Here is a 49,656-nt window from a genome sequence, read left to right on the forward strand (position 1 = left end):
TAAAACTGCGGGAATTGATGGGTTTCGTGCTTTGACTGATAGGAAAAGAATAAAATTATTTTATGAGCTTAAATCTAGAAATATCAAGTCTCATAGGCCCAAACCTGCTTTTAGAAAATATATTGCAAAGAAAAACGGAAAATTGCGGCCGTTAAGTATTCCTATAATTATTGATAGGATTTATCAAGAGATTGTTCGTATGGCTCTTGAGCCCCAATGGGAATTTAGGTTTGAACCCATAAGTTATGGTTTTCGACCTAAAAGGAGTGTACACGATGCTGTGGCTAGAATTTTTAATAATATCAGTCGTGGTAAATGGTGTTGGGTATTTGAAGGCGATTTCAAATCGTGTTTCGATACTCTCAGTCATGAGTTTATCTTAGAACAATTAGAAGGCTTTCCGTTAATTAAACTTGTGAAAAGATTTTTAGAGGCTGGTTATGTCGATGATGGAGTTTTCCATATATCACAAAGAGGAACTCCTCAGGGAGGCATTCTATCTCCATTATTGGCTAATATTGCTCTTACTGGATTGGAGGAGTATTTGGGAATCTCATATTATTCCCATACACGAGAACACTATGGTGGGAAATACACTACATTTATTACCAAAGGTAATTATCGTGTAGTCCGATATGCCGATGATTTCGTGATATTTGCATCAAATAGGAGCGATATTGAGAGAGTTTATGATATTCTCGATCCTTATCTTGATGAGAGGGGTCTGACCCTCGCTGAGGACAAAACCCGCATTACACACATTTCCGACGGTTTTGACTTCCTTGGATTTAATTTCAGACAATATGATACACAGATGGGTAAGAAATGTTTTATTAAACCTTCAAAAGCAAGTATTAAAAGTTATAAATCCAAGGTTGATGATATTTTTAAACAGTATTACGGTCTTAGTGTGGATGATTTGATTTATAGGCTGAATCCTTTGATTAGGGGCACTGCAAACTATTGGTGTCATGTTGTTTCAAAGAAAGTGTTTAGCGATATGCATTATTATATGTGGGGAAAGGTATATAAGTTTTTAAGAAGAATGCATCCTAAGAAGAGTTGGAATTGGATTAAAAACAAGTATTTTCCTTATTATGATGATGGGGTTCATAAAGGCAATTGGATTTTGACTGGTCCTAAAGAGAAAAACCATTTGATTAGAATGGATTGGTTTAAAATCCGTCGCCATGCTATGATTAAACATAACTACAGTCCCTATGACAAGAGTAAGGAGAGTTACTTTGAGAACAGGCGATATAACAGGACATTCGGGTAAAGATTTGCTTGAGCCGTATGTGTTGAAAGGCACTCGTGCGGTTCTTAGGAGAGAATGGGGTGGCAACATCTCATTCTTATCCGAGAAATTAATTGCATAGTAATACTTTTTTCTTATTTATTATTTGATTTTTAATCAAAAGTATTACTAAATCCTTATTTTTTTTTCATCGCTTTATAAAGTAGTATTATTTTTTTAAATAATTTGATTTTAGAAAGATTTATATTAGTATTACTTTAAAGTAAAATTGTACTAATAAACTTAATATAAATATAATTTATTTTATTACATAAGGGACTTGGTACGCAAAACATGTTTTAAAAATGGGATTATTATGAAGAATAAAAAATTTTTGTTTATATCTATTTTTATTTTAATGATTGTCCTCTCAATTGGTGCAGTGTCTGCACAAGATGCAGATGATGCAATTGCATCCGGCGACGATGAAGCTGTTATAGGAGATTCAGAACCTACAGCTTCCGGATCAGTATCCGGGGGAGTGGATGTTGTAACTGAAAACCCGTGGGCAAAAAGTGGGGAATTAAGTTATACTATTCCGTCAGATGCAAAAACAATTAAGAGTGCGGATGTTTATGTGAATGTTTATGGTGTTAGAGCTGATGATTCAATGGGTGTAATTGCTAACACCACTATTGAAACAGGTAATAATCAAGTAACTTACAATGAATCTTTATGTTATAAGGCTACAGATAAAACTGTGGTTTATGATGTAACTGACCATGCAACAAAATCTAATCTTGATTATATGATACATTATGATATAACCAGTCAATTAGCAGGTTTAAATGGTACTGTTTTAAAGATTAAAGTTAATACTACCTCTATGCCTGGCAAGGAAACTGCTACTAATCTCGGTTATATTAAATTAATCGGATTGGTTTTAGCTTATGATGATGGAGACAGTGATGTAATTAATTATTGGATTAATGATAATCAAATCTGGACAAACTCTAATACAACATTAACTTATGATACAACTTCATTAACTAATGTATTGGAAATGTCCTTAACCAATGTTGCATTAGCCAGTTCAGATGCCACATATAAGATCAATGGTAAATTTTTAACAAATCCTGAACATAAATCAGGTAGTTATTATCAATATAATAAATGGGATGTGACTGATTACTTTAACAGTACTAGGAAAACAGAAATTCTTGCCATTGGTGCTGAAGGAGCTTATGGTGTTTCATATAAACAGGCTCTATCTGTTTTAACTGCTAAACAAGAGTTAATTTCAACCTCCCTTTCTTTAGTCACCGAACGTGATGGTAAAGTATATTCAGATGATAAAGTACCTATTGCATACCCTGGCATCAGCAATAAAATCACCATTACAGTAAATACTAATAAAAATGCTACTTATGTTGTTAAATTATTAGCAGATGGTGTGGAAATTGATTCTACTGAAGTATATTTAACTGCTGGAACTCAAAAAGTATCTTTAATTGATAATACAATTAGGCCTGTAACTCCTTCTACTACTTATACTGGAAGAACAGGAACTTATGACAAAGTTAATTACACTGCTCAATTATTATTAAAAGATGAAATTTTAAATAATAAATCTATTGATGCAGTTTTATTATATAATGGATACTTCAATAAAGCATTATATAATCAGACTAGTACAGAACCTTTCTTTAAAGGAACTATCACTGGAGATATCGTTATTGATGGTTCTAATTTTATAGGTGCTGATGGAAATGGTAAATATGCTTCTGGTACACAAAATAGGGTTGATAATTGGACTGTTAGTTTAAAAAGCGGTTCAGTAATTGTTAAAGCATTTATTTATGTTCCATACACTTCCATTTCTGGAGATAATGCTAACATGTTAGATGCTACCTTTAATAAAAAATCATTAACTCCTGTTGCATTTATTAGGGATCAACCTAATGCAGTAGGTAACGGTGGTTATGGTGTTTTAGTCTATGACGTAACTAATTGCATTATAAATGGAAATAATTCATTGGAATTAAATAGAAACCTTAGTGGTGGTATTTATCCTAGTACTTTAATCTATTTGTACAATTCTACTGAAAGTAAAGTTATCAAAGATGTTTATATTTCAAATTGTGCAGATTTATTAGGTGCTTATGGAAATGGTGATAGAAAACTTCAAATTGATTCCACTTTAGATATTTCATCTAAAGATGCAAATAATGTTACAGTTTATATTTTCGGTGCAGGTTCTGAACCTGGTAGGGCTAGCATTTCCATAAATGGAGTACTTGATGATAATGTGTGGAATATTACAAATAATGGTTCTGTAGTTAAAAATACAATTGGTGTTTATCAAAAAGATATTACTAGTACCGCAAAAGATAGTAATAATGTCTCAGTTATTCTTAACAAAGGAATGTTTTTAGCTTTACAACAAATTGTTGTTGTAACTAAAGTCAAAGAGGACCCAACACCTACTCCGGAACCTGTAGTAGTTAAGAAAGCTACCATAACTGCTAAAAAAGCAACCTTTAAAGCTAAGAAAAAAGTTAAAAAATACGCTATAGCCTTAAAATCTGGTAAAACTCCTATTAAAAGTGCAAAAGTAACACTCAAAATAGGTAAAAAAACTTTCAAAGCAACAACCAATGCTAAAGGTAAAGCTATCTTTAAAATCAAAAAATTAACCAAAAAAGGTAAATACAAAGCGGTTGTTAAATTTGCAGGTAACAATGCTTATAAAGCAGCAACCAAGAAAGTTAAAATTACACTTAAATAGAGATTAATTTCTCTATTTCCCTTTCTTTTTTTCTAAAATTATTTTAACCAATTTTAACAAAGTATTTCTATGAAAGTTTTTGGAATCTGCGCAAGTCCAAGAAATGATACCACATATTATGCTTTAAGCGAAGCTTTGAGTCATTTAGAAAATCATGATTTTGAAACTGAAATCTTCACATGCCGGGGAAAGGATTTAAAGCCATGCATGCACTGCGATTACTGTTTAGAAAACAAGAAATGCATAATCCAGGATGACATGGCTGAAGTCTATGAAAACCTCCTGAACTCAGACGGAATCATCCTTGCAACGCCTGTCCAGTCAGGATCCGTATCCGCAAACATGTCAATAATCATGGACCGCACAAGAGCCCTTGAAGCTGTTGACTACAACATCCTAAGGGGCAAAATCGGAATGAGCATTGCCGTTGGAGGCGACCGTACTGGAGGCCAGGACTTTGCACATCTCTCAAACATCACATATTTCATGATTCATGGAATAATCCCGGTCAGCGGAGGGCCTTTCGGTTCCAACCTTGGAGCTTCATTCTGGTCTAGAGACTCCCTGGATGAGATGAAAAGGGACACTTACGGAATGGAGTCACTGAAAAGGACTTTAAAGGAATTTGAAAATTTCCTGAATAAATATATTTAAATAGTATAATTTAGTTAAAATACATTAAAACACTTTTTATAGGTTATAATATGGCTAACAAGTTAGTAAGGGGTAGTTTGATAATTCTCATAGGTAACATAATTTTCCGTCTGGGAGGTTATATATACCGTTTCTTAATGGCAATACTTTTAGGTCCTACTGCCTATGGTATTTTAGGAATTACATTGCCGTTTCAGGGAATTTTTCAGACATTGTCAGCCGGTGGGCTTCCTCCTGCCATTGCAAAATACGTAGCGGAGTATGAAGCCGTCGGTGAGCATGACATGGCTCGCCAGACTATCTACACGGCCCTGAAGATAATGGTATTTCTGGGACTTCTGTTTGGAGTGCTGATGATATTTGTCGTTGCTCCATGGCTTGCCCATTCATATCTTCACAAGCCTCTGGCAATGGTTCCGCTTCAGATTGTTGGTCTCATCACTCCGTTCAGCGTCATTGTCGGTGCCTTCAGGGGAGCCTTTCAGGGCGTATATAAGATGGAGTATATCGTATACACCCGTGCTGTAGAGCAGTTGGGTATGATTCTTTTTGCTACAGCCTTCGTTTTAATCGGCCTTTCAACAGTCGGTGCATTGTGGGGTACTGTCCTTGGATATTCGCTTTCTGTAGTGGCTGCACTCTATATCTTCAAGGTCCACATGCCGAAGTATATTCCAAAGCCTAGCGATGATTTTGTATTTTCAAGAAAGGACAAGCTGAGCCTTGCGGGAACACTGGTAAAATTTTCCATACCGGTCATCATTACCGCAATTGCTGAAATGCTCATCTACAATATCTGCACAATCGTCATGGGCAGATTCCTGACCTTTGACGACATCGGGTTTTTCGCAGCTGCAGATCCGATTGCAAGACTTCCCCTAATCATTTCGGTTTCCATTGCAACAACAATTCTTCCGGCATCCTCTGAAGCCTTCAAGCTTAAGGATAACGAAACCCTCCAGAAATATGTTTCAGAGGCATACAAGTATTCGCTGCTGTTTGTTGTGCCTATGTGTGTCGGCCTTGCCATGTTTGCAAGCCCTACTTTGAGGATTTTATACTTTAAAAATCCGGCATATGTTGCAGGTGCATCAGCCCTTGCCATATTGTCAATCGGAATGACATTCTATTCAATATTTGCAATATCAACAAGCATAATTCAAGGAATAGGTAATCCTAGAATTCCAATGTATATTCTTGTCGGTGGAGCTATCGTTACCGGACTTTTGAACTGGCTGATGGTTCCGAGCATGGGAATTGCAGGCGGGGCATTGGCTACAAGCATCGCATGCTTCTTGATGATGGTGCCGTGCATCTATTTCGTATTCAGATTGACTAAGACCAGTGCCCCTACAAAATCGATAGTAAAGATTATTCTCGCATCCCTGATAATGGCAGTTTTCGCCATCGTTATACCTAAAGATGCATTTTGGCTATTCCCAGGCATTTTCATATGTGTCATAGTTTATTTCTTTGCCTTGATTTTGGTTAAATTCTTCCAGAAAGACGATATTGAAAGTTTAAGGCAGTTGTCTTCAAGATTTGGTCCGATAGCCAAGATTGTCAATAAAGTTTTGAATTTCATTGAAAGGATTGAATTCAGATAATCGAAAAGTTATTTATATATAAAAAATATATTTACAATTATTATATTTCGGGGGATTTATAAATGACTGATGTTAGAGCAGGTGTTGAATATAAAATCAATGTAGATGGCAACTCTTTTTTGCTTGACAGTAAAAAGTACAATTTGCTCGTGTCTATTTTAGAAACCGGTTCTTTGACTGCGGCAGCAAAGGAAATCAACGTTTCCTACAGGACTGCATTAAATTATATAGATAAAATCGAATCAACCTTAGATGTAAAGGTTGTAAGCACCACCAAAGGCGGAAAAGGTGGGGGTGGAGGAACCTCATTGACTGAGGAAGGCTACTCCATCCTAAAAGAATGCAAAAAGATCAATGCCATAATGGAATTGCACAAGGATGTCAATGAAATCGAGGCCGAAGTCATTGATATAAACGAAACCAAAGGCGTAATGACTATAAAGATGGATGAATTTGAAATCAACGCTCCACTGAACAGGAATTATGAAATTGGAGATGTGATATTGGCTTTGATCAGTTACGACAATATATTTTTAATGTTGGAGCCGCAGGCTTCAAGCATTCGTAATATACTGAAAGGACAAATTGTTGAAATGAAACTTGAAGGCGAAATCATTCGCGTCAAGGTCAATGTGGGCGGCATCACATTATGCAGCGACATTACAGTTTCTGCCGAAAAGGAACTGAACCTAAATATCGGCAAGGAAATCTATATAGGATTCAAGGCAATGTCAGTTGCAACCTTGAAGTTATAGCATTATTGGAGGCAGTTGGATGTTACGGATTTTGGTTGATGAAGACAAATGTATCGGATGTGGAAAGTGTGCAGAAATCTGTCCCAAATCAGCCAAAATTTGGAAGGTTGGTAGCGTTGCACGTATATTGGATTTGAGATATTGCCATGTCTGTACGCTATGTGCAATGGAATGTCCTACAGACTGCATTAAAATCATACGTCCGGGCGAAGAAGCCTAAATTATTGAAGCTAAAATTAATTATTTGATAGGTTAAATCATGACTAGAATTGCAAATCTTTCAAGAAAAACATCGGAGACCGATATCGAAATAAAAATGAATCTGGATGGAACAGGCAAATACAGCATTTCAACAGGTGTAAACTTCTTCAATCACATGCTGGAATCATTTTCAAAACATTCCATGATAGATTTGGATGTCAAGGCTGAAGGAGACCTTGAAATAGATGACCACCACACTATCGAGGATGTCGGAATTCTTTTAGGCGAAACATTCCTTGAGGCTATCGGCGATAAAAAAGGCATTAGAAGAATGGCTCATGCTATTGTACCGATGGATGAGTCAGTCTCAACTGTGGCAATTGATATAGGCGGACGCAGCTACTGCAACATGAATCTTGACTTCAAAAATGAAAAGATTGGTGACATGACCTCCGACATTGTCATTCACTTTTTCGAGTCATTCTCATCAAGCGCTAAAATAAACATCTATGGCACTGTTGAAGGTGAAAATGATCACCACAAGGCCGAAGCAGTTTTTAAGGCATTTGCAAAAGCTTTAAAAGATGCAATAAAAATAGAACATGATCAGATTCCTTCCACAAAAGGAACATTATAGCTAATTCTTAGCTATATTTTTTTCAAAGGTTATGTAAAAAATATATTACATAATCATCACAAAAAAAAGAAAATGAAAGTAGCAAATTTGCTACTTATTCTGGTTTTGAGATTAAATCTGTTTTGGAACCTGGGTTACCTTCTTTCATGTGAGGGGTTCTTAAAACAGTATCATTTGCTTTTTCGATTTCTCTAGCTTCTTGTGCTAATTTAGCAGCACATGCAGCGATTTCGTGAGCAGCAGCTACTAATGGGATGAAGTTTTCGAAACCTTTAGTCATGAAACAACCTTTCATGTCTAAGTTAGCAACGGATCCTGCCATTTCGTAAGCAGCGATAGCTTTTGCTTTTGCGTATGGGTTTGCAAATCCACCAGCTTCTGCAGCTTTTTCAGCAGTAACAATGAGTTTTGGTAATTCGATTGCACCAGCTTCTGCTTGTGCAATAACATCGTCAATGGTTTTTTGGACTAATCTTAAAGCACCGGTTTCAGCGAGAACTTTTAAGATGTCTGAGTTGAAGATAGCCATTTCAGTTGGGTCTAACCATTCTCTTTTTGCACCAATCATTGGGTCAGACATTACGATAATGTAACCGAGACCTTGTTCATCCATTTCATCTTTTTTACCTTTACCAGGTGCGTCACCGATGATAATAGCTGGGATGTCTTTTGCAGATAACATTTCTCTTGCTTTAGCTGGTCCAGGAGCTCCTGGGTTTGGGCTAATGAAGATTGCAAAATCAGGTTCGAAAGCGTCTATTTTAGGTACGACGTCTTCTACTTGTTCTGGGTTCATTTTTGCTCCAGATCCAAAGGTTCTTACATCGATATTTGGTCTGTCTGCTCTTTCGTCTAACAATAAGTCAATTACTGGTGAAGTACCAATATTACCACTTTTAATAATAGCAATTTTTACTACCATAATTTTATCTCCTTATTTGATAATTAAAAATTTAGTATAGAAAGTATTTAAATTTTATTATTTGAAATTTTAAGCCATTTTGTTGGTTTTTAAACAAACAAATTTACACTATCAAAAAGAGTTAATTTAACCTTAAATTGAGAAAAAACACTTTAAAGGAGATAAAATTTTTTAAAAATAGAATATGAGTGGTTCCGACGAGACTCGAACTCGTGATCCCCTCCTTGTAAGGGAGGTATCATACCACTAGACCACGGAACCAACAAACATTATTATGAATTTACTATTATATATAACTTTCTATTTTTCAAATTCTGCCTAAGAAAATTTTATTAGTCAATAAAAATATAATAGTAAATATAAAATTTATTTAATTGATGTGATAAAATGGCTTGGGATGACAAAGCAACAAAAGTATGGATAGATGGTGAATTCGTAGAATGGAAAGACGCAAACATATCAGTACTCTCACATGTAGTACACTATGGAACAAGCGTATTTGAAGGAATAAGAGCATACTCAAACGAAAAGGGTGTTGCCGTATACAGACTCGAAGAACATGTTCAGAGGCTGTTTGACTCAGCAAAAATCTATAAGATGGATATTCCATATACTCAGGATGAAATCGCTGAGGCAATAATCGAAACCGTCCGTGTAAACGAACTTGACGGATGCTACATACGCCCAATCGTATTTAGAGGTTATGGTGAACTTGGAGTAAATCCTTTAGGATGTCCTGTCAACGTTGCAATCGCAGCATGGGAATGGGGATCATATCTCGGTGAAGAAGGTATGGAAAACGGTGTTGACATCGGCGTTTCATCATGGAGAAAACCTGCACCGGACACTTTCCCGACACTTGCAAAATGCGGAGCAAACTACATGAACTCACAGCTTGCAAAGCTTGAAGCAATCGACAACGGATTTGATGAGGCAATCATGCTTGACTATGAAGGACATGTTTCTGAAGGCAGTGGAGAAAACATCTTTCTTGTAGAAGGGGACAAATTATACACTCCTACAATGGCGTCATCCAACCTCAGAGGAATCACAAGGGATTCAATCATGACAATCGCACGTGATTTAGGATATGAGGTCGTTGAAGAAACCATTTCAAGGGAAAGATTATACATTGCAGATGAAGTATTCTTCACAGGAACCGCAGCTGAAGTAACTCCAATCCGTTCAATCGATCACAGAACAATCGGAATCGGTAAAAGAGGCCCTGTTTCAGAAAAAATACAATCTGCATTCTTTGATATTGTCGAAGCCAAAGTGGAAGACAAATACAACTGGTTATCATACATCTAAGCGGTGTAGGCTATGGATATACTACAGGCAATAATAATCGGTATAGTTCAGGGACTGACTGAGTTTTTACCGGTTAGCAGTTCTGCACATTTGGTTTTTGTTCAAAACCTTTTGGGAGTTGAAAGCTCACTTGCTTTTGATACCTTCCTTCATCTGGGAACACTGATAGCGGTATTGTGGTTTTTCAGATATGACATTTATAAGATGATTAAATCCTGGCTTTCAAGTATCCAAGATATCCTGCAGGGAAGATTCAGGGAAGGTTTTTATTCAGATCCCTATAAAAGGCTTGCATGGTATGTGATTCTTGCAACAATTCCTGTCGGTATCGTTGGAGTATTGTTTGAGGATTCAGTTGATGCACTCTTTTCAGGTGCCCTCTATGTTCCTGCATTCTTTTTGTTTGTAACAGGAACAATACTATACCTCTCCCAAAGAATGACAAGCGGTGAGATTAACTACGATACTATCACAAAAAAAGAGGCGTTATTCATGGGATTGGGTCAGGCATGTGCAATCCTGCCGGGACTTTCAAGGTCAGGTACAACAATCGCAGCAGGTCTTACAATAGGCCTTGACAAGGAATTTGCAGCAAAATTCAGTTTCATATTGTCAATACCTGCCATTTTGGGTGCATTCATCCTGCAGGTTAAGGATATTGGCTCAGCAATGGATGCAAACTTCTTTCCTATACTTTTAGGTTTTCTCGCATCAATAATTGCAGGTTATCTTGCAATCAAATGGATGCTTGACCTGATACAGAACAGAAACTTGGATATATTTTCATATTATTGCTGGCTGATGGGTATAATAGTCTTTATGGGCTCAATCGCTCACATATTTTAGATATAATCTATTATATCTTTTCTTTTTTTAGATATTAGTAAATAAGGAAATGATGGCCTATAATAAAAATAAGGTTAGAGATTAAGTGAATCTCTATCTGCAAACTTTTTCTATTCTTTTTCTTAGTTTTTCAACGGAATTTCCAAGTACAAGTGCAGTAAACATTGCTCCTCCGGCTCCGGCACCTTCCTTTACAAATCCCTTAAGGTAATTCTTCAATCCTTCATGTTCGGATTCTTCAAATCTCGGGTCAACCACATTGACGGTAATGCCGTCATCAATCTGTTCCAGAATTCCGAAGAGATCTGCTGTTTCATCTGCGGCCACGAATACTGTAGTTGCCAGATTGATTCTTGAAAAGTCGAATGTTGGCTGAATGGATTTGATTACCGCACAGGTTGCTGCCATCTGTGTTCCACCTGCTAAAATAATAGGAATGTCTGAACCCAATACCAGTCCGGCAACTGCAGGAATTGTAGGGTCTCCTACCGCACCGATTGCCTGCATGGCATCCGCTTCACCGGGGGTGATTCCGGCATTTTCAAGCCCTTCATTGACGGTATCTGATTTCAGGTCATGAGGGTTGTGCGGCATGCTTCCGCTCACTTTCTCGTTTGCCTCATATCCCAGTGCTTTTAAAACTCCCAATGCGGTTGTGGTTCCGGCGGCTATGCTTTCACCAATTATGAGCATTTCATGCCTTTGTGAGAGTTCATTACCTAAATCCTTTGCGTTTTCGAATATTTCCAACGGATTTAAAACGCCTTTCCCGGTTCTTATGTCCCTTCCGTATTCGCTTCCCAAATTGACGTATTCGACATCCGGCTTGATTTTGGAACCTGCATCAACAATAACAAATGGGATATTTGAAACCTGAAGTGCCGCTTTTGTAAGTCTTGCAGGTGTTGGCGCCGCTGCATCTCCCACCACGGTTTCTGCCGGTGCTTCACAGCATCTGACTTCTCCCAAAACCATGAATTCGGCATCTCCTGCCGGTGTATATTCAGTCAAATCGGCTGATGGGCCCGCTCCTGAGATTCCTTCTATCAGGGAAGTTTCTGTTGTTCCTATTGTAAGTAAAAATACTGCTTCGTCTTCTGCTTCCTGCAGCCTTTCTATCAGTTCATATGAACCGTAAGTTGTAACGCCATCAATCATCCTTTTCACCTTGCCTTTTCAGTAAGTCTATAATAATCTTGTTCTGATTAATAATCTTCTTGTTTTGGAGCATGATCTTTTTCAGCATTTCATCCTGTGACAGTTCGCTGTCTGTCTTGAATGTCTGACCGTCTCTTGCTCTAGGTGGAATTTTAATCTGTTCTTTTGGAGGAAGCTTGTCATCTGCCTTAGGAGGAATGACTCCCTTGGAGGCGCTGTCTTCTCTTGAGACAAAATCAACGTATCTGTGTGTTACCTTGTTTTTTGACCTTTCATCCAAAAGTTCCATCAGTCTGTCGTCCACCGCATCGACACCATCCAGCTGTTCCAGCTCCACTTCATGTATCAATCGCTTTTGAATGTTGTATGCATTGTAAATCGGTATTCCACGTGTATTGCATTCGTTTTTAAACATGTCGTGGATGTTGATGTCTCCGGTTAATTGTTTTACTCTCTTTTGTTCTGGAGTATTAGCACTATAAAATCCCATATTTTCACTTATGTTTTTTGAAATTAAAAAATATTTTTATATTTTTAAATGTAATATACTAATTAATTAATTTTTCCGGTTGATTATTTTGATAAGTTTAGGCATTGAAGGAACAGCAGAAAAGACAGGTGTGGGAATAGTTGACAGTGACGGTAATATTCTGGCAATGGCCGGAAAGCAGCTATTTCCGGAAGAAGGCGGGATTCATCCTCGTTTGGCCGCTGAACACCATGCCGAATGGATTCCAAAGCTCATACCTCAGGCCATTGAGGAGTCAGGATTATCTTACACAGACATTGATTTGATTTCATTTTCACAGGGTCCGGGTCTTGGTCCGGCATTAAGGATAGTTGCAACTTCAGCAAGGTCACTAGCATTATCATTAAAAAAACCGATAATTGGAGTAAACCACTGTATAGGTCACGTTGAGGTCGGAAAGCTCGATACCGGAGCAGTCAATCCCGTGTCATTGTATGTCAGCGGAGGCAACAGCCAGGTCATTGCTTATGAAAGCGGAAGGTATAGGATTTTCGGTGAAACACTGGACATTGCAATCGGCAATTGCCTTGATCATTTCGGCCGTGAAACCGGTCTGGGCCATCCTGGAGGACCGGTCATTGAAAAACTGGCCAGGAAGGGAAATTATATAGATTTGCCATATATAGTCAAAGGGATGGACTTTTCGTTTTCAGGACTGCTTTCTGCGGCTTTAAGGGAAGCCGAAAAGGGAACCCCAATGGAGGACATCTGCTTTTCGCTTCAGGAAACCGCATTTTCAATGCTTGTTGAAGTCACTGAGCGTGCCCTTTCACACACACAAAAGGATGAGGTCATGCTGTGCGGCGGGGTTTCGGCCAATTCCCGTTTACGTGAAATGCTCAAGACAATGTCTGAGGAACACGGCGCAAGGTTCTACATGCCGGAAATGAAATTGTGCGGTGACAATGGGGTCATGATTGCATGGCTGGGTCTTTTGATGTGCAGACAATTCGGGCCTATGAGTTTAAGTGAAACGGGCATTATACAGAAGTTCAGAACAGATGAGGTTGACATTCCATGGATTGACAATACCAAGACCTATCTTAAGCTTTCAGATGACTTGATAGCGAAAGGCGCTGAGTCAAACATCGTCAAAAGCACTTATCTTGGTGAAAGAGCAGTCATTAAGGATCGCATTGTAAAGGGTTACAGAATTCCGGAAATTGATGACAAGATAAGGCGCGCAAGGACTAAAGAGGAGGCAAAGCTTTTAAGCGATGCAAAAAGGGCAGGGGTTAGAACTCCCGTTTTATATGATATTGATTTGAATGCTAAGGCAATTGTCATGGAGGAAATTGAAGGTGCAATGGTCAAAGATGTCATTGATGATGATTTGGCATTCAGGATGGGCCGCGAGATTTCAAAATTGCATTCGGCAGACATTATCCATGGGGATATCACAACATCCAATATCATGCTCAGCGGTGATGATTTGGTTTTCATCGACTTCGGGCTTGGAAGGTATTCACAGCTTAGGGAAGACAAGGCGGTTGACCTTCTTGTCTTGAAAAAATCCTTGCAGAGCATTGATTATAATCTTGCCCTGAAATATTTCGATTTGGTTTTGAAGGGATACGGTGACGGGTCAATACTTGATGTGATAGAAGATATCGAATCCCGTGGAAGGTACACTCACTAGGGTGGATGTTATTTGGATAGTGTTTTTTTAACGAAGTTTGTGTCGACTTTTGCAATTCTGGCGATTTCGTCTATTTTGAATCCTTCTTTTTCTAGACTGATTACAAATTCTTTTTTTGTTTCATCTACTTTTCTTTGTGCGTAGTCTTCTACTATTTTCATGTTTCCACCTGTGATATTTGATATTGTTGTGTTCAGCGATTCGTCTTCAACGAACTTGTCACACAACATCAATATTACTCCTTTTGCAAATTGTCCTAAATCCTCATCTAAATCATGTATATTTGTTATGGTAACTGCTGAGTTTAGGATATTAATTTCTATATTCTTATCGGAACTCATAAAGCAAAGTAAGCTTATCATGAGTAACTCCTTTGTTGTAAAGTTATCGTTACTTCCTATTTTAGAGTTCATCATATTTAAAAATTTGTCTCCATCAATGTATTTGAGTGAATGGATATATATTGGAAATATTGCGTCTTCACTTACCTTATACCATTTTGTCCGTTCTCTTTCGGCTGTACTCAAAACATGGACTTCTATGGGTTTTTTGGATTTGACTTTGACATGGTCGAACAATGCCGTATAGAATCTGAACCTTCTTTTGTCTCTGGTGTTGACCTTGTAGCTTTGAAATTCGAAAATTATTATTTTGTCCTCCAGTTCCATAATAAGGTCGGGCTTATACATTTTCGGATCGATGGTGCTCCACTCCGTTTGGTGGAGTTTGACTATCTTTCCTTCGATTTGAATGAGGTCTATCAGGTCCTGACCATAGATTTCTCCATGATTTTTGAAAATTACGTCTTCGTGGAACTTCACTTTTTTCACCTCGTTTATTTTTTAATTTGGATTTAAATGGATATAAATCTTTTGATATGAATTTGAAGCAATATTTAAGTGTAATTATTAAAAAATAAGTCCAAATAAATATTTACTTTTCTCAATAATTCTTTTAAATCATTTTCACTAAACCAACACCTATAATAAAAATCATGAATATAGTTAAAAATATGATAACATTTATAACTGGTAACGAACATAAAGTAAAAGAAGCAGAGAATATTTTCAAAGATTATGACATTACTCTGGAGCATATTGATTTGGGCTACGAAGAACCTCAGGGAACTCTCGAGGAAGTGGCTCTATCAGGCGCAAAATATGCCAGTCGTAAACTTGACAAACCTGTGATTGTAGAAGATGCTGGTTTATTCATTAAGGCTTTAAACGGATTTCCAGGAACCTATTCACATTATGTTCAGGATACCATTGGAAATCAGGGAATTTTAAAGTTATTGAAGGATACTCAAGACCGTTATGCCGAATTCAGGTCAGTTATTGGGTACTGTGCCCCCAATTCTGAGCCCAAGACTTTTTTAGGCAAGGTCGAAGGTGAAATCGCAGTTGACCAAAGAGGAGATTTAGGATTTGCATTTGATCCTTTATTTTACGTTCCAAGTCTGGATAAGACTTTCGGAGAACTTACAACTGATGAGAAAAACCAGTTTTCACATAGAAAAAATTCATTAATAAAATTTATTGAATGGTATTCCAGTCAAGAGTAACATTATTTTCTGTTTATTGGGCTTATTTAAGATTTAAAAAATTTAAAGAGGTTTATATTATGGCAAGACCAGAATGGGTAACTTATAGTGACGAAGAAATTGAAGAAATGATTTTAAAATTTAACAGAGAAGGTAAAAGTACCTCAGAAATCGGTATTATCCTAAGAGATCAATACGGTATTCCATCAGTAAAGGACGTTACCGGTGAAAGAATCACTCAAATCTTAAAAAGAAACGGTCAAGCTGGTGAATATCCTGAAGATTTATTAAACTTAATCAAAAGGGCAGTTAACATCAGAGACCACTTAGAAGAAAATCCTAAAGATTTACACTCTAAAAGAGGATTAACTATTATCGAAGCTAGAATCAGAAAATTAGCATCTTACTACGTAAGTGAAGGTGCATTGCCTGAAGGATGGAGATATAATCCAAAAGAAGCAGCACTCCTTGTTAAATAAGGCCAGTGAAGCAACTGATATGCTTAAGGAGCATATCGAAAAAGACAGCGTTATAAGAGTTATCTCTCATAACGATGCTGATGGTATATCAGCGGCAGCGGTTATAGCCAATGCTTTGGCCGAAGAGGATGTTCAGTTCCACACCACCATTGTCCCTCGTCTTAAGGAGGACATGGTAAATCAGCTTAGAAGCGAAAAGTATGATCTGTTCATCTTTTCCGACATGGGAAGTCCATTCATTAAGGAATTCAACACATATAAGCATGACGTTATAGTTGCTGACCACCACCAGGTGGATGATACTCCTTCCGAGAGCAACGTTATCCACATCAACCCTCATTTATTTGGAATTGACGGCAGCAGAGATTTATGCGGTGCAGGTTCGGCTTACCTTACAGTTCGTGAACTTGACAAGAAGCATCTTGCATACTTTGCACTCGTCGGTGCTTTCGGCGATATGCAGGGTCAGGAAGGATTTACCGGAATGAACAAGATGATTCTGGATGATGCCATTGAAAGCGGGGCTGTTGAAGTTCATGAAGGTTTAAAGATAGTTTCAAAGGCTTCAGAACCTATATTCAAATCTTTGGCATATACATTCTCACCTCCGTTGCCTACAATCAGCGGGGATCTGGATGGCGCCCGTGAATTCCTTGAAAAGATGAATCTGTCATATGGCATAAAATTCACAGACCTTGAGGATGAGGAAAAGGACCTTCTCAAGGATGCATTAATCAGCATCAATCCTGATATCTTTGGGGACTGCTACACACTTCCAAAGGAAATACCATTGCTTCAGGATTTGGAGGAGTATTCCTATATTCTTGATGCCTGCGGCAAAAACAAAAAGCAGGGTTTGGGATTGAGCATCGCACTTGGCGAGCGTGAAAAGGCTCTCGATGCGGCCTTGAGACTGCAGCGCCAGTACCGTGACCAGATTGTCAAGGGTCTTGAATGGATTAAAAAGAACGGTGCCGAACAGCTGAATACTATTCAATACTTATATTCAGAAGATAAGGTATTGAAATCAGTAATGGGAACCATTGCAAGCATAGGCTTGTCAGTTGAACTTTTGGATAATTCAAAACCGGTCATCGGAATGTCAAGGCTTCACAAGGACATTAAGATTTCCGGACGTACCACCCGTGACATGGTTGCACAGGGAGTCAATCTGGGCCAGGCCCTTAGAGATTCCTCAAACAACTTCACAGGAACCGGCGGAGGTCACGACATTGCAGCCGGAGCTATGATACCATATGAAGCAAAGGACAGCTTCCTTCATTTGGTGGATGAAATGGTTGAATATCAATTAAACGGTGATTAATATGTTTTTGACAAAAAAGGAACAGGAAATGTGTGATGGGGAGTATGGAGAAACCATCAGGAAAAGCATGGACATTCTCGTAGCGTTGGGAGATATTTACGGCGCTTCCAAATTGGTTGACATCACTTCTGCTCAGGTATCAGGTGTTTCCTACAAGACAATCGGGGATGCAGGTCTTGAATACCTGCAGGATTTGGCTAAGGACGGTTCAGCAAAAGCTACTATCAACGCTTCACTCAATCCGCCGGGAACCGATCTGGACAATTGGAAAAGTCTTGGATTTCCGGAATATTTTGCCGTCAAACAGAATGAAATCGTAGACGCCTATGCCGAGTTGGGAATCCTTAAGACATGTACCTGTACACCATATCTTGTCGGTAACGTTCCAAGGTTCAGGGATCATGTATCATGGTCAGAATCATCTGCGGTAGCTTACGTAAACTCAGTAATCGGAGCTAGGACAAACCGTGAAGGAGGGCCGGCAGCCCTTGCAGCGGCAATTGTCGGCAAGACTCCGCTTTACGGATTCCATCTTGAGCAAAACCGTAAGGCCAACCTTGTTGTCAATGTCGATACCGAACTGCACGGTGCCGACTTTGGTGCATTGGGCTATATCATCGGAAAGTTCATCGGTGGGGGAATTCCATACTTTAAAATGCAGAACACTCCAAACAACAATAATCTGAAGACCCTGGGTGCGGCTCTTGCCTCATCAGGTTCCGTTGCACTTTACCATGTTGAGGATGTAACTCCGGAGCATGACTTGAATTCTGTCGATGAAATCGAGGATACGATGTTCATCACAGACAAGGAAATCCGACAAACCCGTGAAAGCCTATCAACAACCGACAGGCAAATCGACCTTGTCTGTCTTGGATGTCCTCATTCTTCCCTTGAGGAAATTAAGGAAGTTGCAGCTATTGTTGATGGAAAAACAATCAAAAACAAGTTATGGGTTTGCACATCAGTTAGCGTAAAGGCAACCGCCGACAGAATGGGATATACAGAAATAATCGAATCTGCAGGCGGAAATATTGTATGCGACACCTGCATGGTTGTAGCGCCAATCGAAGAGATGGGCTTTGAGGTAATCGGTGTGAATTCCGCAAAGGCCGCAAATTACGTTCCGTCAATGTGCGGACTTGATGTTGTTTATGATGACACAAAAAATCTTATTCAGTTTGAATAGGGTTTTTAATTCTTTTTTTTAAATAATTTTTTCCAGTTTGGCAAACTATTAAATTAAATAAAATCCAAAAAGTATAACTAGAAATTATAAGGGATTACTATGAATTATTTAGTTGTTGGTGCTGGAAATGCGAGTAGGCCTGTTGCAAGACTGCTTAATTATTTGGGCCATAAAGTTATTATAACTGATTTAAAGGAAATGTCTGAGTTTAAACCAATATATCAGACATGGCTGGCTAAAATGGAAGGTGAAGGAATAATTTTGGACCTGAAAAATCCCGAACCTACCTTGGATGGTATTGAAGCGGTTTATATGCCTCCTACTTTGCCTGAAGATGCTCCGATAGCAAAACTAATCGCCGAAAGTGATGTTGAGGTTTTAACCAATGAGGAATTCTCCAGGATGGTCAATGAACTTGTTCCGGCAGACATTATTGGAATATCCGGATCCATGGGAAAGACAACCACAACCTCCCTTATAACAAGCGTATTTAAGGCGGCAGGCCATAAGGTATGGTCCTGTTCATCACTTGCAAACAATCTGGTTTCAGAAACTATCATTGATGGAATAGTCACAGGAAAAGCCGAAAACTGTGACATAGCTGTTTTTGAACTTCCTCATGGGACTCTGGGTCTTTTGAACAGCTTGGATATCAAAATTGGGGTATTGTCCTATTTGACCAAGGAACATCTCAATGAGTTCGGAGGATCCTATGAAAAATACATGGAACGTAAACTTATTATTCAGGACATCAGCGAAACATTCATAGCAAATAGGGAATGTGCAACCCAAACCAATCTTTTGAGGGATGACACTATTTTTTATGCAATGGATGGGGATGTCGACTTTAAGGGAACCAGAATCGACAATTCACTGACAGTCAAATATGACGGAGGAGAGTTCACCGCACCCTTCAGCATGATGAGCTACTTTTTTGAAAATGCGGTTGGAGCTGCAGCTGTTGGCATAAACTATGGAATATCACCAGAAGATATCATTAAGGCATTATCCACATTTGAAGGGCTTTCTGCACACATGGAGGATTACGGTGACTACAACGGCAGAAAGGTAGTTATTGATGCAGCATTCCTTCCGGATGGAATAAGGGCCACACTGGATTATTTTGAAGGCGAAAGCCTTGTGGTGTTCCTTGACCACTTCGACACATCCTGGGTAAGGGACAAGGCCGAGGTCGGCCGAATTTTCGATGAATACGATAATATAAAAGCGGTTCTTGCAAGCGGATTTGACGAATCGATTCAAAAGGTGGAAATCCACATTGCATATGAAATCCTGGATGCGATAACCAATGAGGACATTGTAAAGGTTGCAACAGATACTCTTGAAGAGGCGGCAGCATTGTCCTTCAAGTATTCCGAACCTGGAGACATTATATTGCACATGGGACCTCTCATATCATTTGACAGAATTAACATTTTAAATAAAATCAACAAGGGACTTAAAGACGGGAGCAAAAAGTATGTATAAGAACAAGACCTTCGGAGTTATTGGTGTTTGCGGAGCAAACGGTAATTTAGTAGCCAGAATATTAAAACAACGCGGCTATAATGTAATAGGCACTGATGTGACCTTCAAAAAGGACTGCAGATTTGCGAATGCTCTTGAAGGATATGACATTGATGTGTATTATGGACAGACTCCCGAAGCTTTTTTCAAAAGGGCAGACTATATTATTCCTCCTTTGAGTCTTCCTGAAGATGCTGAAATACTCAAAAACTGCGATAAGCCGATTTTGAAACTTCCGGAAGTTATAGAAATGATCAAGCCCGAAAAGCCGGTATTCGGAATAACCGGTACAAACGGCAAGACAACTTCCACAACACTGCTCAAGCTTATCGCTTATGACAATGGGATAAAGCCTTGCGAACATGACCTTGAAGGAATGCAGGGAAATGCCGAATTCATTCCAATTCTCCAGTCAAGACTTAACGGCGATGTCGGAATTCTTGAAGTCGGAACATTCGGAATTCCCGGAACCGTTGGAAGAATTGTAAAAAATACGGACATGTCAGCCGGTCTGATTACGAATATAACTCCCGATCATTTGAACGATTTGGGCAGTTTCATGGATTACGCCAACGTCAAGGGAGAATTCATCACTGAATTGGGTATCGGACAGCTGATTGTAAACGGCCATGACCCTACAATAATGGGCCTTTTGAAGGAACTCGACTTTAAGGGAGAGGTCATAACCTTCGGTGTGGATGAGCTTCCAGATTCCATAGGCATGAAGGAGTGTGTCTGCGGACGTGAAGTTGCCGTAAAGGAAATAATCTCCGGTTGCGGATACTATTTCTGTCAGTGCGGAGTAACCACTCCTCAGGTGGACTATATTGCAACAAATGTTGATTTGGCCAACCGTACCTTTGATTTGCACACTCCAACCGAAAAGCTGACAGTCAAGATGGGAATCGATGGTCTTCACAATGTCTATAACGTTACAGGCGTAATAATTGCGGCCCATGAATTCCTTGACTTGCCTTATGAAAAAATCCTGCCGACAATTGCCGCCTTTACAGGTGTAAGTGGAAGAATGGAAGAGGTAGGTGAGGTAAAGGGAAAAGACATATTTGTCGATTATGCCCACAATCCTGCAGGTGTGGAGACAGTGCTTAAGGAATTTAAAAAACTATTCGGAGACTTCACAACCGTCATAACAGTATCTTCCGAATCCGGTTACATCGGTGATATAGACATATTCAACAGCGTCTTGAAATTTTCAAAATTCATAGTGCCGGCTTCTGTAGCATCACAGAAAATTGCACTTCAGAAGTTAAAGGACAATCCAAAATTAAATGACAGAATATTCCTGAATCATGTTGATGATTTTGAAAAGAAAGGAACTCTTGGAGCATCAGAAGAGGAAGTTCGCGATGGTTTGAGAAAGGCATTAAACTTGGATTGTGAAATGGTAATAGCTATCGGTGAAGCTGCTACTAAATACAAATCTATAGTTTTTGAATTATAATTCAAAAGTTTTTGGCGGATTGCCTGAAAATCAGATATTGTAGCGGTGCCTGCAATTGCAAATATTTCAAATGCAGGGTTATCGCCAGTCTCATATAGGCTTTTTACTCGATTACCTTTTGTTTTAACTATATGGAATCGACGAATTCCACTTTTCTTTTAAAAAAGTTATTTCATCACTCATTTTTTATATATTATGCATTTGTTACTTACAGTTTATTTTAAGACCTATAATGGATTGTAACTTTTGGGTAACATAGTTACCTTCTGGCAACTTTAAAATTGATGCTGATTTAATGAATTCGGTATTACTTTTCACACGCTCTCTCAACCTTTTAATATAACTTTAAATTAATATGATAGTATATGACTAGCTACATAAATCATCCCTTGTTGAAAAAAGATGCGATTGAATCAAGGCTCTACCAGCAGATTCTTGCGGGTGACGTCTTGAAAAAAGGCAATACCATGGTTGTTGCACCTACAGCATTAGGTAAAACAATTGTGGCAATTCTTGTAGCTGCAGATAGGTTAAACAAAGTCAAAAACTCAAAAGTCCTTGTTCTTGCACCATCAAAGCCCTTGGCAATTCAGCATGAGGAAAGCTTTAAGGAATTCATTACACTTCCATGCTCATCCCTGACCGGTGCGGTTAAAACAGACGAGCGAATTAAAAGATGGGAAGAGTCAAGAATCATCTGTGCGACTCCGCAGACCGTAGAATCCGATTTGCTGAATGGAAGGTATGATTTGAGTAGCGTGTCATTAATAGTTTTTGATGAGTGCCATCACGGAGTCGGATCTTATTCTTATGTTTATCTGGCATCAAGGTATGTTCAGGAATCCAAATTCAATCTCATTTTGGGGCTTACCGCTTCACCGGGTTCAGACAAGTTCAAAATCAAGGAGGTATGCGAAAACCTCTACATTCAAAACATTGTAGTCAAAACTGAAGACGACAGTGACGTAAAGCCATACTTCAATCCGGTCGATATAGAATGGGTCAGAATCAAGATGAGCAGTGAGCTTGCAAAAATCAAGGAATATGTTGACAAGTCCCTAAAGGTAAGGCTTAAGGCCTTAAAGAATATGGGCATTATTAAAACCGTTTCAGTCAATAAGGTCGATATTTTAAAGGCAAGGGGCCGTGTTCAGGGCGAAATTGCACGTTCAGCCAATCCCGACAAGGACCTCTTCCAGGCAATATCCATTTTAAGTGCGGTTATCAATATCCAGCATGCTCAGGAGCTGATTGAAACCCAGGGAGTTCAGACTTTCAACAAATACATTGCCCGGCTGCGTAAAAAGCAAACCAAGGCGGCAAAGTCACTGATGTGGGATGATAATTTCGCCCGTGCAATCAAGCTTGCAAGGGATGCCGAAAAGCACGGTTTGGAACATCCGAAATTGCGTGAAATAACCAAAATCCTAAAGCAGGAATTAGGGGACAATGGCCAATCAAAGCTTACCACCTCCCGTTTTGATGATAAAAGTGATGAAACCGCTTCAAAAATCATCGTGTTCACACAATATCGCGATACCCTTGAGATGATTCACCAAAAGCTTGAAAGGGAAGGAATCAAATCAGCGAAATTCTTTGGCCAGGCCGCAAAGGACGGTGAAAAGGGGCTGACTCAAAAGCAGCAGAAGGCAATTATCAAGTCTTTCAGAATGGGGGAATATGACGTACTGCTTTCAACAAGCGTTGCTGAGGAAGGTATTGACATACCTGCCGTTGACTTGGTTGTATTGTATGAGCCGGTTCCTTCTGAAGTTCGTATGATTCAGAGAAGAGGAAGGACAGGACGTAAGCGAACAGGCCGTGTCAAGGTTTTGATTACTGAGGGAACCCGTGACGAGGGATACTACTGGTCAAGCATGAGAAAAGAGGACCGTATGAAAAACCAGCTGATTGACCCTAAGGTATTGGAGGAACTGAACGCTTCAGCCATTGAAAGAATGGAAAATCAAAGGAACGTGAAGGTCATTGAAAAGGAAAAAGAGGAAAATGATTTCCCGGTTGTCTATGCCGATTCACGTGAGGGAAATTCAAAGGTGATTAGACATCTCACCGAAATGGAAATCGATGTCAAGGTTCGCCCGATGGCGGTCGCCGACTATCAGGTCAGCGATGAGGTGGCCATAGAGAGAAAGACCGCAAAGGATTTCGTAGACTCTATTGTTGATAAGAGATTATTCAAACAGGCTAAGGAACTGTCCGAAGAGTTCAAGCATCCCATTTTAATTCTTGAAGGGGATGACCTATACACAGGATTTATAAATCCCAATGCAATCAGAGGATCCATGGCATCCATTGCAATCGATTTTGGAATAAGCATACTGCCGACAAGAAACGCTCAGGATACGGCAGCCATGATTAAAAGAATCGCCATTCGTGAACAGAGCGGTGAGAGAACTCCGATTCAAATCAGAACAGATAAAAAGCCGGTCAGCTTAATGGAACAGCAGCTGTTCATTATTGAATCCCTGCCGAATATAGGTCCGGTCAATGCCAAAAACTTGCTTAAACACTTTGGTAGTGTAGAGAAGGTCCTTAACGCCACTGAAAGTGAGCTTCAGGAAGTTGAAGGTATAGGTAAAAAAACAGCAAAGGACATCAGGAAGGTAGTAGAGTCAAAATACCTCTATTTTGAAAAGGAAATTAAGGAGAAAAAGCTTCTCTAGAAGTTCTTTTTCATGTATTCATAACTTTTTTTAATGGAATCATAGTCATTTACTTCAATGATATAGATGCCCTCATAATTTTTATTCTCTAAAGTATTGACTATACGTTTTAAATCAATGGAGCCCTCACCTAATGATAGGTGTGCATCGTCATCACCAAAATTATCGTGGATATGTATGTGTTTAATCGAATCAAAAATCATCTCGTCTGGAGAATATCCAGCATGATTTGCATGGCCGATATCCAGTGTCATGCCCATATCCAGACTGACAAGCAAATCGTTTAAATCATTAATGTCCTGATAGATCATGGCGTCAAAGGTAGGCATGTTCTCGATTGTTGTTAAAACTCCCAAATCTCTGCTGTAGTCATTGATTTCTGCAATTGACTCATTGGCAAGTTTGTAAACGTCATCTAGGAAATATTTTTTCGCTAGAAATGATGCAAGTCCCGGATGAACAACAACTGCTTCGGCATCAATTTCATTGGCAAGGTCGATGGAATTTTTCATCTGGTCAATGGAGTTTGCTCTGCTCTTGTCCTGAAGAGTCGCAATATTGACGTCCATAAAAGGCGCATGAATGGTGTATTTGAGGTTGTAACTTTCCAGAATGTCAGGGACAATGTGTTCTGAAGGGAACTGATGAACCAGTTCAGCATATTCAATCCCCAAACTTTCGATAAATTCCAGTGCATTTTCCAAATCGTATTCTATTCCGGCTAGTGTTGATGCTCCAATCTTCATGATATCACATTTTCTGAACTGCAGTAATCTTGAATCCCATTTCAAGTGCTTCAATAATAAAGTCAGATAGTTCTATTCCTCTTTTGATTTTTATTTCCCCTTTTTTGGAGGTTGTTGCGGTTAACAGATACTCCCCATCGATTTGAATGTCAAAGTTCTTGCGGCCGTTGTCTTTTCCAAGTTCGAGTATCAGCTGTTTTTTGGTGTGGAGAATGTCAACTTCAAAGGGTGCCCTGCTGACAGGCTTTGAATCAATCACTTCCACTCCCAGACTTATTCCGATGCTTTCCTCAATTTCAGCAATCCTTTTTCCGTTTTTGCCGATGATTTTAGGAATGAACTCTTCCGGAATGTAGATGTTTGCCCTTTCAGGTGAAATGACTTCAACATCAACCTTGGCCTTTTTTGGAACAAGCTTTTTGACTTTCCTTAAGATTTCCTTTTCGGCTATCCTGTCGACTGATGACTTGAAAGTCTCATCATTGTTTTTTCCGTTCACCAGGTCGATGTCCATTACGATGGTCTGCTCACCGTATGTGTAGATTTCATTTTTAAGCTCGCCGCTTTCAAAGTCTCTAACTTCAATCACCGGCCTTGCAAGGTCAGCTTCTTTCATTCCAGTTGGAACCTTTACGGTCATTCTGGTTTCATAAACGCTTCTGACCTGTCCGTCTTCAATGTAGATGCTTGTATCCACAATTGACGGGATTACTCCAAGCTCCACTCTTGATGCGATTCTTTGAATTGCATCTATCGGACGTGTTGCATGGACTACTCCAATCATTCCGACTCCGGCAAGCCTCATGTCTGCGAAAATGTTAAAGTCAACGTTTTTCCTAAGCTCGTCATAAATCGTATAGTCCGGCCTTACAAGCAGAAGCACATCAGCCGTGTTTTCCATGCTGCCTTCCAAAGGGGCGTATTGGGTTATTTCATCCGGCAGCTGCAGGTCTCTTGGCGATTCCATTGTCTTTACAATCTTATTCAGTTTTGATGAGTAGTATTTTCCGATTGCCTGTACAAAAGTTGATTTTCCAGCACCCGGAGATCCGGAAATCAGTATCCCTTCAGCATTTGTGCGGATTCTTTCCAGTAATTTCTCAGACAGGTGATATTCATTCAAATCAATATTGGCTACCGGTCGGACTGCAGTAATCTCCAAAGCTTCAGAAAATGGAGGGTAGGCTATTGAAATCCTGTATTCACGGGATTGGATAACATAGGAACCTTCCTTTTCACTTTCCAGATAGGTTTTAGGGTCATTTTTTGCCTTGTCAAGTATCTCTTCAACAATCCTTTGAAGTTCCCTGTAGGTGTAGCGCTTCTCGTTGAGTATTTCAAAATCGATATGGCCGGGGGTTCCCTTTTTGGCCATCGGCACGACGTTTTCCTTCAGGTGCACCGACATTGTGGTGTCGTCAAAATACTTCTCGATTGAAAGTGGCTTTTCGCGGTATTTCTGTTCATAAAAATAGACTGGTATTCCCTGTGATTTTGCAACTTCTGCCTGCACCTTGTCATTTGTGAGGAGTGTTCCCATTTCGCTTCTTGCAAGGTCACGGATTATGCTGTCTATTTCACCGCTTTTGGCATATCTGATATCATAATTGCTCGGCCTTTTGCCTTTAAATGTAACTGCAAGCTCTCCTTCGTCCTGCAGGTCCTGAAGTTTCTGAAGTTCCTTAAGTCCCTTTCGGCCTTCGGGCCTGTTTGCATTGGCCTGGTGTTCCAGTTCACAAACCACCGCTTCTGGCACGATGATTTCGGGAAAATCCAAGTCTTCCTTTTCCATGATTTTGGAGATTGCGCCTATAATCACGGCACTTGTATCGGGTATTATACATTTCATTTAATACACATCGTCGGGGTTTACTAATCTTTTTAGAATAATTTCAACATCTTCCTCATTCATGTTGTCGATGTCGATTCTGTTTTCGGTGTTGAGGCGTCTGAAAAAGCATGAACGGTAACCTTCATGGCAGGCTGCACCGGTCTGGGAAATCTTTAGGACAATCGCATCCATGTCACAGTCGACGAGGATTTCATGAACGTCCTGAAAGTGTCCTGATGATTCGCCCTTGAGCCATAGCTTGTTTCTTGAGGTGCTCCAATAGTGGGCCTTGCCTGTCTGGATGGTCTTTATTAAAGCTTCCTTGTTCATATTGGCAAGCATCAGTATTTCATTTGTCTCGGCGTCCTGTGCAACTGCAGTGATTACCTTGACGCCATTGATTTCATGTCTAAAGTTGATATTCATTTTATTCCTCTTTTAAGTAATCTGTAAGGTTGTCAATTTCAATCTGGTCCTGATTTCCTGAAATCATGTCTTTGACGGTTACCTTGCCTTCGGCGAGGTCCTTTTCACCGACAATGATTATTTTCGGCACTTTGATTTTATCTGCATAATTCATAAGCTTCTTGAATTTTTTGCCGTTCAGGTCAACGTCCGTTTTAATCTGGTTTTCCCTTAGGAGTTGTGTTATTTCAAATGCTTTTTTGCGCACATCCTTTGAGATTGGAGCTACATAAACGTCCAGGTGTGAAGGCAGCTCTTCCTGTTCTGTAAGCTCTTCAATTGCATTCATCAATCTGTCAAATCCAAGTGCAAAACCTGTTGATTCTACTTCCTGTCCTCCAAAGACTTTGACAAGGGAGTATGATCCTCCGCCGCATATCTGCTTTTGGGCTCCGAGTTGGGGAACGTAAATCTCGAACACGATTCCGGTGTAGTAGTCAAGACCCCTTGCAACGCCTAAATTGAGAGTGTAATTTTCAACCTGGAATGCTTCAAGCAGGGCAATTAATTCTTTCAGCTCTTCAAGGGATTCTTTTGGCTCATCGTAAGGTGCAATCAACTCTTCAACTTCTGTGATGATTGACTTGTCTCCTACAAGGTCAATAAGTTTCAATAGAATCTGGTTCAGCTCGTCATTGTCGATTACAGGAGCGTCCCCGCTAAGCGATTCGATTAAAAGGTCCTTATCTCCCTTGTCGATTACGACCATGATTTCCCTTTGAGTTTCCTGTGAGATGTCAAAGTGCTTGAAAAGTCCCCTGATGATTCCCAAATGGTTGATGTTAACGTCAGCGGTTGTGATTCCAAGTGATTGGATTGCATCGCTGCACAGTGCAATCACTTCAGCTTCGCCCTGAGGGGTTTTTGCGCCGATTAGTTCACAGCCGAATTGCCAAAACTGTCTGAACCTGCCTTTTTGAGGTCTTTCATATCTAAAGCAGCTTCCATAATAATACAGCTTTATCGGTTTGACTGCTGTTTTTTCAAGTTCGTTAAGGTATAATCTTGCAACCGGAGCTGTTATTTCAGGCCTTAAAGTCAAATCCCTGTCGGACTTGTCTTTGAAGTTGTATAACTGGTCTACAATTTCCTCTCCGGATTTTGTTGTAAATAAGCTTAATTCTTCAAATAAAGGTGTTTTGATTTCTTGATAACCATAACTTTCAAATACATTTCTTAAGGTACCTTCTGCTTTTTTTCTTTGTCTCATCTCATCAAATAAGAAATCTCTTGTACCTCTTGGTCTTGTAAATTCCATTTTTACACTCCTTGTATATAATATAGTATAATTTAAATATGTACCTGCAAAGTTATATATTCTTTGGATTATGCTCTTTTTTAGATGTTGATTTTAAGTTGCCACTTTTTAATTCAATATTCATGCCACGTTTAAAAAATTATTTATATTCTCATCAATCAACTATTAACTATGAATATAAAGGGCAGTACAGATATTGTAGGTTTGATAGGCCATCCTGTTGAACATAGCTTTTCACCCCCAATGCACAATGCCGCTTTTCAGGCTTTGGGAATGGACTATGCTTATGTTGCCTTTGACGTTGACCCCTCAGATTTGAAATTGGCGATTGAGGGAGCTGATGCATTAAACATCAAAGGATTCAACGTGACAATACCTCACAAGATTGAAGTGATGAATTACCTGAATGAATTGGATGAAGTGGCCGGATTGATAGGCGCAGTCAATACGATTGACTTTAAAAATCTAAAGGGTTATAATACTGATGGAATCGGTGCAATTAAGGCTATTGAAGAGGTAACCGGCGTTTGCGATAAGAATGTTGTGGTTGCGGGTGCCGGCGGGGCATCAAGGGCAATATCATTTTATCTTGCAAAATACGGCGCTGAATCAATAACAATCTTAAACAGGAATGTCGATAAGGCAAAAAGCTTGGCAGGAGATGTTTTGGATTCAAAATTGATTGGTGAAGTCAATTCAGACTCAATTTTACAAATCGAAGATTGCCTGAAAGATGCCGATATTCTGGTTGACACAACCCCTTTGGGAATGGATCCCCATATTGATGATGTGCCTGTTGCAACCTCAGACATGATGCATGAGGATTTGGTCGTTTTTGATGCAGTATATAATCCTAATGAAACCGTTTTGCTGAAAGAAGCCATCAAGGCAGGAGCAAAGCCAGTCTATGGAATCAAGATGTTGCTTTACCAGGGTGCGGAAAGCTTTAAAATCTGGACAGGTCAGGATGCACCTATTGACGTTATGGAGAAGGCCCTAAGGGATACCTTAAACTTATAGTGATAATATGGATTTGATGTTTGATATTTCAGGTTTAACAGATGATGAAGAGGAATTCAGCTCATCAAAAAGGGATGTGCTGAAATTTCTAAAGATAATCGGAGTGGATACACGTTTCATATCCTATACTCCGGATAAAATCTATATCAATAATCTGCGATTTTCAAAGTTTTCAAGAACACGTGAAAGCACTTTTAATAGGCAATATCCTGAAATAGAGGTTGTAAGAAACAAACTCTTTCAGAAAATCTGTGCAAAATCCTCAAAGATATTGTCGGATGAAATCAAACCCAATTCACGTATTTTGATGCCGGAGGACAATTTCATCGTAGAACTGTTGATGGAGCCATATACCCGCAAGTATGGTGTTGAACTTGTGAGTGAGGGGGAATATGATTTGAAGGTCAATCCAATAATTTTGGATGATGAGGTCAACAACATATTCGAGACAATTTTCAAGGGCGAAGGTTTAAACCTATCTAAAAAGAACAATGAGATTTGCCCTCTAATAAATGTTTCAATCGATTGGATTAATTCGTTTTTAGAAATGGATGGTCGGGATGCTCTTGAGCTTGAAAACAGCAATGCTCTTGCAGTTTCATTCAGCGAATTTTTGGAGGATGTTGCTCCCCAGTATAGGGAGAACGTTTTAAGTGCTGCCAGGTTCATTGACAGTAAGAATTGAATTCTAACGGTTATTTTTTTAAAAATCCTTAAAAAATCTATAATCAAGGAAATCATCAAATATGGAATGATTTTGATGAGTTACTTGTTTATAAATAATTAAAAACTGAAAAGCGATACCTGCTTGTCGGTTTTCTTTTTCTCTTTTTTCTCTTCAACAGGTTCTTCAGCAATTTCCTCTTCAATATCAGAGACAGGTTCTTCTTCAGTGCCGGGAATTTCAAACGGCAATTCGTCATCTGCTGGCTCTTCAACAACAACATTCATCATCTGATTTTGAAGCTCTTCTGCACGCCTGTCACGCTCTTCAACCCGCATCTGGGCTTTCCTTTTCTCCATTTTTGTTTCGACCTTTTTAGGTATTTTCTTTTTCCTGAAACGTTTGACTTCAGTGTCTTCAAGTTCCAGAAAGTCTTTTATTTCCCAGGCAAGTTCGTCATTTTGAAACATTATTTCAAGGTATGGAAACATTGAAATGGCTATTGAATGGGATATGTGCATCTTTTCAGACATTTTTTCGGCAATTGCATCTCTCAAGTTCCTTTTGCCACGGTTTCTGCCCATTAGGCCGAAGATTGTTGGAGTTTGGATTTTTGTGAACTTTTTATAGGTCTCCTTTTTGGAATTGCTGACTCCAATACCCATGAAATCTGTTGCATATTTCCAGTAACCGTAATTTCGGCTGCTTTGAGCTCTTCCGAAGTACAAGTCAGCTTTTGAAATGTTTTCATAAGCCTTTTTGATTTCATTTTTGTCTTTATATTCCCTTGGAATGTTCTCGGCAATGTATTCCATAACAAGTGTTGGATCTTCTTCAACCCATAGGGCTTCCTTCACGTGTGCAGGAGTTTTGCTTTTAAGAACACCTGTTATTGCATTGAATATGTCTGATCTGGTGTCCTTTGTTTTCATATTCTCCAAATCGCTTACATCTAATGTATGGTCCTTGTCTGCAAGGGCCTGCAGGGTGTTGATGGCTGATCTGACATCGCCCTGTGATTTTGTTGCAATCTCCTTTAATGCGGCAGGTTCAACTTCAACCCCTTCAGCTTTCGCTATTTTTCTAAGCAGTGCTGAAATAGAATTCCATCGGGACTTTTTCATTTTTATGACCTGGCATTTCGGCTTGATTGACTGCAGACGCTTTGAGTAAAAGTCGTTTGCTGTTAAAATCATAGGGTGATGGGAATTCTTGATTATCTCACCGATTGCCTTTACGCCACCTCTGTCGTTGGTTCCATGGATACCGTCCACTTCATCAAGAATTATCAGTTTGTATTCGTCACCAAACAGTGACATTGAGGAGGATGACTCTCCGATTGTGGTTTTAATCGCATCCTGTGAACGCTTGTCACTGGCGTTTAACTCGATGTATTCGGAAAATTCCCTGGCTATAATTAATGCAAGTGTAGTTTTTCCAATGCCTGGTGGACCTACCAAAAGCAATGGTATCTGAGGATTGCCTTCCTTCCAGTTTTTAACCCATTCCTGGATTATTTTTATCTCTTTTTTGTTACCTACCACTTGGGAGAGTTCCTGTGGCCGGTATTTGTCAGTCCATAACATTTAAATACCCTATAAGAATTGAGTAAGTAAAGCTTCTAGTTGTATTCTTGGATTGGCTCCTTCTCTTATCCTGAAGTCGCACTCTGCTATCGCTTCTATTAGATTCATGTAAATGCTGGCATCCATCTTTCCGTCAAGCACTCTTTTTGAAACATCCTGATATATTTGAGTAACCATGTCCTCTCCGCTTGTTCCCTGCAATACCATGGTTTCCCTTAGAATGTTACGGGCGGTCATGAAGTCACCCATCAATGCACTGTTTATCATTTTTCCGATATCCTGTGGCTTTGCTTTGGATACTACTTCATAAACGCTGTCTTCGGTAATCGCTTCTCCTTCTGAAGCCGCTGCCTGCAATACGTTTACGGCCTTTCTCATATCTCCTTCAGCGAAGTACACTATGCTGTCCAGTCCTTCATCTTTGAATTCGAATCCTTCATTTTCACAGATGAATTTCAGACGTTCCTTAATCTCCTCGCCTTTTATTGGAGCGAATCTGAATATTGCACATCTTGACTGTATAGGGTCTATGATTTTTGATGAGTAATTACATGAGAGTATAAATGAAGCGGTTTTGGTATACATTTCCATTTCACGTCTTAGTGCATGCTGAGCATCCTTTGTCATGTTGTCCACTTCATCCAGAAAGATTATTCTGAATGGAGCGCCGACAGGCTTGAGTCTGCAGAAATTTTTGATGCGGTCCCTTACTGTATCGATTCCTCTTGCATCGGATGCGTTCAATTCCAAAAAGTTTTGTCTCCAGTATTCCCCTAGAATGGATTTTACCAGAGCTAATGCTGTGGTTGTTTTACCGACACCCGCAGGACCTGTAAACATTAAGTTGGGCATGCTCTCTTCGCCTACATATTTTTCAAGTCTTGCTACGATTTGCTTTTGTCCTACGATGTCCTCTAATTTTTGTGGTCTATATTTTTCTACCCATGGTCCGCTCATTTAATCACCATTTAATTATAGTAAGATTTATGTATCTTGTAGTTAAATTATTTTTTGCTTAACTTTTTTAATATATGAAGTCTAATTAATATATAATTAAAGTGAGCATTTGATAACTAATGTTTACAAAAGTTTGGTGTTAAAAATGAGAGGCACATGGAGACTTAAATTAAGAATGATACTGACTTCAGTATTGATGTTTTCGATTATTTATTTCCTTATAGCTCTTGTAGGATGGTATTTGGGAATTAGCAGTTGGAAACTGTACTGTGGGGTAAGTTTAGTAATCGTATTTTTACAGTATTGGTATGGGCCAAGTTTGGTTAAACGTTCAATGAACGTAAGGCCATTATCTGAAGCGGAAGCACCTCATATTCATCAGATGGTTCAGGAATTGGCCGATGAGGCAGGAATTTCAAAGCCAGAAATAGGATTGTCTGAAATAAACATTCCGAATGCATTTGCATATGGAAGGTCCAGCAGAAGCGGACACATTGCAATCACCCGTCCGATATTGGGATTGCTTGACCGTGATGAGCTAAGGGCGGTAATCGGACATGAAATGGGTCATATAAAACACAATGACATGATCGTTACTGCCGCTGTTAGTGTCATTCCTATGATCTGCTATTATATTGCCATATCATTCATGTTTTCAGGCGACAGCAGAAACGGCGGAGGCATCATCATCGGCCTTTTAGGTTATCTATTCTACCTTGTTGGCCAATTGCTTGTACTGTTCATTTCAAGAACACGCGAATACTATGCGGATGAGGCTAGTGTAGAGTTCGGAAACCGTCCGGAGGCATTGGTATCAGCATTATACAAGCTGAGCTACGGCGCCGCAAGATGCAGCGATGATACAATCAAGGATTTAAACACCAATCGTGCATTCTTTGTAAATGACATCAACAATGCAAAACATGACGTTACAGATTTCAAGCAAATCGACTTTGATGGGGATGGAAAAATATCTTCAGAGGAGTTAAGGAGGCTTGCAAATGCTGACGTTAAAATTTCTGCAAAGAAAGGTCTTATGGAAATATTTTCTACCCATCCCGATTCACTTAAGAGGGTCAAAAGATTGGCGGAGTTAGAATCATGAAGATGATTTTGGATGAACGTGGCAAGAAGTATGTCCTGAAGCCCGGTGAGGAATTTCAAAGTGATTTGGGAATAATAAAGGCCGACGTGTTGGATGGGGCCGAAATTGGGGATGAGGTCAAAAGCCATTTGGACCATACGTTTAAAATCATGAAACCCAACATCAATGATTTCATTGACATAATGGATAGGCGTTGTTCAATTCTCATCAAAAAGGATATCGGACAGGTTCTTGCCCATTCCGGTTTGGGAGCGGGATCCCGTGTAGTTGATGCCGGAACGGGTGCCGGTGCGATTGCACTCAATTTTGGAAATGTGGTGGGTCCTGAAGGTGAAGTCTTCACCTATGAAATCCGGGAGGACTTTGCCGAGGTTGCCAAAAGCAACATTGACAGATTTGGAATCACAAACATTCACGTCAAAAACCAGAACATCAAGGACGGAATCGATGAGGACGATATTGATTTGATCTTTTTGGACTTGCCGAAACCATATGAGATATTTGAAGAGGTAATGGAGTCTTTAAATGTCGGGGGATGGCTTTGCGTATATGCGCCTTACATCGACCAGGCAGAAACAGCTTACAGAGTTGCCAAAAAGTTAGGCTTCTATGATATTGATATTATTGAGACGTTGGAGCGTGGCCTTGAGGTCAGACCTCAGGGAGTAAGACCAAAGACACGTATGGTCGGCCACAGCGGGTATCTTGTGTTTGCAAGGAAGCTATGAAAGTTTCCATTTTTGAGCTATAAGTTTTAAAATGAATTTAAACAAAATATAATACAGTGATTGGGATGAATGTCATTAAAAGTTCAAATGAAGATGTGTTGACACTTGCTGTTGAAGGACGTGTTGACACAATCACTTCTCAAAAGTTAAAAAAAGAGATTGACGATGAAATCGGAAATTTTAACTCATGGATTTTAGATTTTACCAATTTGGAATACATTTCAAGTGCAGGTCTGAGAGTTCTAATTGCAACCCAAAAGAAATTGGAGCAGGATGACATTCCAATGACCATTAAAAACGTTAATGATTCGGTAAAAGAAATTTTTAGAATGTCCGGTTTCGATAAAATTTTAAGGATAGAATGAATTCAATAAATTTAGACATGGATATTAATGAATTATATAAATTAAATGATTTTATTCATGGGATTATTTCAAAAAATGATTTTCAACTGGATTTGATCATTGAAGAGGTTTTTGTAAACATCGTCAGTTATTCCAATGGCGATTTTGTTAATGTGGTTGCCGAATATGAAAATCAGACATTGACAGTTGAATTCATTGACAACGGCATTGAATTCAATCCTTTACAAAAAGAAGATGCTAAACTCCCTGACAATATTGAAGATGCTCAAATTGGGGGATTGGGAATTCTTTTAACAAAGAAAATAGCTGATGACATTTCTTATGATTATGTAAATGGTGAAAATCATCTGAAAATCATTAAAAATGGAGTATAGACCATGAAGTATAAACTAAAAAAAGTTTTGATACCATTTGTTTTAATGCTTGTTTTTAATTTGGGTATCTACTATTTATCCATTGGAAAGAATTTCGGCTTGGGATACTCTCCTCATGTTGGAGTGCTGCTGATTTCAGGAGTATTGCTTGGGCCGTATGGTGCTGCAGGCTCTGTGCTGGCCAATTTCTTATGTGATATGATCAGGGGATATGGTTTTGCAGTCGCATCCGTATCCGCTGTAGTAGGGTTTGGAATTTCTTATTTGGCTTACAAGTTATGGTATCAAAAATTCAGTGACAATATTCCGGTTACACGACCTGGATTAGACAATACTTACAATGTCGTTTTGTTCTTTGGAATTATACTCATATGCGCTGCATTATATTCAATATTGCATGAAAACTTGCTCCATTTATTAAATCTGAGCACCATTTCCCTTGGTACAGCTATTGATTTTGGCTATTTCATAAACTTTATCAATTCTTCATTTATCTTTGGAATAATTGGAATATGGCTTTCTAAAAGATTTGACTTTTTTCACATTCCTGAAAAATCAAACAAACAATTTAATAAAAAGTTATATTCGGCTTTAGGGATTTCGCTGATTGTTTTAATTTTTATAGATTTGATTAGTGATTTTATTTTTGATAATACGATTTTCGTGATTTTGAAATTAGTGGCTATTCTGGTGCTGATGTATGCATATTTGACAAAGCCTTTTGCATCGGACATTTCAAAATCGCCTTTAGATTCAATTTCAGAGTCAATCATGAATAGATTTCTGATGGTGTTTTTAATTTTGGTTGTTTTTGTATGTTTAATTGCATCAGATCCGATTTTAATTGAGGCTATAGACAATCTTTCGCCGTTAACCTCTCAGGATATTTCAATATCAATGCTGGTGGTTATGGATATTTTCCTGCTGATATTTACCATTCCTGCAATTTCGGTTTTAAGATACATCGAAAGAAAGGTTATCAATCCAATCACTTCATTTTCTAGAATTGAAAACTTCATTCATGAAAATCAAAAGATCGAAGCTGAAGGATTGCTTGAGGTTTATTCCAAGTATCTGGAAGACAATGATGAGATAGGAACTCTTGCTAGAAGCTACACCAATTTAATTAATCACAATAATAATTACATTGAAAACATCAATGAAATCGAAGGTGAAAGACATAGAATCATGGCGGAATTGGATATTGCCACCAAAATTCAGCAGGCCAACCTTCCGACACAGGCCATTGATAATGAGTACTTTAAGGTTGGCGGATATTCTCAGCCTGCAAAAGAGGTTGGAGGAGACTTCTTTGATTATTATGAGTTGGATGAGAATAATCTGGCTATAGTAATTGGAGATGCATCAGGCAAAGGTGTTCCTGCGGCACTTCTTGCAGTCATTACGCAGTCAATCATAAAGCAATTGCTGAAACATGAATCCGATCCCTCCAGAATATTGCATGCCTTGAACAATCAGTTATGTGAAAATAATTCCGAGGTCATGTTTATTACATTATGGCTTGGAATCTATAATAGGGCTACACAAACATTAACTTTTTCAAATGCCGGTCACAATCCTCCATTGCTTTTGCAAAAGGATGGATTTGAATATTTGAAAGTTGATGAAGGGATTGTATTGGGCATTATGGAAGACTTTGAATTCAAAAAAGAAGAGCTTCTTTTAACAGATGAAATTATAGCATATACTGATGGAATAACTGATGCAAATAATGCTGACAATGAAATGTATGGGGAAGATAATCTTAAAAAATTCTTCAACAGTTTCAGAAGCGATGAGGATCCTATAGCGCCTCTGTTGGATGACATTGCTTCATTCGTTGGAAATTCCGAACAGTTTGATGATATGACTTTAGTGTATTTAAGGATTAAACATGATTAAATTAGCTTATGTTGATGTTGAAAACTTAGATTTGGATGCTTCCTATGGATTGCTGTGTGAAAGTAGAAAGCATAAGGTAGACAGGTTCATGTTCGACAGGGATAAGCGTCTCAGTGCCGGGGCTTATTTGCTTTTAATGAAATTGCTCTTTGAAGAAAATATCACTGAACCTCATTTTAAATTTGGAAAATATGGCAAGGCATACATATCTAATCATGAGGATATTTATTTCAATTTAAGTCATTCAAATAAATTTGTTGCATGTGCAATTTCCGATAGGGAAGTTGGTGTTGACATAGAATTAATCGACTCTGCAATCGATTTAAACATAGCCAAACATTACTTCTTTGCGGGGGAATATGAAAGCATAATGAATTCAACCGATCCTGCCGATGAATTTTTCAATTACTGGGTTTTAAAGGAAAGTTACATGAAGTACACCGGTTTGGGATTTAATTTAAAATTAGAGGATTTTGAAATCGTCATCGGTGATGAAATATATCTTAAAGATGATGAAAATAATCTGAAATTCACTCTGTTTGATTTAGGGGAATACAAGCTGGCTGTTTCGGGACATTATTATGCTGATGACGTTAAACAATATTTCATTGAGGATTTGTTTTAGTTAAATTAATGCAAAAAAAGAAAAGGGTGTAGATGGATAATCATCTACTAAAATCATTCCATAAACAATGCCGGTTTGTAAGGCATTGCATTTTTGGCCTTATTTTGCGGATCGTAGGAATCGTCAGTATGGATGACTACTTCGTTTCCACATTCCTGCTTGATGTAGTCAAGCGCATCGGTTAGAATTTCTTCCTCGTTAATTTTACCGATATATCTTGTTTTGGTTATTTCCTTACCGATTTTTTTGGCTACCATCGCTATTTCTTTTTTGTCGTCATATATGTTGGCGCCGATAGCTCTTCCCATAATCTGGCCGATGTCAGGTTTTCCCACTTCATCCGCTATCTTGTATAGATCCCATTTCCAGTCAGGAGCAAGGTAGATGTGGACTTTTTCCACTTCATCTCCCACCATCTGCTTGATGTGGGCAATATCTTTAATGATGTTTTCAACCAGTTCCTCTGACTTTTCAATTTCAGGACTTACAAAGCTGTCATCGGCTTCAGGCCATGATGCCTGACTGACAAAGCCTTCTCCACCATATTCGCTCCATAATTCCTCTGAAGTATGTGGAGTAAACGGTGCAAGAAGTCTTATCCAATTTTCCAGCACTGTTGATAAAACATAGATGACCGCAGGGTCTTGTGAGTCAAGCAAATGTTTAACTCTGTATAGGTAGTGGTCAACATCTTTCTTAAGCAGGAAAAGTGAATTCTGTAGAGCCTGCCTTGTCTGGAAGACTTCCAGAGCTTCAGTTGACTTTTTGATGTGTTGGTTAAGCTGACTCATCATCCACAAGTCGATTGTACGGGTCAATTCAACTTCTTCAATGTTGCTCAAGTCTAGTTTTGAGCCTTTTATTTCCTCGATTCTGGCTGCAAATTCCCTGAACCATTCAAGTCTTCTTTTGGTACCAAGCACTTCTTTTTCTCTCCAGTCAAAGTCTTGCCATGGTTCGGCGGAAGCCATAAGGAATAATCTCACAACATCGGCGGTATAATCATTGATGGCGTCCTTAAGCAGAATCACGTTACCTTTTGATGAGGACATTTTGTTTCCTTCCAAAAGGCCCATTCCAAATACTACGGTTCCTCTTGGCCATTTTTCTTCAGGATAAATTGCGCTGTGTGTAAACATCAAAAAGCTCAGGTGGTTACCTACCAGATCCTTTGCAGACAGTCTCCAATCCAATGGGTACCAGTAGTTGAATTCATCTTGAATCTCTTTAACTTTCTCATCCGGTACGGTAATTTCTCCTGAATCCTTGTTTAAAAGAACCTTATCAAAGAAAGCGAGATTCAAGTCATCAGGATTCATGTCCCTTAGGTATTTGGCAATTGTATAGTAGGACATATAAATTGTGGAATCGGTTAAAGGTTCAATTAACCATTGGTTATCCCAAGGAAGTCTGGTTCCAAGACCTACCTTTCTGGAACATGCCCAGTCATCCAACCAGTTAATGTAGTATTCAAAATTGCTTTTAAGTTCTTTTGGAATGATTGTTTCTCCTTCAAGGACCTTTAATGTTTTTTCAGTCCAGTCCTCATTACCGTATTTCATGAACCACTGGTCATCCATAATCTTGACTACACAGTTGTTTCCGCATCTGCACACAACAGGCCTTTCGGCAAAGTCATACATGATTGTAGCCATGTTTTCATTGATTAGCTTTTCTTTTAGCTCTTCACGGGCAAATCTAACTTTCATTCCGCCAAAATCAGGAATGGAGTCGATGATTTTACCTTTGCTGTGCTGCTGTTTGTACAGTTCATTTGTGGCTTCATGTAGCTTTTCGTCGTTCTGGTCGGTAATTCCTAGGCGTTCAATAATGTCTGCAGCCGGAATTTCTCCATATCCTTTAAGGGTACAAACTGGAATCGGTTCCACATTTTCAACGATTCCTTCAAGACCGTACTTTGCGATTATCTCAGCGTTATTCTTTAAATCCTGAAGTGCGATATAGTCTGCCGGTGCATCAGCAGGTTCGGAAAATACGACACCGCTTCCGTAGGATGCGCTAACAAAGCTTGCCGGGAAAATTGGTATTTCATCGCCGGTGAAAGGATTTGTTGCCATTTTACCAATCAAATCATTAGGGTCGATTTCGGATATGATTTCTAAGTCTTTAATCTGGTTTGACAGGTTGTAGTGAGCTTCTTTTGTAATGACCCAGTTTTCACCTTCGGCATTGGCAAGGACATATTCGACATCGGGATTTAGCCAGATATTTGTTGCTCCAACGATTGTTTCAGGTCTGAGTGTAGCTGTTACAAGAATCTTGTCATCAATTTTGAATTTCAAAAGGGTTAGTTCATTAACGCCCACTCCTTCACCTTCAAGCAAGTCATGGTCTCCAACAGGGTTGTCACAGTTTGGACAGTACTTTACAGGATGTTCTCCTCTTTCCACCAATCCCATTTCGTGCAGTGTGGTTATTTGCCATTCTATGAATTTTTTGTAAGTAGGATCAATTGTTCTGAATTCGCGTCTCCAATCAATAGAATATCCCATTTCTTCCATAACTTCATGATATTCTGTTGAGAAGTATTTTACGATGTATTCAGGGTCTTCCAATTTTGGCAAGGTTTCTTTTGGAACTCCATGAACCCTTTCATACAAATCCAGTGTCCAAGGGTCTTTTCTTTTAATCCTGTCGGCTATTCCAATTACCGGTGCACCGGTTACGTGCCATGCCATTGGGAATAATACATTGTATCCTTCCATTCTTTTAAATCTGGCATAAACATCTGGAACGGTATATGTACGACCGTGTCCAATGTGCATTGCTCCACTTGGGTATGGAAAAGCCACTGTAAGGAATAATTTTTCTCTTTCATCCGGGTTTGATTCAAATAATTTTGCATCTGCCCATTTTTTCTGCCATTTCTTTTCTATATTTTCGCTCACTAAATCACCATTACATTATTGTTTTTTGAGGACTTTCGGGAACTTTACTTTTATGTCTGCTCCTGTTAATCTTATTTATAATCATGTCAATGTCATCGGCTGAAATGTCTAATTTTTCAGCTATTTGTGTATTTTTCATATCTTTTTCAGTATAGAGATATAAAATTTGGTCAAGAAGTTCATAACTCATTCCAATTTCATCTTCATCAGTCTGATTGGCCCATAGGCCAGCTCTTGGAGGTTTTGTGAGGACTTCCTTTGGGATATTGAGATATTCACTTAATTTAAAGACATCGGTTTTATACAAATCTCCAATAGGTTCCATATCACATGCACCGTCTCCGTATTTTGTAAAGTAACCAATTAAAATTTCGCTTTTATTGCCAGTACCACAGACAAGGTAATTTTTAGCGTTTGCGTAATAATAAATGATTGACATACGAATTCTGGCTTTCAAATTTCCGATTGCAAGGGAATCTTCTTCGAGCTGTGTCAGGGATAGGAATTCATTTAAGATGCTGTCAATGCCAATTTCTTTATAATCGATTCCAAGGATTTGTGCTATTTCGATTCCATGAATTTTGTCTTCTGTTGGGGTTGTAGTTGAAGGCATTATTGCTCCGAACACGTTGTCTTTGCCCAGTGCTTTGCAGGCCAGATAGGCTATTAGAGTTGAGTCAATTCCTCCACTTAAACCAACAACAATTCCATCACATTTAGCTTCATTGACTTTGGCTTGAATGAAATCTATAATGTCCGATTCTGTTTTTTCTAAGTCTAATTTTGGAATTTCGCTTATATTTTCACTATCCTATAAAATCATTTATACAGTAATTATTATGTAGTTTTTAATTAATAATGTTATAGTATATGGGAGATGTAGAACTTATTTGCGAAAAGTCATTTTCAGATGCTATGAAGAAATTCGTGATGGGTATATTGAAAGTTTGGATATAGAACTTATTGCCGTTCTATGATTTTAACTAAGCTGTTGAAAATGATATTGTTAGTGGGGATGCAGCATTGGATTGTGAAAGATTTTTTAAAAGGGGAATAATGAAGAAATGCATAATAAGTAATGTTGAAATTATGTGAATTTAACATATTAATTAATATGAATCTTCATTAAATGAATATTATAGCTAACTTTATATATTAAAAAACATTAAATATCATTTACTAACAAAAAGTAATTTTAAGTAAAATAATATACTTACAAATTTCATAACTTCACTTGGCAAAAAGCACATGAAAGGTAAGTATATGGAATTAAGAATACACTAAAAGTAACTATATTTTTAGGAGGTAATTTACTTGGCATTTAAAGATTATTTCAAATTCAACAAAGATAAAACAACATTCATTTTTGTAGGTGGAAAAGGGGGAGTTGGAAAAACTTCAGTATCATCAGCAACCGCATTATGGTTAGCTGAACAGGGTAAAAAAACATTGATTGTATCAACTGACCCTGCACACTCATTATCTGACTCTTTAGAAGTACCTATTGGAAATTATCCTCGTGAGATTAAGACCAATTTGTTTGCGGTTGAAATCGATCCAGATGTTGCAATGGCTCAAAAGCAGGCACAGCTGGAAGCACAAAAAGCCGCAAATCCAGATGATGAAGGTGGACTTTTAGGCATGGATTTCCTATCAGACCAACTCGACATGGCATCAGCTTCACCTGGAGCTGATGAGGCCGCCGCTTTTGAACTGTTTATGGGAGTTATGAACTCTGAGGAGTATGATGTCGTGGTATTTGATACCGCACCGACAGGACACACATTAAGGTTGTTGTCATTTCCGGAAGTCATGGATTCCTGGGTAGGAAAAATGATGATGCTTAAGGCCAAATTGGGTTCTGCAACAAATGCCCTTAGAAAAATCATGCCTTTTATGGATGAAGTCGACAATCCGCAAACAAGTGAAGATTTGAAAAGAACCAAGGAACAAATCGACAAGGCAAAAGAGGTATTGTCCGATCCTGACAGAACAACCTTCAAGATGGTTGTGATTCCTGAGGAGATGTCAATTTATGAATCTGAAAGGGCCTTGGAAGCACTTGGCAAATATGATATTACCGTTGACAGTGTGATTGTAAATCAGGTAATGCCGGATATCTGTGATTGCGAGTTCTGCCATTCAAGGCATAAGCTGCAACAAAAAAGATTGGCTTTGATTGATCAAAAATTCCCTGACCAGCAAATAGCTGAAGTGCCTTTGTTTAAGGACGAAGTCAAAGGTCAGGAAAAGCTATTAAAATTGGCTCACATCCTATATGATGATGAGGACAACGATGAGGTAGTTCAGGAGGCCATTCAGTTATAAAAATAAAAGTTAAAAATTATTAACTTTTATTCATTCTTATTTTTTCCAAAAAACCATCTCACTATTATCAGTAGGAAAATAACCAGCAAAATCCATGTTGAATCAAGTAGTAATATCTTTTTATAGAATGATTCGAAAAATATGCTAATGAAATAAACTATTGAGAATATTATTAGCAGTATCGTTGTGATATTTATTATAACTTCATTTTCATACCTTTTTTGAAATTTTGCAAATATTGCAATGACTGCAATTATTAGAATCAATGCTACAAACAGTATGTGTATGAATATCGGCAGATTCAACGTAAATGCACAGACTATATATGCCAGTATGGCTATTGAGAAAAATATCATTTCATTTTTATCCATAATATTCGCTCCTTAAAAATAAGTTAAAATAAATTTAATTATTTTAACTTAGCGTTCGATTAATTCCTGTTCCAGTATTTTGGAGGCATAGCATATGGCGAATAGTAGTCGTCGCTGAAATACTTATATGTCTCATTTTTGGTTAATTTTTTGACATTGCCCTTACTTATATATACCGTATTCTCCCTATCCAGTGAAAAATCACTTTTGATTGGAGATTCTATATAGTCATAGCCTCCATTGCTGTTTGGAATATTGTATACCTTTTTTTGCTGGAATAATCCTGATCGGGTAAACGTATATGTGTCCATAAGCCTGTACCATTCTTTTTGGTCTTGCTGAACTCGGTATGTTGACCCTACATCCTGCAATTTGATTATGAATCCGAAAAGACCGTAGGTAAATCCGGTAAGGCCCCTGACTGCAACTCCGCTCAATCCCAGAATGTATGGAACGGATTTGTGCGCCAGCAATCCGAGTTCATATCCGATGTCTTTTAGATAGGGATATGTCAGGGGATTTGCAATAAAATATCTGAATGCATCATCAAGCAGCTGATTAATGCTGTCCTGCCCCAATTCGTTGCATGAACAGCAGTCATTGATGGTATTGATTGAAGCGCCCTTATAGAAGAAATCATCATCTTTCATAATGACATTTGCCACGCCGCTATTTTGATTTATGATAATGCTCGTATTGGAATTTTCCATTTGGATTAATGCCGAGTCCCCGGAAAATATTAAGCTGTAGCTGTAATGTTCTTTGAAAAGGTCATCTAAAACCCCAGTAATATTGTATCCGAAACGTTTGCTTATGGGATTGAGAGCGATTTTTTCTAATTCTGGCAGACTTAGCGAATTGATTAGTTTGAATAATGCTACGTTCATTTTATCATTTCCGTTAACTTCCATTCCCATATCCGCATTTAGAACATGAAGATATGTCTTATCCAAGTTAATTCCACCCAATATTGTTGCAGTTTGTGTTCTCTGCCAGGTTACTCCGTATTCTTTTGAATAGGCATTTGCAAGTTCATCGGCCATCCAGGCGGTACTGAGAGATGTTAAAAACATTCCATAGACATTCATAATCCCGAACTTGTTTAGATATCCGGAACTTTTTGAAATCCAGGCATCGACAATTTTTTGGCTGATTTTTTCATTGATTATTGCATAGCTCTGAAGGACTTCAAAACCTAGCGTGCTTCGATACTTTTCTCCAAGACCATAGCTTATCGTTTCTCTTTTTTCAAGTTCCTCTTTGCCGTTTATTATAAATCTGGTTTGTATATCTTCTTTTGAATTATGGCCTACTATTGCGTTTCCAAAGTAATTGAATGTCACCTCTTCACCGGTATTTGCAAACCTAATGAAGTGAACATTTTCTCCAATCAGGTCCTCATAGCTTTTGTAATTAAAGTCATAGATTGATTTTGAATGATATTTTCCCAGATTGTATTTCAAACCCATTTCGTCATAATTCACAGTATAAAAGTTTATTTTGGCCTTTATTTTATTGTTTTGCAGATATGTTACTGTTTCGCTATTGCCGAAACCCTTGTCAATATACATTCCAAACATATCGTTGTTGCTTTCGGCGGTATTTCTGAATTCAATGTTCGTATAATCGGCAGTTGAATAAATCAGAATTCCGTTTCCTTTCAGATTGTCTTTATTGTAGTCGCTTTTTATTGCACTTCCATCAAATGGAATTAGATGGGTTTTATACCCAATAACTGTTGTGGAAACTCCGGGAATCACTGCCTGAGAGAACTGATATGATTTTGTTTCGCTGATCTGGACTGTAAACAGTTCATTTTTCGGCATCTGTATAATTCCGTCAAAACCGGTTTTTAAGGCATATGCAGAATTATGAAAGACATAGGGATAGGTCACATTAACATAGCTTGGAATAGATAGGATATGGCTGAATGGACTATGTTTGATTCCTTCCTTTACGCTAATCTGGTTAGTATTCTTCAATCCTTCATATTCGGTGATAATGGAATATTTCCCTGCGGCCAAATCAATCGCCAGCGTTGCGATTCCATTGGAATTGCTTGTTGCAGTATATGTTTTTCCATTGACTTTAAAGGTCACTTTTTTGTTGGGTGAAAGTTTTCCATTGCTGTTTAGAACCTTTACGCTAAATCTGCTTCCGTCACTTTCGTCCATAACCATATCCGCAGTTTCAAGAATCGTTTTAATCGTAATCGTTTTCGTTATGCTTTCTGTCGTTTTTGAGTTCACTGATGAAACGGCATATGTTCCGGGCATCAGGTTAATATCTAATTTGCCGACACCTTTCTTGTTTGTTTTAACGCTATAGGTTTTGCCATTCAGTTTGAATTTTACAGAAGTATCCTTTAGAAGCTTTCCCTTTTGATCGTAAAATGTGCTGTAGTAGGCCGCTCGGTTTTTATAGTACTTTGTAAAGTCATTGCATTTTATGGTGCTTTTGATGCTTACCGTACTTTTTTCGCTTGCTTTTTTATATTTGCTTGTTCCATCAAAAGTGGTTATTACGCTATATTTTCCACTCTTCAAATTGAGATTTATGGATGCCTTGCCGTTGGAATCCGTTGTTTTTGTATAGGTTTTCCCATCAATTGCAATTTTCACTTTTGCCTTTTTCATTGCTTTTTTGTTTTCATCCTTAAGTGTTACGGTAAACTTGCTTCCGTCTTTATAATGCATTTTCACATCTGGCGCCTTAATGCTCACTTTAGCTTTTTCCTTTGTCACACTTTCCAAGACATTTTCTTCCAGTTTACTTTTGGCGTGAAGCATATCGTTTGCAGTGATGCTTTTCTTAAGGGTTTTGGTATTTTCACTGCTCAGCTCAAGTTGGTCCTGGTTTTCAAGACCAACTTGGTAAATATCATCTTCAGGTTGTTCTATTGTTTGTTTTAATGTTTCATTATCATTTTTGGCTGCCGAGCTAACTCCAAGCAGTAGAAATAGCAGAATAATGAAACATATGGTGTTTATTTTCGTGTTCATAATATCTACCTTTTGTCAATTTTTTTGTCTAATCGACGTTTAAAGTATGATATCTAGAACATATAAACTTTAATTTTAAAATTAAATAGTAAAAGACTTTTAAAATGAATTTTTAACATCAATTCTGAGGATATATTAAAATTATACACATATAAGTGAATTCGCTGTTGGCAATTTCATCCATACTGGCTTCAACAATTTTCTCGTCCGGGTAACTTAGGCGTTCACAGACTGTGACTTTGCGGTCTTTTTCAACGCCGTTGTCAAGTAAAAACTGTGCCATGTCTTTAACTTTTCTGGATGGAAGAGCAATGGTTATTTTTCCATTATTTATAACTGGTAGGATGTCTTCTATATTTTCCCTGCCATGAAATGTCATTACATTGGCATTGTCCCATTGGATGTGGCATTTTGCGGCTGCAAGCTGAAGGGAACTGATTCCGGGAATTACCTCAATGTTGTCTTTTGAAAAATTTTTCTCATCTGAAATTCTCAAAACCGTATTTAAAACGCCTGAAAAACCAGGGTCTCCGGTTGACAATATTGAAACGGTATTTCCGTCAACTGCAAGCTGAACCCCTTTTTCTAATGTATCTAATAATTCCTTGACATTGAAAGGTATGGTATTCTGCACGTCAGAAAACAGTTCAATGGCACGTGTGCTTCCAACTGTGTAATCACTCATTTTGACAGTATCGATTGCCTTTTTTGTTAGATATTCGCTTGAGCCAGGCCCAATTCCTATAATATAGATTTTACCGGTCATTTTAATCATCAGTTTTTTATGTTTCCAATTGACTTATAGTTAAAAATTGATTAAGATATTATTTAAATTTTCGTTCATTAAATCGTTAGGAATCATTCAGATTAATTATTTCCCTTTTTAGAAATTTATAGATTTCTTCAGCGCTTGTTATCTCCCCGGGATTTTTCCATTCTTGAGGATATAGAATAAACGCTTTGTTTTGATTGCCTCCAAGGCCGCCATGACTTCCAATCAACTCTTCAAAAGCGCAGACTTCATCATTTTTTTCATCATAAAAACTGTTGACCAGTATGTCGGGCATATTTTTAAATGAATTTTGTCTTTTAAGGTGTTTTGCAGCGTTCTTTCCAAATCCTTCAAGTGGGTTTTCGCCAACCACTTCATCATTGTCCAGATAATAGATTCCATTCTGTCCAATCACCATTCCTCCGTTACTTATTGAATTGACCATCAGAAATCCAATTCCTGAATGGTTTACAAGGCCTGGAATTAAATCAGGAAACAGCATCACCAGTTCTTCATAGGTCAGACGTTGTCTCCATTGGGTCAGATATATTAATCCCATATTTCCTGAGCCCAAAACAATCAGTTCGGAATCTCTGGCTTTTTCACTGTTTTTAGGAATGGTTTGGTAATTGGTAATATAATCCAGGCTATTGGAATATCTGTCCCGTAAATTTTGGTATTGTTCGTTTTCAATAATTATTTTAGGCTTTTTTTCTTCGATTCCTTTTTTCAGATTTTCAATGGGTCCGTTTTCATCAAACAGGTCGTCCCGAATGTTTTCAACATGCTCCTTTATGTTTTGCAGTTGCTTATTTTCACTTAATACCGCATCTCTGAAGTGGTCAATGTTGTACTCGTTTTTAAACATCTTCAGGTCCTTTGGAAGCAATCCACGAACATAATTTCCCAATGTTATTCCATATCTCTGTTTAAAGGTGGCGCCATTGCTCTGACCGTGATCTGACAGGATAACCAACTTATAATCTCTGTCGCTCATCTCTATTGCTGAGAGAAGTCTGGAAAATTGAATGTCAATCTGCTTTAGGATGTTCCAAACATCATCATCTTCAACCCCTGAATGGTGAGCCACTTCATCATAGCCCATATAGGTTGCATAGGCGGTATCAATTTCGCCAGTTAGTATTTCACCGGTTAGTATTTCAGTTGTAGCCTCTCTTAAAACTACATTTGCGCCGGCCCTTACGGCTGCATAAATCGGTGTTCTTCTAATTCGGGGCTGTATATTTTTTATGTCATGCATAAGCTGGGATTTGAACTCAACTAGGATATCCCATAAAAAGAGAATAAATATTCTCTGAAAGTTATAGGAATCCAGAAACACGGTATGCAGGGTTTTGTTCCTGCTCATTAGTGCAAATTTGGAGGATGTCAGGGCGGATAATTTACTGTCTCCTGAAAACATATTTGCAATGCTTATTCCATTGACAAGCAGGCCTTCCCCATTGCTTATTCTCTTTTCAATTTGAGGGGAATGAGACAATTTGCCCGAAACTATTATGTTGTTGTCATTTTCCTTTTCAACCCATCTGTAGGCCACAATATCTTTGTTGTTTCCGTGCAATATTCCTGCCTGGCTTGCTCCTGTCTGTGAGGAGAGATCAGTTTCCCACTGCATTAGGGTATGGGTGTTGCTTTCTAACCAGTTTTGCATCGTTGGCATAATGCCTTTAGAAATTGCCTTTTTCAATGTAGTGTATGACAATCCATCGATTTCAAGCATTATGACTCCAGGGTATTGTTTTTTATGCGGGGTTTTTCTTTTCAATGCATGCTTCAGGATGCTTTTAATGTATGAATTGAAGTAGTTCGTGTTTGTAATGTTTGTTGTAAATGTTGTGGCTATTGCCATGACGATTGGAACCTGCCAAAATCCATAAAACCCGACATAAACCCCTGGAATATAATAGGTTGCAATATAAAATATCAGGGAGTTTAAAAATATTGATCCAATACCAAACGTTAAAATAATAAATTTCATTAGAAACCGTCTAAAAATAGGCCATAATAGTGAATTTGCTATTCCAAAGGCGAAAACGATGATTAATGCATTATAGCTGCGACCGATAGTGAAATCACTGCTGATATAGTCAACGAAAAATATGGCTATAATGTTGGCTATGATTATCACTGCGGTT

Annotated in this window: 43 protein-coding genes and 1 tRNA gene; 27 read left to right on the plus strand and 17 right to left on the minus strand. The window is 38.5% G+C overall.

Annotated features, from left to right (window positions below; genetic code table 11):
* The 8 genes from ltrA to hisB all read left to right on the plus strand — a co-directional run.
* Positions 1–1,279, plus strand: a 1,279-nt coding sequence (gene ltrA, locus ACJMLO_RS10090; protein WP_405296433.1) for a group II intron reverse transcriptase/maturase, incomplete at its 5' end; no start/stop codon positions are given.
* Positions 1,245–1,379: a hypothetical protein gene (locus tag ACJMLO_RS10095; protein ID WP_405296435.1), complete on the plus strand. Its 135-nt coding sequence runs from the start codon at positions 1,245–1,247 to the stop codon at positions 1,377–1,379. The genes ltrA and ACJMLO_RS10095, both read left to right, overlap by 35 nt.
* Positions 1,380–1,613: 234 nt before the next feature.
* Positions 1,614–4,025, plus strand: coding sequence for a DUF3344 domain-containing protein (locus tag ACJMLO_RS10100; RefSeq protein WP_405296437.1), 2,412 nt, complete (start codon positions 1,614–1,616; stop codon positions 4,023–4,025).
* Between the two features lie 69 nt (positions 4,026–4,094).
* On the plus strand, positions 4,095–4,679 hold the full coding sequence (locus ACJMLO_RS10105; protein ID WP_405296439.1) for a flavodoxin family protein: 585 nt from the start codon (positions 4,095–4,097) through the stop codon (positions 4,677–4,679).
* Positions 4,680–4,729: 50 nt separating this feature from the next.
* Positions 4,730–6,286 carry an oligosaccharide flippase family protein gene (locus ACJMLO_RS10110; protein WP_405296441.1) on the plus strand — a complete coding sequence of 519 codons (1,557 nt, stop codon included), beginning with the start codon at positions 4,730–4,732 and terminating at the stop codon, positions 6,284–6,286.
* Positions 6,287–6,348: 62 nt separating this feature from the next.
* Positions 6,349–7,041 carry a TOBE domain-containing protein gene (locus ACJMLO_RS10115; RefSeq protein ID WP_405296443.1) on the plus strand — a complete coding sequence of 231 codons (693 nt, stop codon included), beginning with the start codon at positions 6,349–6,351 and terminating at the stop codon, positions 7,039–7,041.
* A gap of 19 nt (positions 7,042–7,060) precedes the next feature.
* Positions 7,061–7,261: a 4Fe-4S binding protein gene (locus tag ACJMLO_RS10120; protein WP_405296445.1), complete on the plus strand. Its 201-nt coding sequence runs from the start codon at positions 7,061–7,063 to the stop codon at positions 7,259–7,261.
* Positions 7,262–7,300: 39 nt separating this feature from the next.
* Positions 7,301–7,879: an imidazoleglycerol-phosphate dehydratase HisB gene (hisB, locus tag ACJMLO_RS10125; protein ID WP_405296447.1), complete on the plus strand. Its 579-nt coding sequence runs from the start codon at positions 7,301–7,303 to the stop codon at positions 7,877–7,879.
* Between the two features lie 94 nt (positions 7,880–7,973).
* Here hisB and ACJMLO_RS10130 read toward each other — a convergent pair whose 3' ends face one another.
* Positions 7,974–8,801, minus strand: coding sequence for a F420-dependent methylenetetrahydromethanopterin dehydrogenase (locus tag ACJMLO_RS10130; protein ID WP_405296451.1), 828 nt, complete (start codon positions 8,799–8,801; stop codon positions 7,974–7,976).
* Between the two features lie 189 nt (positions 8,802–8,990).
* A tRNA-Val gene (locus ACJMLO_RS10135) sits at positions 8,991–9,062 on the minus strand.
* A gap of 126 nt (positions 9,063–9,188) precedes the next feature.
* Between ACJMLO_RS10135 and ACJMLO_RS10140 the strand changes: the two genes are divergently transcribed.
* Both ACJMLO_RS10140 and ACJMLO_RS10145 read left to right on the plus strand, forming a co-directional pair.
* A complete protein-coding gene (locus ACJMLO_RS10140; RefSeq protein WP_405296453.1) occupies positions 9,189–10,112 on the plus strand; it encodes a branched-chain amino acid transaminase in 924 nt (307 codons plus the stop codon).
* A gap of 12 nt (positions 10,113–10,124) precedes the next feature.
* Positions 10,125–10,958 (plus strand): undecaprenyl-diphosphate phosphatase, encoded by an 834-nt coding sequence (locus ACJMLO_RS10145; protein WP_405296455.1) that lies wholly within the window; start codon positions 10,125–10,127, stop codon positions 10,956–10,958.
* 93 nt (positions 10,959–11,051) lie between these two features.
* Here ACJMLO_RS10145 and cobT read toward each other — a convergent pair whose 3' ends face one another.
* Complete coding sequence (cobT, locus tag ACJMLO_RS10150) at positions 11,052–12,116, minus strand: nicotinate mononucleotide-dependent phosphoribosyltransferase CobT (RefSeq protein ID WP_405296457.1); 1,065 nt, start codon at positions 12,114–12,116, stop codon at positions 11,052–11,054.
* Complete coding sequence (locus ACJMLO_RS10155) at positions 12,109–12,606, minus strand: hypothetical protein (RefSeq protein ID WP_405296459.1); 498 nt, start codon at positions 12,604–12,606, stop codon at positions 12,109–12,111. Before ACJMLO_RS10155 ends, cobT begins: the two co-directional genes overlap by 8 nt.
* A gap of 79 nt (positions 12,607–12,685) precedes the next feature.
* Here ACJMLO_RS10155 and ACJMLO_RS10160 point away from each other — a divergent pair, with 79 nt between their 5' ends.
* A complete protein-coding gene (locus ACJMLO_RS10160) occupies positions 12,686–14,284 on the plus strand; it encodes a bifunctional N(6)-L-threonylcarbamoyladenine synthase/serine/threonine protein kinase (RefSeq protein ID WP_405296461.1) in 1,599 nt (532 codons plus the stop codon).
* An 8-nt stretch (positions 14,285–14,292) separates the two neighbouring features.
* On the opposite strand, the gene ACJMLO_RS10165 is transcribed toward ACJMLO_RS10160, so the two are convergent.
* On the minus strand, positions 14,293–15,105 hold the full coding sequence (locus ACJMLO_RS10165) for a hypothetical protein (protein WP_405296463.1): 813 nt from the start codon (positions 15,103–15,105) through the stop codon (positions 14,293–14,295).
* 191 nt (positions 15,106–15,296) lie between these two features.
* Between ACJMLO_RS10165 and ACJMLO_RS10170 the strand changes: the two genes are divergently transcribed.
* The 7 genes from ACJMLO_RS10170 to ACJMLO_RS10200 all read left to right on the plus strand — a co-directional run bounded on the left by ACJMLO_RS10170 (position 15,297) and on the right by ACJMLO_RS10200 (position 24,492).
* Entirely contained in the window at positions 15,297–15,848 is a 552-nt protein-coding gene (locus ACJMLO_RS10170) for an XTP/dITP diphosphatase (RefSeq protein WP_405296465.1), read from the plus strand.
* Positions 15,849–15,907: 59 nt separating this feature from the next.
* A complete protein-coding gene (locus ACJMLO_RS10175) occupies positions 15,908–16,306 on the plus strand; it encodes a 30S ribosomal protein S15 (RefSeq protein ID WP_296787067.1) in 399 nt (132 codons plus the stop codon).
* Positions 16,296–17,630, plus strand: a complete 1,335-nt coding sequence (locus ACJMLO_RS10180) for a DHHA1 domain-containing protein (protein ID WP_405296467.1) — start codon at positions 16,296–16,298, stop codon at positions 17,628–17,630. The genes ACJMLO_RS10175 and ACJMLO_RS10180 overlap by 11 nt, the downstream gene beginning before the upstream one ends.
* 1 nt (position 17,631) lies before the next feature.
* On the plus strand, positions 17,632–18,819 hold the full coding sequence (locus ACJMLO_RS10185) for an aconitase X (protein WP_405296469.1): 1,188 nt from the start codon (positions 17,632–17,634) through the stop codon (positions 18,817–18,819).
* 99 nt (positions 18,820–18,918) lie between these two features.
* Positions 18,919–20,307 (plus strand): Mur ligase family protein, encoded by a 1,389-nt coding sequence (locus ACJMLO_RS10190; protein WP_405296471.1) that lies wholly within the window; start codon positions 18,919–18,921, stop codon positions 20,305–20,307.
* The gene (locus ACJMLO_RS10195; RefSeq protein ID WP_405296473.1) at positions 20,300–21,808 is read left to right on the plus strand and encodes a Mur ligase family protein; all 1,509 of its coding nucleotides are present in this window, start codon (positions 20,300–20,302) and stop codon (positions 21,806–21,808) included. Before ACJMLO_RS10190 ends, ACJMLO_RS10195 begins: the two co-directional genes overlap by 8 nt.
* 365 nt (positions 21,809–22,173) lie before the next feature.
* Positions 22,174–24,492 carry a DEAD/DEAH box helicase gene (locus ACJMLO_RS10200; protein WP_405296475.1) on the plus strand — a complete coding sequence of 773 codons (2,319 nt, stop codon included), beginning with the start codon at positions 22,174–22,176 and terminating at the stop codon, positions 24,490–24,492.
* Here ACJMLO_RS10200 and ACJMLO_RS10205 read toward each other — a convergent pair.
* From ACJMLO_RS10205 to hisS, 4 genes are read right to left on the minus strand one after another with little or no spacing between them, the layout of a single operon-like run.
* Complete coding sequence (locus ACJMLO_RS10205) at positions 24,489–25,238, minus strand: sugar phosphate isomerase/epimerase family protein (protein WP_405296477.1); 750 nt, start codon at positions 25,236–25,238, stop codon at positions 24,489–24,491. The two genes, ACJMLO_RS10200 and ACJMLO_RS10205, sit on opposite strands and share 4 nt — an antisense overlap.
* 4 nt (positions 25,239–25,242) lie before the next feature.
* Entirely contained in the window at positions 25,243–27,087 is a 1,845-nt protein-coding gene (locus ACJMLO_RS10210) for a PINc/VapC family ATPase (RefSeq protein WP_405296479.1), read from the minus strand.
* A complete protein-coding gene (hisI, locus tag ACJMLO_RS10215) occupies positions 27,088–27,495 on the minus strand; it encodes a phosphoribosyl-AMP cyclohydrolase (protein ID WP_405296481.1) in 408 nt (135 codons plus the stop codon).
* A gap of 1 nt (position 27,496) precedes the next feature.
* Entirely contained in the window at positions 27,497–28,792 is a 1,296-nt protein-coding gene (gene hisS / locus ACJMLO_RS10220) for a histidine--tRNA ligase (RefSeq protein WP_405296483.1), read from the minus strand.
* 171 nt (positions 28,793–28,963) lie between these two features.
* Between hisS and ACJMLO_RS10225 the strand changes: the two genes are divergently transcribed.
* Both ACJMLO_RS10225 and ACJMLO_RS10230 read left to right on the plus strand, forming a co-directional pair.
* Positions 28,964–29,812, plus strand: coding sequence for a shikimate dehydrogenase (locus tag ACJMLO_RS10225; protein ID WP_405296485.1), 849 nt, complete (start codon positions 28,964–28,966; stop codon positions 29,810–29,812).
* A gap of 7 nt (positions 29,813–29,819) precedes the next feature.
* Positions 29,820–30,497, plus strand: a complete 678-nt coding sequence (locus ACJMLO_RS10230) for an ATPase (RefSeq protein ID WP_405296487.1) — start codon at positions 29,820–29,822, stop codon at positions 30,495–30,497.
* 98 nt (positions 30,498–30,595) lie between these two features.
* Here ACJMLO_RS10230 and ACJMLO_RS10235 read toward each other — a convergent pair whose 3' ends face one another.
* On the minus strand, positions 30,596–32,062 hold the full coding sequence (locus tag ACJMLO_RS10235) for a replication factor C large subunit (RefSeq protein WP_405296489.1): 1,467 nt from the start codon (positions 32,060–32,062) through the stop codon (positions 30,596–30,598).
* 9 nt (positions 32,063–32,071) lie between these two features.
* Positions 32,072–33,019, minus strand: a complete 948-nt coding sequence (locus ACJMLO_RS10240; RefSeq protein WP_405296491.1) for a replication factor C small subunit — start codon at positions 33,017–33,019, stop codon at positions 32,072–32,074.
* A gap of 145 nt (positions 33,020–33,164) precedes the next feature.
* Here ACJMLO_RS10240 and ACJMLO_RS10245 point away from each other — a divergent pair, with 145 nt between their 5' ends.
* From ACJMLO_RS10245 to ACJMLO_RS10270, 6 genes are all read left to right on the plus strand, one after another.
* On the plus strand, positions 33,165–34,124 hold the full coding sequence (locus ACJMLO_RS10245) for a zinc metalloprotease HtpX (RefSeq protein ID WP_405296493.1): 960 nt from the start codon (positions 33,165–33,167) through the stop codon (positions 34,122–34,124).
* Positions 34,121–34,852, plus strand: coding sequence for a tRNA (adenine-N1)-methyltransferase (locus ACJMLO_RS10250; RefSeq protein ID WP_405296495.1), 732 nt, complete (start codon positions 34,121–34,123; stop codon positions 34,850–34,852). The genes ACJMLO_RS10245 and ACJMLO_RS10250 overlap by 4 nt, the downstream gene beginning before the upstream one ends.
* Before the next feature lie 65 nt (positions 34,853–34,917).
* Entirely contained in the window at positions 34,918–35,217 is a 300-nt protein-coding gene (locus ACJMLO_RS10255) for an STAS domain-containing protein (protein ID WP_405296497.1), read from the plus strand.
* 17 nt (positions 35,218–35,234) lie between these two features.
* A complete protein-coding gene (locus ACJMLO_RS10260) occupies positions 35,235–35,591 on the plus strand; it encodes an ATP-binding protein (protein WP_405296499.1) in 357 nt (118 codons plus the stop codon).
* A 3-nt stretch (positions 35,592–35,594) separates the two neighbouring features.
* Positions 35,595–37,493: a SpoIIE family protein phosphatase gene (locus tag ACJMLO_RS10265; protein WP_405296501.1), complete on the plus strand. Its 1,899-nt coding sequence runs from the start codon at positions 35,595–35,597 to the stop codon at positions 37,491–37,493.
* Positions 37,486–38,118, plus strand: a complete 633-nt coding sequence (locus ACJMLO_RS10270) for a 4'-phosphopantetheinyl transferase family protein (protein ID WP_405296503.1) — start codon at positions 37,486–37,488, stop codon at positions 38,116–38,118. The genes ACJMLO_RS10265 and ACJMLO_RS10270 overlap by 8 nt, the downstream gene beginning before the upstream one ends.
* A gap of 53 nt (positions 38,119–38,171) precedes the next feature.
* Here the strand turns inward: ACJMLO_RS10270 and leuS are convergent, their stop codons facing one another.
* The gene (gene leuS, locus ACJMLO_RS10275) at positions 38,172–41,027 is read right to left on the minus strand and encodes a leucine--tRNA ligase (RefSeq protein ID WP_405296505.1); all 2,856 of its coding nucleotides are present in this window, start codon (positions 41,025–41,027) and stop codon (positions 38,172–38,174) included.
* Between the two features lie 10 nt (positions 41,028–41,037).
* Complete coding sequence (locus tag ACJMLO_RS10280; RefSeq protein WP_405296517.1) at positions 41,038–41,826, minus strand: NAD+ synthase; 789 nt, start codon at positions 41,824–41,826, stop codon at positions 41,038–41,040.
* A 515-nt stretch (positions 41,827–42,341) separates the two neighbouring features.
* Here ACJMLO_RS10280 and ACJMLO_RS10285 point away from each other — a divergent pair.
* Positions 42,342–43,355, plus strand: a complete 1,014-nt coding sequence (locus ACJMLO_RS10285; protein ID WP_405296507.1) for an ArsA family ATPase — start codon at positions 42,342–42,344, stop codon at positions 43,353–43,355.
* A 26-nt stretch (positions 43,356–43,381) separates the two neighbouring features.
* Here the strand turns inward: ACJMLO_RS10285 and ACJMLO_RS10290 are convergent, their stop codons facing one another.
* From ACJMLO_RS10290 to ACJMLO_RS10305, 4 genes are all read right to left on the minus strand, one after another.
* A complete protein-coding gene (locus ACJMLO_RS10290; RefSeq protein WP_405296510.1) occupies positions 43,382–43,726 on the minus strand; it encodes a hypothetical protein in 345 nt (114 codons plus the stop codon).
* A gap of 59 nt (positions 43,727–43,785) precedes the next feature.
* Positions 43,786–46,728, minus strand: coding sequence for a hypothetical protein (locus ACJMLO_RS10295; protein WP_405296512.1), 2,943 nt, complete (start codon positions 46,726–46,728; stop codon positions 43,786–43,788).
* Positions 46,729–46,846: 118 nt separating this feature from the next.
* Positions 46,847–47,494: a cobalt-precorrin-7 (C(5))-methyltransferase gene (locus ACJMLO_RS10300; protein WP_405296513.1), complete on the minus strand. Its 648-nt coding sequence runs from the start codon at positions 47,492–47,494 to the stop codon at positions 46,847–46,849.
* A gap of 85 nt (positions 47,495–47,579) precedes the next feature.
* Positions 47,580–49,656 (minus strand): phage holin family protein (locus ACJMLO_RS10305; protein WP_405296515.1); only part of this gene is annotated, 2,077 nt, incomplete at its 5' end.

The sequence above is a fragment of the Methanobrevibacter sp. genome, assembly GCF_045120835.1.
Classification (GTDB): Archaea; Methanobacteriota; Methanobacteria; order Methanobacteriales; family Methanobacteriaceae; genus Methanocatella.

Coding starts and splice junctions, on each gene's coding strand:
- ACJMLO_RS10110 (WP_405296441.1), top strand. CDS start 4,730: ATGGCTAACAAGTTAGTAAGGGGTAGTTTGATAATTCTCATAGGTAAC.
- ACJMLO_RS10145 (WP_405296455.1), top strand. CDS start 10,125: ATGGATATACTACAGGCAATAATAATCGGTATAGTTCAGGGACTGACT.
- ACJMLO_RS10255 (WP_405296497.1), top strand. CDS start 34,918: ATGAATGTCATTAAAAGTTCAAATGAAGATGTGTTGACACTTGCTGTT.
- ACJMLO_RS10120 (WP_405296445.1), top strand. CDS start 7,061: ATGTTACGGATTTTGGTTGATGAAGACAAATGTATCGGATGTGGAAAG.
- ACJMLO_RS10300 (WP_405296513.1), bottom strand. CDS start 47,494: ATGACCGGTAAAATCTATATTATAGGAATTGGGCCTGGCTCAAGCGAA.
- ACJMLO_RS10185 (WP_405296469.1), top strand. CDS start 17,632: ATGTTTTTGACAAAAAAGGAACAGGAAATGTGTGATGGGGAGTATGGA.
- ACJMLO_RS10295 (WP_405296512.1), bottom strand. CDS start 46,728: ATGAACACGAAAATAAACACCATATGTTTCATTATTCTGCTATTTCTA.
- ACJMLO_RS10130 (WP_405296451.1), bottom strand. CDS start 8,801: ATGGTAGTAAAAATTGCTATTATTAAAAGTGGTAATATTGGTACTTCA.
- ACJMLO_RS10170 (WP_405296465.1), top strand. CDS start 15,297: ATGATAACATTTATAACTGGTAACGAACATAAAGTAAAAGAAGCAGAG.
- ACJMLO_RS10270 (WP_405296503.1), top strand. CDS start 37,486: ATGATTAAATTAGCTTATGTTGATGTTGAAAACTTAGATTTGGATGCT.
- ACJMLO_RS10100 (WP_405296437.1), top strand. CDS start 1,614: ATGAAGAATAAAAAATTTTTGTTTATATCTATTTTTATTTTAATGATT.
- ACJMLO_RS10210 (WP_405296479.1), bottom strand. CDS start 27,087: ATGAAATGTATAATACCCGATACAAGTGCCGTGATTATAGGCGCAATC.
- hisI (WP_405296481.1), bottom strand. CDS start 27,495: ATGAATATCAACTTTAGACATGAAATCAATGGCGTCAAGGTAATCACT.
- ACJMLO_RS10200 (WP_405296475.1), top strand. CDS start 22,174: ATGACTAGCTACATAAATCATCCCTTGTTGAAAAAAGATGCGATTGAA.
- ACJMLO_RS10240 (WP_405296491.1), bottom strand. CDS start 33,019: ATGAGCGGACCATGGGTAGAAAAATATAGACCACAAAAATTAGAGGAC.
- ACJMLO_RS10225 (WP_405296485.1), top strand. CDS start 28,964: ATGAATATAAAGGGCAGTACAGATATTGTAGGTTTGATAGGCCATCCT.
- hisB (WP_405296447.1), top strand. CDS start 7,301: ATGACTAGAATTGCAAATCTTTCAAGAAAAACATCGGAGACCGATATC.
- ACJMLO_RS10265 (WP_405296501.1), top strand. CDS start 35,595: ATGAAGTATAAACTAAAAAAAGTTTTGATACCATTTGTTTTAATGCTT.
- ACJMLO_RS10205 (WP_405296477.1), bottom strand. CDS start 25,238: ATGAAGATTGGAGCATCAACACTAGCCGGAATAGAATACGATTTGGAA.
- cobT (WP_405296457.1), bottom strand. CDS start 12,116: ATGATTGATGGCGTTACAACTTACGGTTCATATGAACTGATAGAAAGG.
- ACJMLO_RS10290 (WP_405296510.1), bottom strand. CDS start 43,726: ATGGATAAAAATGAAATGATATTTTTCTCAATAGCCATACTGGCATAT.
- ACJMLO_RS10175 (WP_296787067.1), top strand. CDS start 15,908: ATGGCAAGACCAGAATGGGTAACTTATAGTGACGAAGAAATTGAAGAA.
- hisS (WP_405296483.1), bottom strand. CDS start 28,792: ATGGAATTTACAAGACCAAGAGGTACAAGAGATTTCTTATTTGATGAG.
- ACJMLO_RS10115 (WP_405296443.1), top strand. CDS start 6,349: ATGACTGATGTTAGAGCAGGTGTTGAATATAAAATCAATGTAGATGGC.
- ACJMLO_RS10140 (WP_405296453.1), top strand. CDS start 9,189: ATGGCTTGGGATGACAAAGCAACAAAAGTATGGATAGATGGTGAATTC.
- ACJMLO_RS10235 (WP_405296489.1), bottom strand. CDS start 32,062: ATGTTATGGACTGACAAATACCGGCCACAGGAACTCTCCCAAGTGGTA.
- ACJMLO_RS10250 (WP_405296495.1), top strand. CDS start 34,121: ATGAAGATGATTTTGGATGAACGTGGCAAGAAGTATGTCCTGAAGCCC.
- ACJMLO_RS10245 (WP_405296493.1), top strand. CDS start 33,165: ATGAGAGGCACATGGAGACTTAAATTAAGAATGATACTGACTTCAGTA.
- ACJMLO_RS10260 (WP_405296499.1), top strand. CDS start 35,235: ATGGATATTAATGAATTATATAAATTAAATGATTTTATTCATGGGATT.
- ACJMLO_RS10230 (WP_405296487.1), top strand. CDS start 29,820: ATGGATTTGATGTTTGATATTTCAGGTTTAACAGATGATGAAGAGGAA.
- ACJMLO_RS10195 (WP_405296473.1), top strand. CDS start 20,300: ATGTATAAGAACAAGACCTTCGGAGTTATTGGTGTTTGCGGAGCAAAC.
- ACJMLO_RS10190 (WP_405296471.1), top strand. CDS start 18,919: ATGAATTATTTAGTTGTTGGTGCTGGAAATGCGAGTAGGCCTGTTGCA.
- ACJMLO_RS10105 (WP_405296439.1), top strand. CDS start 4,095: ATGAAAGTTTTTGGAATCTGCGCAAGTCCAAGAAATGATACCACATAT.
- ACJMLO_RS10155 (WP_405296459.1), bottom strand. CDS start 12,606: ATGGGATTTTATAGTGCTAATACTCCAGAACAAAAGAGAGTAAAACAA.